General features: G+C 65.0%; 42 protein-coding genes (1 of these 42 running past the window's edge). 20 read left to right on the plus strand and 22 right to left on the minus strand.

What is annotated here, in order from left to right; translation table 11 throughout:
* From ACFWHR_RS09395 to ACFWHR_RS09420, 6 genes are all read right to left on the minus strand, one after another.
* Window position 1: a 1-nt sliver of an amidohydrolase family protein gene (locus ACFWHR_RS09395; RefSeq protein WP_382448040.1), read on the minus strand. It extends 1235 nt beyond the left edge of the window; just 1 of its 1236 coding nucleotides falls inside the window; its start codon straddles the left edge of the window (only 1 of its three bases is visible, at window position 1); its stop codon lies beyond the left edge, outside the window.
* Window positions 2–23: 22 nt separating this feature from the next.
* Entirely contained in the window at window positions 24–1721 is a 1698-nt protein-coding gene (gene hutU, locus ACFWHR_RS09400; protein ID WP_382448041.1) for a urocanate hydratase, read from the minus strand.
* A 147-nt stretch (window positions 1722–1868) separates the two neighbouring features.
* Entirely contained in the window at window positions 1869–3662 is a 1794-nt protein-coding gene (locus ACFWHR_RS09405) for a dipeptide ABC transporter ATP-binding protein (RefSeq protein ID WP_382448042.1), read from the minus strand.
* Complete coding sequence (locus ACFWHR_RS09410; RefSeq protein WP_382448043.1) at window positions 3659–4612, minus strand: ABC transporter permease; 954 nt, start codon at window positions 4610–4612, stop codon at window positions 3659–3661. The genes ACFWHR_RS09405 and ACFWHR_RS09410 overlap by 4 nt, the downstream gene beginning before the upstream one ends.
* Entirely contained in the window at window positions 4605–5531 is a 927-nt protein-coding gene (locus ACFWHR_RS09415; RefSeq protein ID WP_382448044.1) for an ABC transporter permease, read from the minus strand. Before ACFWHR_RS09415 ends, ACFWHR_RS09410 begins: the two co-directional genes overlap by 8 nt.
* 186 nt (window positions 5532–5717) lie before the next feature.
* Complete coding sequence (locus ACFWHR_RS09420; RefSeq protein WP_382448045.1) at window positions 5718–7337, minus strand: ABC transporter substrate-binding protein; 1620 nt, start codon at window positions 7335–7337, stop codon at window positions 5718–5720.
* Between the two features lie 239 nt (window positions 7338–7576).
* Between ACFWHR_RS09420 and ACFWHR_RS09425 the strand changes: the two genes are divergently transcribed.
* Complete coding sequence (locus ACFWHR_RS09425) at window positions 7577–8347, plus strand: CPBP family intramembrane glutamic endopeptidase (RefSeq protein ID WP_382448046.1); 771 nt, start codon at window positions 7577–7579, stop codon at window positions 8345–8347.
* Window positions 8348–8531: 184 nt separating this feature from the next.
* Here the strand turns inward: ACFWHR_RS09425 and ACFWHR_RS09430 are convergent, their stop codons facing one another.
* From ACFWHR_RS09430 to ACFWHR_RS09440, 3 genes are read right to left on the minus strand one after another with little or no spacing between them, the layout of a single operon-like run.
* Window positions 8532–9236 (minus strand): hypothetical protein, encoded by a 705-nt coding sequence (locus ACFWHR_RS09430; RefSeq protein ID WP_382448047.1) that lies wholly within the window; start codon window positions 9234–9236, stop codon window positions 8532–8534.
* Window positions 9237–9254: 18 nt separating this feature from the next.
* Complete coding sequence (locus tag ACFWHR_RS09435) at window positions 9255–10181, minus strand: homocysteine S-methyltransferase family protein (RefSeq protein ID WP_382448048.1); 927 nt, start codon at window positions 10179–10181, stop codon at window positions 9255–9257.
* Entirely contained in the window at window positions 10178–11023 is an 846-nt protein-coding gene (locus ACFWHR_RS09440) for a phosphotransferase (RefSeq protein ID WP_382448049.1), read from the minus strand. The genes ACFWHR_RS09435 and ACFWHR_RS09440 overlap by 4 nt, the downstream gene beginning before the upstream one ends.
* 40 nt (window positions 11024–11063) lie before the next feature.
* Between ACFWHR_RS09440 and ACFWHR_RS09445 the strand changes: the two genes are divergently transcribed.
* Window positions 11064–12278, plus strand: a complete 1215-nt coding sequence (locus tag ACFWHR_RS09445; RefSeq protein ID WP_382448050.1) for a multidrug effflux MFS transporter — start codon at window positions 11064–11066, stop codon at window positions 12276–12278.
* A 69-nt stretch (window positions 12279–12347) separates the two neighbouring features.
* Here ACFWHR_RS09445 and ACFWHR_RS09450 read toward each other — a convergent pair whose 3' ends face one another.
* From ACFWHR_RS09450 to ACFWHR_RS09460, 3 genes are read right to left on the minus strand one after another with little or no spacing between them, the layout of a single operon-like run.
* Window positions 12348–13100, minus strand: a complete 753-nt coding sequence (locus ACFWHR_RS09450) for a GTP pyrophosphokinase family protein (protein ID WP_382448051.1) — start codon at window positions 13098–13100, stop codon at window positions 12348–12350.
* Window positions 13101–13157: 57 nt separating this feature from the next.
* A complete protein-coding gene (locus ACFWHR_RS09455; protein WP_382448052.1) occupies window positions 13158–13814 on the minus strand; it encodes a DUF1345 domain-containing protein in 657 nt (218 codons plus the stop codon).
* 7 nt (window positions 13815–13821) lie between these two features.
* Entirely contained in the window at window positions 13822–14031 is a 210-nt protein-coding gene (locus ACFWHR_RS09460) for a DUF4287 domain-containing protein (RefSeq protein ID WP_382448053.1), read from the minus strand.
* 293 nt (window positions 14032–14324) lie between these two features.
* On the opposite strand from ACFWHR_RS09460, the gene ACFWHR_RS09465 reads away from it, so the two are divergent.
* The gene (locus ACFWHR_RS09465) at window positions 14325–15704 is read left to right on the plus strand and encodes a peptide MFS transporter (protein WP_382448250.1); all 1380 of its coding nucleotides are present in this window, start codon (window positions 14325–14327) and stop codon (window positions 15702–15704) included.
* 70 nt (window positions 15705–15774) lie between these two features.
* On the opposite strand, the gene ACFWHR_RS09470 is transcribed toward ACFWHR_RS09465, so the two are convergent.
* Both ACFWHR_RS09470 and ACFWHR_RS09475 read right to left on the minus strand, forming a co-directional pair.
* Complete coding sequence (locus tag ACFWHR_RS09470; protein ID WP_382448054.1) at window positions 15775–16545, minus strand: SDR family NAD(P)-dependent oxidoreductase; 771 nt, start codon at window positions 16543–16545, stop codon at window positions 15775–15777.
* Between the two features lie 9 nt (window positions 16546–16554).
* Window positions 16555–17148 (minus strand): DinB family protein, encoded by a 594-nt coding sequence (locus ACFWHR_RS09475; RefSeq protein WP_382448055.1) that lies wholly within the window; start codon window positions 17146–17148, stop codon window positions 16555–16557.
* A 59-nt stretch (window positions 17149–17207) separates the two neighbouring features.
* On the opposite strand from ACFWHR_RS09475, the gene ACFWHR_RS09480 reads away from it, so the two are divergent.
* Together ACFWHR_RS09480 and ACFWHR_RS09485 are read left to right on the plus strand one after the other, a co-directional pair.
* Window positions 17208–18515 carry a hypothetical protein gene (locus ACFWHR_RS09480; protein ID WP_382448056.1) on the plus strand — a complete coding sequence of 436 codons (1308 nt, stop codon included), beginning with the start codon at window positions 17208–17210 and terminating at the stop codon, window positions 18513–18515.
* Window positions 18516–18547: 32 nt separating this feature from the next.
* The gene (locus ACFWHR_RS09485) at window positions 18548–19087 is read left to right on the plus strand and encodes a GNAT family N-acetyltransferase (protein ID WP_382448057.1); all 540 of its coding nucleotides are present in this window, start codon (window positions 18548–18550) and stop codon (window positions 19085–19087) included.
* Here ACFWHR_RS09485 and ACFWHR_RS09490 read toward each other — a convergent pair.
* From ACFWHR_RS09490 to ACFWHR_RS09505, 4 genes are all read right to left on the minus strand, one after another.
* Window positions 19030–19623, minus strand: a complete 594-nt coding sequence (locus tag ACFWHR_RS09490) for a DinB family protein (RefSeq protein WP_382448058.1) — start codon at window positions 19621–19623, stop codon at window positions 19030–19032. The two genes, ACFWHR_RS09485 and ACFWHR_RS09490, sit on opposite strands and share 58 nt — an antisense overlap.
* A 152-nt stretch (window positions 19624–19775) precedes the next feature.
* Window positions 19776–20849 carry a redox-regulated ATPase YchF gene (gene ychF / locus ACFWHR_RS09495; protein ID WP_382448059.1) on the minus strand — a complete coding sequence of 358 codons (1074 nt, stop codon included), beginning with the start codon at window positions 20847–20849 and terminating at the stop codon, window positions 19776–19778.
* 64 nt (window positions 20850–20913) lie between these two features.
* Window positions 20914–21342 (minus strand): DUF1761 domain-containing protein, encoded by a 429-nt coding sequence (locus ACFWHR_RS09500; protein WP_382448060.1) that lies wholly within the window; start codon window positions 21340–21342, stop codon window positions 20914–20916.
* Window positions 21343–21405: 63 nt separating this feature from the next.
* On the minus strand, window positions 21406–21768 hold the full coding sequence (locus tag ACFWHR_RS09505) for a DUF2200 domain-containing protein (RefSeq protein WP_382448061.1): 363 nt from the start codon (window positions 21766–21768) through the stop codon (window positions 21406–21408).
* 119 nt (window positions 21769–21887) lie between these two features.
* Between ACFWHR_RS09505 and ACFWHR_RS09510 the strand changes: the two genes are divergently transcribed.
* The 4 genes from ACFWHR_RS09510 (at window position 21888) to ACFWHR_RS09525 (ending at window position 25422) form a co-directional block, all read left to right on the plus strand.
* Window positions 21888–22472: a 3'-5' exonuclease gene (locus ACFWHR_RS09510; protein ID WP_382448062.1), complete on the plus strand. Its 585-nt coding sequence runs from the start codon at window positions 21888–21890 to the stop codon at window positions 22470–22472.
* 109 nt (window positions 22473–22581) lie between these two features.
* Window positions 22582–24081, plus strand: coding sequence for a DNA recombination protein RmuC (rmuC, locus tag ACFWHR_RS09515; RefSeq protein WP_382448063.1), 1500 nt, complete (start codon window positions 22582–22584; stop codon window positions 24079–24081).
* A gap of 31 nt (window positions 24082–24112) precedes the next feature.
* Complete coding sequence (locus tag ACFWHR_RS09520; RefSeq protein ID WP_382448064.1) at window positions 24113–24580, plus strand: heme-degrading domain-containing protein; 468 nt, start codon at window positions 24113–24115, stop codon at window positions 24578–24580.
* Window positions 24577–25422 (plus strand): HAD hydrolase family protein, encoded by an 846-nt coding sequence (locus tag ACFWHR_RS09525; RefSeq protein WP_382448065.1) that lies wholly within the window; start codon window positions 24577–24579, stop codon window positions 25420–25422. Before ACFWHR_RS09520 ends, ACFWHR_RS09525 begins: the two co-directional genes overlap by 4 nt.
* 161 nt (window positions 25423–25583) lie before the next feature.
* On the opposite strand, the gene glpX is transcribed toward ACFWHR_RS09525, so the two are convergent.
* The gene (gene glpX / locus ACFWHR_RS09530) at window positions 25584–26567 is read right to left on the minus strand and encodes a class II fructose-bisphosphatase (RefSeq protein WP_382448066.1); all 984 of its coding nucleotides are present in this window, start codon (window positions 26565–26567) and stop codon (window positions 25584–25586) included.
* Between the two features lie 88 nt (window positions 26568–26655).
* Here glpX and fbaA point away from each other — a divergent pair, with 88 nt between their 5' ends.
* A complete protein-coding gene (gene fbaA, locus ACFWHR_RS09535) occupies window positions 26656–27684 on the plus strand; it encodes a class II fructose-bisphosphate aldolase (RefSeq protein WP_382448067.1) in 1029 nt (342 codons plus the stop codon).
* The gene (locus tag ACFWHR_RS09540; protein ID WP_382448068.1) at window positions 27684–28442 is read left to right on the plus strand and encodes a DUF6264 family protein; all 759 of its coding nucleotides are present in this window, start codon (window positions 27684–27686) and stop codon (window positions 28440–28442) included. The genes fbaA and ACFWHR_RS09540 overlap by 1 nt, the downstream gene beginning before the upstream one ends.
* A gap of 3 nt (window positions 28443–28445) precedes the next feature.
* Here the strand turns inward: ACFWHR_RS09540 and ACFWHR_RS09545 are convergent, their stop codons facing one another.
* A complete protein-coding gene (locus ACFWHR_RS09545) occupies window positions 28446–29477 on the minus strand; it encodes a 4-hydroxy-3-methylbut-2-enyl diphosphate reductase (protein ID WP_382448251.1) in 1032 nt (343 codons plus the stop codon).
* Window positions 29478–29630: 153 nt separating this feature from the next.
* On the opposite strand from ACFWHR_RS09545, the gene xseA reads away from it, so the two are divergent.
* Together xseA and ACFWHR_RS09555 are read left to right on the plus strand one after the other, a co-directional pair.
* Window positions 29631–30899, plus strand: coding sequence for an exodeoxyribonuclease VII large subunit (xseA, locus tag ACFWHR_RS09550; protein WP_382448069.1), 1269 nt, complete (start codon window positions 29631–29633; stop codon window positions 30897–30899).
* Window positions 30900–30973: 74 nt separating this feature from the next.
* Complete coding sequence (locus ACFWHR_RS09555; RefSeq protein ID WP_382448070.1) at window positions 30974–31495, plus strand: Lrp/AsnC family transcriptional regulator; 522 nt, start codon at window positions 30974–30976, stop codon at window positions 31493–31495.
* Window positions 31496–31506: 11 nt separating this feature from the next.
* Here the strand turns inward: ACFWHR_RS09555 and ACFWHR_RS09560 are convergent, their stop codons facing one another.
* Window positions 31507–32640, minus strand: a complete 1134-nt coding sequence (locus ACFWHR_RS09560; protein WP_382448071.1) for a class II histone deacetylase — start codon at window positions 32638–32640, stop codon at window positions 31507–31509.
* A 255-nt stretch (window positions 32641–32895) separates the two neighbouring features.
* Between ACFWHR_RS09560 and ACFWHR_RS09565 the strand changes: the two genes are divergently transcribed.
* From ACFWHR_RS09565 to ACFWHR_RS09575, 3 genes are read left to right on the plus strand one after another with little or no spacing between them, the layout of a single operon-like run.
* Window positions 32896–33888, plus strand: a complete 993-nt coding sequence (locus ACFWHR_RS09565) for a sugar ABC transporter substrate-binding protein (protein WP_382448072.1) — start codon at window positions 32896–32898, stop codon at window positions 33886–33888.
* Window positions 33888–35375 (plus strand): sugar ABC transporter ATP-binding protein, encoded by a 1488-nt coding sequence (locus ACFWHR_RS09570; protein WP_382448073.1) that lies wholly within the window; start codon window positions 33888–33890, stop codon window positions 35373–35375. Before ACFWHR_RS09565 ends, ACFWHR_RS09570 begins: the two co-directional genes overlap by 1 nt.
* A gap of 12 nt (window positions 35376–35387) precedes the next feature.
* Window positions 35388–36395, plus strand: a complete 1008-nt coding sequence (locus ACFWHR_RS09575; RefSeq protein WP_382448074.1) for an ABC transporter permease — start codon at window positions 35388–35390, stop codon at window positions 36393–36395.
* 12 nt (window positions 36396–36407) lie between these two features.
* On the opposite strand, the gene ACFWHR_RS09580 is transcribed toward ACFWHR_RS09575, so the two are convergent.
* Window positions 36408–37214 carry a hypothetical protein gene (locus tag ACFWHR_RS09580; RefSeq protein ID WP_382448075.1) on the minus strand — a complete coding sequence of 269 codons (807 nt, stop codon included), beginning with the start codon at window positions 37212–37214 and terminating at the stop codon, window positions 36408–36410.
* Between the two features lie 56 nt (window positions 37215–37270).
* Between ACFWHR_RS09580 and ACFWHR_RS09585 the strand changes: the two genes are divergently transcribed.
* The 4 genes from ACFWHR_RS09585 (at window position 37271) to ACFWHR_RS09600 (ending at window position 40377) form a co-directional block, all read left to right on the plus strand.
* The gene (locus ACFWHR_RS09585; protein ID WP_382448076.1) at window positions 37271–37507 is read left to right on the plus strand and encodes an exodeoxyribonuclease VII small subunit; all 237 of its coding nucleotides are present in this window, start codon (window positions 37271–37273) and stop codon (window positions 37505–37507) included.
* Between the two features lie 3 nt (window positions 37508–37510).
* Window positions 37511–38194, plus strand: coding sequence for a DUF4245 family protein (locus tag ACFWHR_RS09590; protein WP_382448077.1), 684 nt, complete (start codon window positions 37511–37513; stop codon window positions 38192–38194).
* Window positions 38191–38874, plus strand: coding sequence for a carbonic anhydrase (locus ACFWHR_RS09595; protein WP_382448078.1), 684 nt, complete (start codon window positions 38191–38193; stop codon window positions 38872–38874). Before ACFWHR_RS09590 ends, ACFWHR_RS09595 begins: the two co-directional genes overlap by 4 nt.
* 69 nt (window positions 38875–38943) lie before the next feature.
* Complete coding sequence (locus ACFWHR_RS09600; RefSeq protein WP_382448079.1) at window positions 38944–40377, plus strand: class II fumarate hydratase; 1434 nt, start codon at window positions 38944–38946, stop codon at window positions 40375–40377.
* Window positions 40378–40506: the final 129 nt, after the last annotated feature.

A 40506-nucleotide genomic window follows, 5' to 3' on the forward strand; every position in this document is an offset into this window, starting at 1 on the left:
CTCCGCCCCCGCCACTCACGGTGCTACCAAGCCTGCTCGGTGTTCCGAATGACGGGCGCGACCGGAATACGCACGCCGCGTTCGGCAGCCACGTCTACCGCCCGCTGGTAGCCAGCGTCGACGTGTCGAATCACGCCCATGCCTGGATCGTTCGTGAGCAGGCGCTGCAGCTTCTCGGCCGCGAGCGGCGTGCCATCAGCCACCGACACCTGGCCCGAGTGGTTTGAGCGCCCAATGCCCACACCGCCACCGTGGTGCAGCGACACCCAGGTCGCGCCCGACGATGCCGCCGTGAGCGCGTTCAACAGAGGCCAGTCGGCGATCGCGTCAGAGCCGTCAGCCATCGACTCCGTCTCACGGTACGGCGAGGCCACAGAGCCCGAATCGAGATGATCGCGGCCGATCACGATCGGTGCCGACAGCTTGCCCTCGGCGACCAGTTCGTTGAACCGCACCGCGGCCTTCGCCCGGTCGCCATATCCCAGCCAGCAGATTCGCGCTGGCAGGCCCTCAAACTCGACGCGCTCCTGCGCGGCGCGGATCCAGCGATGCAGGTGAGCGTTCTCGGGGAACAGCTCAAGGATCGCCTCGTCGGTGACGCGAATGTCTTCCGGGTCCCCTGAAAGTGCAGCCCAGCGGAAGGGCCCGAGCCCCTCACAGAACAGCGGACGAATGTATGCCGGCACGAAGCCGGGAAATTCGAACGCGCGGTCGTATCCGCCCGTACGGGCCTCATCGCGGATCGAGTTGCCATAGTCGAAGACCTCGGCCCCCGCGTCTTGGAACTCAACCATTGCACGCACCTGCGCGGCCATAGACGCCTGCGCGACGCGTGTGAACCCCTCGGGGTCGGCCTCAGCACGAGCGAGTCGTTCGCCGACCTCGTACCCGATGGGCAGGTAACTGAGCGGATCGTGCGCGCTCGTCTGGTCGGTCACAACGTCGATCGTGATCTCTCCTGCGCGGTGGCGGCGAAGAATCTCGGGGAAAACCTCGGCGGCATTGCCCACGAGGCCGACCGACCAGCCGCGCTTTTCATCCTTCGCCTGCTGCACCTTGGCGAGCGCTTCGTCGATGTCAGTGACGACCTCGTCGAGGTAGCGCTTGCTCACGCGACGCTCGAGACGCGACTGGTCCACGTCGACGATGAGGCAGGCGCCGTCGTTGAGCGTCACCGCGAGCGGCTGCGCGCCGCCCATCCCGCCGCAGCCACCCGTGAGCGTGATGGTGCCCGCAAGGGTGCCACCGAACTTCTTCCGGCCGACCGCCGCAAACGTCTCGAACGTGCCCTGCAGAATCCCCTGCGTGCCGATGTAGATCCAGGAGCCCGCGGTCATCTGGCCGTACATCGTGAGACCCTCTGCCTCGAGCCGGCGAAACTCCGGCCAGTTCGACCAGTCACCAACGAGATTCGAGTTCGCAATAAGCACGCGTGGCGCCCACACATTCGTGCGAAAAACACCGACGGGCTTTCCCGACTGCACGAGCAATGTCTCGTCGTCTTCAAGATCACGCAGCGTCTCGACGATGGCGTCGAACGCCTCCCAGCTGCGGGCAGCACGGCCCGTACCGCCATAGACGACCAAATCATCGGGACGTTCGGCGACCTCTGGATCGAGATTGTTCATCAGCATGCGAAGCGGTGCCTCGGTCTGCCAGCTCTTCGCTGTGAGCTCGGTTCCTCGAGGGGAGCGGACGGGACGTGCGCCGGGAAGTGCCATCATTGGACCTTTCGCTGAAGTTCGGGATCGCGGGGCGTCGCCCGCATACCCCTATCCCAGCGGTTCCGAGGCGTCCCGACAACGCACTGACGCCCTCGACTGTCCGGGGTGCCGGACAGTCGAGGGCGTCAGCGGAGAAGGGTGACGCTAGCTCGCGTGCGCCTGGGACCCGTTAATCCCAAGCTCGATGTGAGCGCCAGGGATCGCTGCCAGCAGGTTCTTCGTGTACTCCTCACGAGGATTCTCGAAGACCTCATCTGTGGTCGCCTGCTCCACGATGCGCCCCTGCTGCATCACGCACACGCGATCCGCAATCAAACGCACCACCGCAAGGTCGTGCGTGATGAAGAGGTACGTGAGCCCGAGCTCACGCTGCAACTCGGCGAGCAGATCCAGGATCTGTGCCTGCACCAGCACGTCCAGCGCCGATACCGCCTCATCGAGCACGAGAATGTCGGGTTTCAGCGCGAGGCCGCGCGCGACAGCAACGCGCTGTCGCTGACCACCCGAGAGCTCGTTCGGATAGCGCGACGCCAATTCACGCGGCAGCGCGACCTGATCGAGCAGCTCGAGCATGCGAGCATTGCGGCTCGCGGCGTCGCCCACGTTGTGAATCTTCAGCGGCTCGATGATCGTGTTGCCGATATTGTGCAGCGGGTCGAGCGATCCGTACGGATCCTGGAACACCGGCTGCAGGGTGCGGCGCAGGTCGAAGAGTTCACGCCGCGACATCCCCTTCGTCTCTTTCCCGGCAATCTTCACCGAGCCCGACGAGGGTTCTTCCAATTGCAGCACCATCTTCGCGATGGTCGACTTGCCCGATCCCGACTCCCCCACGAGGGCCATGGTCTCGCCGCGATTCACCGTGAAGCTCGCGCCCGCCACCGCGTGGAAGTCCTCTGAACCGAAGTTCCCCTTCCGGAGCTTGTAGACCCTGCCCAGGTCAGTGACCTCGATCATCGGCTCGCCGTGCTTTACCGTCGGCTTCGGCTCCTCAGCAAGTGCTGCGAGGTCGAAGGTCTGAGTGGGGGCGGTCGGCAGCGTCGGATCGTTTCCGATGCGCTTTGACGCGAGGCTCGGGGCGGCCGATACCAAGCGCTTCGTGTACGGGTGCTGGGGGCGCTCGAGAATCTCACGGCTCGGCCCAGACTCCACAATGTTGCCCTGGTACATCACGATCAGCTTCTCAGCTCGCTCAGCCGCGAGCCCGAGGTCATGCGTGATGAACACCACGGCCGTGCCGAGCTCCTGCGTCAGCTTCTGCAGGTGGTCAAGCACGACGCGCTGCACGGTGACGTCGAGCGCCGAGGTCGGCTCATCAGCAATCAGCAGCTGCGGGCTCGCCGCAAGACCGATACCAATGAGTGCGCGCTGCTTCATGCCACCTGAGAACTGGTGTGGATACTGCTTCATGCGCTGTTCAGCGTTTTGCAGACCCGCCTGTTCGAGTACCTGCACGGCGCGAGCGCGCACCTCCTTCTTGCCGGTGGCGAGGCCATTCGCACGGATCGCCTCTTCGACCTGGAAGCCGACCGACCACACCGGGTTCAGGTTCGACATCGGATCCTGCGGCACGAGACCGATCTCGCGGCCTCGGATGCGCTCCATATCGCGGCGGCCGATGCCAACGAGCTCGCGACCCAACCACTGCACTGAACCGCCGGTGACCTTACCGGTGCCGGGAAGCAGGTTGATGACCGCGTGCATCGTGGTCGACTTGCCGGAGCCCGACTCACCCACGATCGCCACGGTTTCGCCCGGATAGACGTCGAACCCGATGCCGTGCAGCACCTCGCGGCGCTCCTTCTTCACGCCGAACTCAACCTGGAGGTCTCGCACGCTCAGAATGGGCTGCGGAGCCACAACGGGTTGCTGATCCGCGTCTGAAATCGGTGTTGCGGCTTCTGCCGCACCCTGGGACATTGGCTGCTGATCACTCATCGCTGCGCCCTCGCTTTCGGATCGAGCGCATCGCGAACAACCTCACCCAGCATGACAAAGCCGAATACGGTGACCGCGAGCGCGAGGGATGGCCAGAGAAGAAGCTGCGGGTCATTGCGCAGATCTCGCTGGGCTGCGGAAATGTCATTTCCCCAGCTAACAAATTCGGCCGGGGGCAAGCCCACGCCAAGGAACGACAGCACGGCCTCCGCAACGATCGCCGCAGACAGCGAGATCGTGGTGACGACGAGCAGCGGCGCGATTGAATTCGGCAGCACGTGGCGAACTAGCGTCTTAAACCGCGACAGGCCGAGCGCCGTCGAAGCCATTACGAAGTCGGCATTGCGGACGCGCAAAATCTCGGAGCGCAGGATGCGCGCCGATACCGGCCACGAGAAGCCGCCAATCGCGAACGCGATCGTCAGTGGATTGCGGAATTCCTGGAACACCGTCATCACGATCACACCCGCGAGGATGTAGGGAATCGAAAAGAAGATGTCACCGATTCGTGAGATCACGGTGTCGACCCAGCCGCCGAAGAACCCGGCGAGTGATCCGGCAATCGTGCCAACCACAAACGTGATCATGACCACGAGGAGGCCCACCGACACGGAGGTGGACGTGCCGTAAATGATGCGGGCAAACACGTCCTGTCCTTGCGAGGTGAAGCCGAGGATGTGCCCCTTGGTCGGGCCTTCCTTCGACATTGCAAGGTCTGCGGCTCGCGGATCCACCGGGGTGAACAGGTGCGGGAATAGCGACACGGCAATCACGATGACAATCACGACGGCGGAGACCCAAAACATCGGCCGCCCGCGCATGTCGCGCCACGCGTCGAGCCAGAGGTTCGACTTCTTCTCATCAATCTTCACCGCGTCGACGGCGGCGACCGGCGTCTCATCGAACGGAGCGACGAAGTGCTCCATGTTCGGGTTCTTGGGCTCAGGCATAACGAATCCTCGGATCGAGTACGGCATACAGCAGGTCGACGATCAGGTTCACGCCGAGGTAGATGAGCACCATGAAGGTAACGAACGACACGACGAGCGAGTTGTCGCCCTTCAAGATGGCGCCGAACAGTGCGTTACCCACGCCGGGCACGTTGAAAATGCCCTCGGTCACGGTCGCACCGACCATCAGAATGCCGAAGTCGGTAGCGGTGTTCGTGATCGTGGGAATCAGCGAGTTGCGGAGTACGTGCACGGGAATGACGCGGCTGCGGCTCAGACCCTTTGCGTACGCGGTGCGAACGAAGTCTTGATTGAGGGTGTCGATCACCGATGATCGCGTAAGACGCATGCTCGTCGCGTACAGCGAGACACCGAGCACGATGGCCGGCATGATCAGGTCTTGAATCGGTGCACCGGTGCCCACCGTCGTGCGGAACCAGCCCAGCTTGATGCCGAGCCCCCACTGCGCGATGAAGGCGACCACGAAGATCGGCACGCTCATGAAGACGAGGCCGATGATCAGGTTGACGTTGTCAAAGATCTTGCCCTTGCGGAGGCCCGAGATCAGACCAACGGTGATGGCGATGACCAGCTCGATGACGATCGCCATAGCGGCCAGCTTGATCGTGACCGGGAACGTGCGGGCCAGAATCTCTGAGACCGGCTGCCCGGTGAAGCTGACACCGAAGTCGCCGACGAGCACTCCCTTGACGTACAGGAAGTACTGCACGATGAACGGCTGATCGAGGTGGTACTGCTCGCGCAGGCGATCCACGATGGCGGGGTCTGGCGTCTTGTCGCCGAACATCGCAAGGATCGGGTCGCCTGGCATGGCAAACACCATGAAGTAGATGAGGAATGTGGTGCCCAGAAGAACCGGGATCACCTGGAGCAATCGAAAGAGGATGTATTTCAGCATGAGACGCCTCCCCCTCGAGCGAAGTTGTTGAACATGGCGCGCTATCTCTCGCAGTGATGATGCGATGCAGTCTCAGAAACGTCGTTGGTTCCAGCCTGCAGGCTTGGTGGACCGGGCGCGGCGCGGTGGCACTGCGCCCAGCGGGGAGGCCCCGGGTGTGACACCCAGGGCCTCCGAGTGGAGCTGTTAGTTCTTGGTGATCTCGTAGTAGAGCGGCACCGAGTTCCAACCGAACTCAACGTTGTCGACGTTCTCGCCGTAGCCACCGTTGACGTTCTGGTACCAGAGCGGGAATGCCGGCAGATCCTCAAGCAGAATCTCCTGAGCTTCCTGGTACTTCTTGTTCGCGGATGCCGGATCGGTGTCGACCGAGCCCTCCTGCAGCAGCTTGTCGAACTCGGGGTTCGAGTAGTCGCCGTCGTTGGAGGATGCGTTCGTTGCGTACAACGGCCCGAGGAAGTTGTAGAGCCCCGGGTAGTCCGCCTGCCAGCCGGTGCGGAACGCCGTCTTGATCGTGCGGTTCGTGATTTCCTCGCGGAGCACGTCGAACTTCGGGTACGCCTTGCCAGCCGCATCGATGCCGAGCGTCGATGCGATGCTGTTGGTGGTCGCGTCGGCCCAGGCCTGGTGACCGCCGTCGGCGTTGTACGCGATCTCAAGGGTTCCGGACCACGGCGCAATGGCGTCGGCCTCGGCCCAGAGCTTCTTCGCCTCGTCGGCGTTGTACTCGAGCACGTCGGCACCCTTGAGCGAGTCGCTCCAGCCGTCGATCACGGGCGAGGTGAAGTCGCTCGCGGGGGTGCGGGTACCGTCGAAGATCTTGTCGGTGATCTGCTCGCGGTTGATCGCCATGGAGATCGCCTGACGACGCAGCTTCCCCTCTTCACCGGAGAAGTGTTCAAGGTTCTCCGGAATGGTGAACGACTGGAACACAGCGGCCGGCTGGTTGACTGCGCGGTCGCCCAGATCGTCCTGGAAGTTCGCGAGCTGCGTCTCAGGGATCTGATCGACGACGTCGACGTTGCCGCCGAGGAGGTCGGAGTACGACGCATCCTGCGTCGCGTAGAACTTGATGGTCACGCCATCGTTCTTCGGAACGCGGGGGCCGTTGTAGTCCTCGTTCGTAACGAGCTCAATCTGCTCGTCGTGCTGCCAAGCGTCGTCACCGGCGAGCTTGTACGGGCCGTTGACGACAGGGGTTTCACCCTGTGCCTTCATGTCGTCAAACGCCGAGTCGGGCAGCGGGTAGAAGGCCGAGTAGCCGAGGCGCTGCGGGAAGTCAGAAGCTGCCTTGTTGAGCTTGACAGTGAAGGTGGTGTCATCGACGACCTTCAGGCCGGGAAGCTCAGCGACGTTTTCTTCGTAGCTGAAGCCCTCGATGTCCTCGAAGAAGTAGCTGTTGAGCTGAGCGTTCTTGGCGTCGGCGCCGTAGTTCCACGCCTTCACGAAGTTCTCGGCCTTGACCGGAGTGCCGTCACTGAAGGTCGCATCGTCGCGAATCTTGATCGTGTAATTCGTGGCGTCGTCGCTCTCGATCGACGTGGCGATGTCGTTGTGCGCGGCACCGTCTGCGTCGTAGTACACGAGACCAGCGAAAATCAGGTCGAGGATCTTGCCACCGCCGACCTCGTTGGTGTTCGTCGCAATCAACGGGTTCTGCGGCTCTGAGCCGTTCGTCGAGATGATTGCCGCGCCGTCATTGCTACCGCCGTCGCTACTTCCGCCGCTTGACGAGCAGCCGGACAGGGCGAGAGCGCTTGCGGCGGCGAGGGCGATAAAGCCGTAGCCGATCCGTGATCGCTTCACTGGTTTCCTCCTTGAAATGTCCATCAAAATGCCCTCGAAAACGTGTGTCCGGGGCACCCGACAGAGTCGATAGTACGGATTCAGAATACAGACCTGTCAGACCGGATTGGCCCAATTCATCAGAGCGTGACGGCTTCGTAACAGAGCTCTGTAGCTCTCCGAGAAAACTTTGGCCCTCAACTTCGCTCGAACTGTAGGCACTCAACATGTCCGCCGAAATGCGGCGCTACGCTACCGCCATGACCAGTCGTGAATCACGCGCCCGCCTGTGGTGGGAAATTGTGATCGTGCTCGCGCTGTCGCTCGGCATGTCAGCCCTGTACTCGATTGTCAGGATTATCGAGCGACTCACACGCGACACTGCCCTGTCTCAGCAGAAGGCTCCGATCAACGTTTCGCTCGATCCGCGCCCGGCGTTTGATCTGGCATTTCAGCTGCTCGGTTTCGTGTCAGAACTCGCGCCCGTCGCTCTCGTGGTGTTTCTGCTCTGGTCGAATGCGCGCCCACATCTCTCGCGATTGGGTCTCGGGCGCGTCGCTGAGAATCAGGGGTGGATCCGCGAGTCAGGACGAGGTCTGCTACTCGCGGCCGTGATCGGTATCCCCGGCATCGCGTTCTACCTCGGGGCGAAGGCGATCGGCATCAACACGACGGTTGTTCCCACCGAGCTCGACGCGTACTGGTGGACGGTGCCGATCCTCGTGCTGCAGGCACTGCGCGCCGCGCTGAGCGAGGAGCTCATCGTCGTGGCGTATCTCTTCGATCGTCTGAAGCGTCTCGGCCTCGGCCCGTGGGCAGTCATCATGTCGAGCGCGCTGTTGCGTGGCACCTATCACCTCTATCAAGGGTTCGGCGGTTTCGCGGGCAATGTGATCATGGGCGTCGTGTTCGGGTGGGCGTACCACCGCTGGGGTCGCGCGCTTCCACTGGTCGTAGCGCACTGGATCCTCGACATAGTGAGCTTCGCGGGCTACCCCTTGGCCAGAGCCCTGTTCCCCACCCTCTTCTAGCTCCCCCTCCTCCTACCCCCCTACCCTCTCTTACCCCCTCTCGGGTGAGCGATTCCTGTCACTTTTCGGCGCATCAGCGTCAAATATTGCTCACCCGCAGGGGGCCCGCAGGGAGCCCGAAGGGCGCGCGGGGCTTGGGGAAGCAGGAAAGCAGGAAAGAGGGTAAGGGGCGAGGGGTTTGGAGTTAGCCCAGGGGCTTGAAGCTCTTTACGAAGGCGTCCGTGAGGCCCCAGAGTTCGTCGTAAAGTTCGGGCGCCGCCTCGCAGGTCTCAGCCGGCTTCAGCACCGTGAACTTACCGTCAGCGCCCTTCGTGACACCCCACTGGGTGCGCATCGCAGCGCACTCCTCTGGCAACGATTGAATCAGTGGGCTCGTGAGCTGGAGGTTCGAGTTGTCGGGAATGTTGTAGCTCGTCATCCCGAACTTTTGACTGAGCTGCGACGTCACTCCCCACGCGGGGATGTCGAGCGTACTCGTCGGCCCGACCTCGACCGCGGGAACCTTGTTCGGATCCTTCGTTTCCGGCTCCTCGGTTTCTTCGGCATCGTCGCTTGGCGTGGCCGACGGGGTCGGCGTCTCGCTCGGGCTCTCAGACGTCGTTGTGGTCTTCGATGAGGTGGCACCGCCCGCGTCATTTGCGCGCGCCATGTTCACCAACACGATGCACACGACAATCGCAATGACAGCGACCACGCCGACAACGATCCAGGGCAGCGCTTTGGGGGCGCCGCGGCCACCCTGTCGCTTCGGCTCGGTCACCAACTGCGCCGTGTGCACGCGCTCTGCCTGCTCGTATGACAGGCGCTCGCGCGCAGGAACTGGACGCGGCTCAGTGTGCGGATCATCGTCCGCTGGCCCGAAGAGTTCCTCGAATGGGTCTTTACTCACGTCGACAGCCTAACCAGGTCAGATGGAAACTTCGCGCAGGGAGCCCGCACCAGCGCCTCCGAGTGCCCGCTCAGCAAGCGCAGCGATGTGCGGCGCGTCAGTTCCGCAGCACCCGCCGAACACGGTGGCGCGCGGTGCCAGGCTCCGCAGTGCAAGCTCAGCGTCGGCAAACGTGACCGGCTCGTCGCGCTCCTCTGTATCGCCAGCGGCCCCAGCATTCAACCGAAAGCCGACGATGCGATCAAGCTCAGGCGCTCCCCCGGTCGCCGCGATACCCGCTGCCACCTCGCGGGGGTGAGCGCAGTTGATGAGGAATCCATCGGCCGCGCTATCGGTGGCCGCGTCGACCGCTGCGATCGCATCTGCGACCGCGCTACCGTCGGCGAGAACGCCGTCTGTGCCGACGACAAACGAGACGAAGACCGGCACGCGAGCGGCGACTGCAGCTCGCACCACGCCGATTGCCTCGGCGTCGTCAAGCGTCGTAACCGACGTCACGCGATCAGCGCCAGCTTCAGCGAGCGCCTGCACCTGCGGCGAATGGTACGCCTCGGCTTCCTCGGCGGTCATCCGCTCATCCGCGACGTACTCATCGAAACGCGGCCCGACGCAGCCGTTCACCGTCACCTCGGGTGAGCCCGCTGGGGCTCCCTCGTCGAGCTCGCGCACGAACGCGACGGCGTCCGCGTTCACTCGCGCGAGCTCAGCCGCCGAATACCCGAGCCCGGCACCCCAATCGGAGTTCGCGCGCCACGTCGGTGTATCGAGCACGAGCGGCAGCCGATGCTCGCGTGCCACCGCCAAGAAGGGTTCGTAGTAGTTGCGCAGCGCGATCCTGCCCGCCGCCGTGTCGAGTAGTACGAACGCCGCGAACTCAGGCAGTTCCTGCCCAAGTCGCTCGGTCAGCGCGGTTTCAATGCCGCCGTCGGTCACGGTGATCGTCATGATGCGTTCTCCTCGTTCGTTGCCGCCAGACGTTCATCGCGCAGCTCATCGCGAAGCTCACCGCGCGACTCATCGCGCAGCTCACCGCGAATCGCCTCGCGAATGCCAGCTCGCCGCCTCGAAAACCCCTCGACGCGAGCGTGGTGACGGTCCATGATGCCCGCGTCGCGCAGCGCCATCGTGCCCGGGTCTTGACGCTCGAGGCCAGCGCGCCAGCGGCCCGAGATGAGCGCCATACGCGCGTCGACGGCGTCCAACAGCGCATCGGGTGACACTCCGCCGTAGGCGCGCACGGCGATCTCTAGCCTTCTGGCGGCGTCGGCGGCCGGGATCTCACGCAACAGCGGCACCCCCGACCAGCACAAAAAGGCGAGGTCGTCGAGGGGATCACCCGGCCCGGCGCGATCCCAATCGATCATGCCCGCGAAGTTGCCATCGACAACGACCCAGTTGTACAGCCCGGGATCGTTGTGGCAGATCACCTGCCCGTCGGCCAGCGACTGCACGCCCTGACGCCATTCGACGGGGCCCGGGTCAAACTGCCGCACCGCATCGTGGAATCGCCGCAACCAGACGGCGGCCGCACCGAGCGCCTCGTCGCTGACGCTCGCGGCCTCTGGGTCGATCGTTTCACCGGGGAGGTAGTCGAGGATCTCGCGTCCGTCGGAGTCAATGCCGTGCACCCGCGGGATGCCGTCGAGGCCCCGCCCGTCAAGATGTTCGAGCAGGGCGTGCACCGCTGGAGTCCACGGTCCGGTGGGCCGGTGCACCCGCGTGACCCCGCTCGGCTCGCGCACGCGCCACACGCCACCCGACCCGCCAGGAAGATGCTCGCGCTCCATGACAGACACCGTACCGGAGCCGCGGGTAACATAACCAGTTGTGCCCGCACCCCTCGAACCTCAGCCGCGCCGGGCGCAGCTCGGCGTTCGGCTTCTGCTCGTGCTCGGGCTGCTCTCGGCGGTGGGGCCGTTTGGCGTCGATCTGTATTTACCATCGTTCCCGGCCATCGCGGCTGAATTCGAGACGAGCGCGACGGGCGTGCAACTTACGCTGACCGGGTTTCTCGTCGGCATCATGGTCGGGCAGCTCACGTTCGGTCCGCTCTCCGATCGCATCGGGAGGCGCGTTCCGCTGATCATCGGCGCATCAGTGTTTGTCGTTTCGAGCGCTGCTGCCGTGTTTGCGCCGACCCTTGGCGTACTCATCGCGGCGCGCGTGCTGCAGGGGTTCGCGGGTGCCGCGGGAATGGTACTCGGACGCGCGATCATCTCGGATCTTTCGGTGGGCACGTCGGCGGCCCGTTCAATGAGCCTCATGATGATGGTGAGCGGTGTTGCCCCCGTGGTCGCCCCGCTGGTCGGCGGAGTGCTCGCCGAGCCGCTCGGCTGGCGCGGGGTACTCGCCGTATTACTCGCGATCGCTGTCGTGATGCTCGTCGCGGTGATCTGGGGCGTGCGCGAATCACTTCCCGCTGGTCGGAGGGCGGAACTTGCCGATGCCCGTCAGACTGAGGGCAATCCCGCGCGACGGCTGTTGTCTCGCCAGTACATCGGGCACACGCTCACGTTTGCTGCGACGTTCACCGTGATGATGGCCTACATTTCGGCGTCACCATTTCTGTATCAGTCCATGCTTGGCGCCAGCGAGCTGCAGTACGCGATGCTGTTCGGGCTGAACGCGTTCGCCCTCATCACTACTGGCGCGATTTCAGCGCGAGCCGTGACGCGGTTCGGTGCGCGTCGGCTCGCCGCATTCGGGCTTGCGGGCGTCACCGCCGGATCGCTGACCGTGTTCATATCAGCGATCTTCTCGGCGTCACCGTGGGTGCTCGCCGCTGCCGTGTTCGTGGTTGTCGCTTCGGTTGGGTTCGTGCTCGGTAACGCGACGGCCCTCGCGCTCGCGGCGGTGCCGCGAGCCGCCGGCACTGCGTCGGCCCTGCTGGGTGCACTGCAGTTCGGATGCGCCGCAGCCGTTTCGCCCTTCGTGAGCGTCGGCGGTGAATACTCCGCGCTGCCGCTCGGAATCATCATGACCTCGGCCGCGACCGTCGCAATCATCGCCTTCGCGAGCGCGCGAGCGCGCACCCTGCACTAGGTCAGGCGCAGGGCGAGCGCGCACCCTGCACTAGGTCAGGCGCAGCGTGAGCCCGTGACCGGGAACTCGTTACACGCGGAAGACGTTGTCTGGCCCCGCGTGCACTTCGATTGGTGACGTGAGCAGGGGCGGTTCGCCGTGCAGCTGCACGTGCAGCCGTTCCATGCGCGTATCGAGTTCTGCGGCCGTCTCGGCAGCGTGCTTGAGTTCGCGAATGAGGGTGTCTGGCACCTGCCGCGCATACTTGTAGTAGATCTTGTGTTCGAGGCTCGCCCAGAAGTCCATCGCGATCGTGCGAAACTGCACCTCGACGGGCACATCGACGCGCCCCGTCGACAGGTACACCGGCACCGAGATGATCGTGTGCAGGCTCTTGTACCCATTTTGCTTTGGCGTCTCGATATAGTCTTCGACCTCGAGCACCGTGATGTCGTCTTGCTGTGTGAGCAGGTCGAACAGCTGGTAGACGTCGCGAATGAACGCGCAGGTCACGCGCACGCCCGCGATGTCGTAGATCTCGGTACGAATCACGTCAAAGTCGGTATCGATGCCGCGTCGCTCTAGTTTCGCGACCAGGCTCTCAACCGACTTCACCCGGCTCGATACGTGCTCGATCGGGTTGTATTCGTGCATGTGCAGAAACTCTTCGCGCAAGATGGCGAGCTTGGTCTCGACCTCTTCCATTGCGAATCGGTACTCCAGCATGAAGCGCTGCATCTGGTCGCCCAGCGTTCGCAGTGCGCTCGGCGAGATAGTGATCCGATCGTCTTCTGGATCTTCTGCAACGTGCAATTCGCGCGTTGGCTCCGTCGGGTCACTCATGGGCTCAGCGTACCTCCCCGCCCGAAAAACCGGCTGAGACTGAGCCAGCAATCCGCATCATCCGAGCCCAGCGACGAGGTTGATCACGGTGGCAAGAATGCCAGCGCCGAACAGGTACGCGAGCATCGTCTGGGCAATGACGAGACGACGAATATCGGTGCGCCCAATGTTTGTGTCTGACACCTGATAGGTCATACCGAGCCCCACTGAGAAGTAGGCGAAATCGACATAGCAGGGGTCTTCGCGCTGGTTGAAGTCGATACCGCGCTTCGCGTCTCCCGCACCGTTTTGCTCGTAGTAGAGCCTGGCGTACCGCAGCATGTAGTCGACGTGGATCAGCGCCCAGGACGCCACAATGCTTACGAGCGCAATCGCGGCGAGCACCAACGCCACGACTCCATCGGCGTGCCGCGCTTGCACGATAACAACAGCGACGGCACCCAGGCTGATCACGCTGCCAATGATGGCGACAAGACGCGCCGTTCGACGGCCGGGATCCTCGGCCGTGGCGTGATCCTGCGTGGTCTGCGGGCTCATTGACCAGACCTGCCGCAGCACCCATCCCGCGCTGATGATCGTGAGCGTGCCCCACCCCGCCAGCACACCGGCAGCAATGCCGAGTGCGAACGACACGGCACTGCCTACGCCGATGCCAATTACCGCCGCAACAGCCCAGCGCACGCGCACCTGGAGCAGAACAGGAAGTTCAGACATCGGCGCCTCAGGCGCCGTCGTGCTCAGCGCGGAACACGGCCACGAGCGCATTCGCGTGCCCGTGCCCCATGCCCTGCTCTTTCAGGAACGCGACCTGTTCCATGTGCTTCTGGCCAGCGACGGGTCGCAAGCGTTCGAACCACTCATCAATGCTGAGGCCATACTTTTGCTCGATCGACGGGAAATACGATTTCGGGCCCTTGACCTGTTCCGTCACGGTCGCCTCCTTGGGAGTGGTGTGGAGTGGTGTGGTGCTGGCACCGCCAAGCTAGCACGCAGCACAGACGTTAACGGTGCCGCGTCAGAGTGCCGTTGCTGCGACTGTAAACTCTTCTCTGGCATAGCGCTGGCAGCAGCGTGACAGCGGCGCTGGCGTCAGCGCCGTAATTCAGTGCAACAGCAGGGAGATTCGTGACCGAGCAGAAGAGCGCCGCAGGCACGTCGGCCGCAACAGAGGGCCGCGGATTCTTCGGCCACCCGTGGGGTCTCGCAAACCTCGCGGGCGTCGAAATGTGGGAGCGCTTCAGCTTCTACGGCATGCAGGGTCTGCTCGCGTTCTACATCTACTACTCCCTGTCGGACGGCGGACTCGGCATGTCCGAGGCCGCGGCAACATCGATCGTCGGCGCATATGGCGGCCTCGTCTACCTCTCGTCGGTCATTGGCGGCTGGGTCGCCGACCGCGTGCTCGGAGCAGAGAAAACGCTGCTCGCCGCGGCCCTCATCATCATGTTCGGTCACATCGCGCTGGCCGTGTTCCCCGGTGCAATCGGACTTGGCGTCGGACTCGTGAGCGTCGCACTCGGGTCGGGATCACTGAAGACCACGACGTCGACCGTGCTCGGCGACCTCTATGACGCGAAAGATGTGCGCCGCGACGCCGCGTTCTCGATCTACTACATGGGCGTCAACATTGGCGGCTTCGTCGGCCCGCTGCTGACCAGCGTCGTGTGGGGTTGGAAGGGCTTCCACTGGGGCTTCGGACTCGCTGCCGTCGGTATGGCGCTTGGCCTGGTGCAGTATCTGCTGCTGCGTCGCCACACCGTCACGGAGTCGGGATCGCGCCCGACGAACCCGCTCACCCGCCCCGAGCGCGTGCGGTGGGTCATCACCCTCGTTGCCGCCCTGGTGGTCATCACGGCGGCCGCACTGTTCGGGCTATTGCGGGCCGAAAACCTCTCGGTCATCGTCGTAGTACTGACGATCATCACCGCAATCGCGCTCTTCACGGTGATCGGTTCGAGCTCGCGAGTCAGCTCCGACGAGCGCAGCCGCGTGTTCTCGTTCATTCCGCTCTTCATTGCGTCCGCCGTGTTCTGGACGCTCTTTCAGCAGCAGTTCACGGTACTCGCGATCTATTCTGACCAGCGCCTCGACCGCAATCTCTTTGGCTTCGAGCTGCCGCCGAGCGTCGTGACCTCTATCAACCCGGTGTTCATCATCATCTTCGCTGGCGTGTTCGCCGCGATGTGGACGAAGCTCGGCGAGCGCCAGCCGAGCACCCCCATCAAGTTCGCTCTCGGAACGATGATCATGGGACTCGCGTTTCTCGCGTTCATCCCGTTCTCGGGCGGCGCGAACGGATCCGTGCCGTTTTACGCGATCGTGCTGATTCTGTTCCTCTTCACGCTCGCAGAGCTCTGCATTTCACCCGTCGGGCAGTCGCTCGCGACGAAACTCTCGCCGCACGCGTTCCACTCGCAGATGGTCGCACTGTACTTCCTGTCGATTGCGCTGGGCTCGGCGGGCGCCGGCGCGCTCTCGGGGTTCTATTCGACCGACAACGAAGTGCCGTACTTCCTCACGATCGGCCTCGCGTCAATCGTGGTGGGCATTGTGCTCGTGACCGTGAAGAAGCCGATCCTGAAGCTCATGCGCGGGGTGCGGTAGGGCAGTTCGTTAGCACGGTTCGTTAGCGCAGTTCGTGAGCACGGTTCGCTAGCGCGGCTTGTGGCGGAGCTCAGTGGACTGAGAAGCCGCCGTCGACCGGGATCGTTTGGCCCGTGACGTACGCGGAGCCCGCGCCCGCGAGGAACACCGCGGGCGCGGCGAAGTCTTGAGGCACGCCGTTCCGTCCGATGAGCGTGCGGGCGGCGAGCGCCGCGACCGTTTCAGGGTTCGACGACAGCCGCTGGTTGAGCGGAGTCTGCACGAAGCCGGGCACGAGCACGTTCGCCGTGACGCCCCGCGGCGACCAGGCCTCGGCCTGAGAGCGCGCAAGCGCCTCGAGTGCCGCCTTCGAGACGCCGTATGCCCCGCTCGCAGCGAACGGGCGCTGGGCCTGCTGCGAGCTGATGTGAATGATGCGCCCGTGGCCGCGCTCTGCCATGCCCGGCGCGAGACGCTGGCCCAATACGAAGGGCGCGTCGAGGTTGACCGCCATAGTCGCGTCCCAGGTGTCTTCCCCGAGTTCAGCGAACGGCGGGCGTAGGTTAATGCCGGCCGAATTCACCAGGATGTCGACGTCACCCGCCGCGTTGGCAAGCGCGTGAGCGCCGGATCGCGCGGCCAGATCCGCCACGACGCCCTCGGCCGCTCCCCCGTTCCTTTCGATCTCAGCGACCGTTGCGTCGATGGTTTCGCGGGTGCGCGCCGCAACGACGACGTGAGCGCCAGCCGCTGCGAGCGCGACCGCGATCGCCCGACCAATGCCCGAGCTGCCGCCGGTGACGAGCGCCCGTCGCCCGGTGAGTGAAAACATATCGGCGAGAAAGTGCTGCGTGGTGGGCATCCCCTCACACTACTGATTGACGCCCTCAGACGCCTCGCGCGCTGCCGCCTCGATTTCACGAACGTGATCGGCCCACCAATGTGCATCGTGATTCGGTAAATTGCTCGCCCCCTCACGCACACCGGCTGACCCATCAAGCTGCTCACGCAAGATGTCTGCCTGCCCAGCATGACGTTGCGTTTCCGAGATCATGTGGACCAGCAGGCGCCGCACGGTCACGATCTCACCGCCCCACCACGGCACGACGCCCTGGGATTCAGGCCCGAGCTCACGCACGGTCGCGTCGTCACTCGCCCAGGCACGTCGGTACAGCCCGACGATTTCATCGCGAGATTCGGAGGCGGTCGCCCACATATCGGCATTGTCGGCTGCCTCATCGGCCATCCAGGGCATACTGATGCCACCATCACGCCCCAGGCACTCGGTGAGATACTCGTACTCGGCGCTGGCGACGTGCTTCACGAGGCCGAGCAGGTTCGTGCCAGTCGGAGTGAGCGGCCGTCGAACGTCGTATTCGCTCAGTCCATCGAGTTTCCAGAGCAGAGCCTCCCGTGAACGCTGCAGATAAGTGAGCAGTAGGTCGATCTCGTCTTCGTGATCCATGCAGTCAGCGTAACGACCACCCTCGACGCTGACGGGGCACGACTCGGTACGCTTGGCGTATGTCGATCCCGTCGCGTCGGTCCGTTTCGGGGCGCGCAAAGTCGCGCGTCGGCAATGTCGGCGGCGTGGTGGTCTGCGCGCTGTTCATCACGATCGCGTTCACTGCCTGTTCGGGCGACAGCGTGCGCGGGGACTTTGCGCGCGCGTTCGGGAGTGATCCAGCTGTCGCTCACCTCGATCTCAGTACCGCGGACAACATGCCCTTCACTGGCGGGGTCGGCGGCACCGTGACCATTGCGGATGGCGTCTCAGACGAAGCGCTGCACGATCTCGCGACCCGCATGAGCGCCTTCGCGGCCGATCGCCCGGACGGCGAAGTGTCGATCGTGCTCGATGCAGAGGGCGGAGCCCTCGAAGTGCCGATCTTCGCCGTCGAACGGCTCACGACCGACGCGCTTGACCGGGCGCTCACGCTCCTAGACGATCCCCGAGTCGAAGCCGTATCCCTCGTGGCGGCGGACGGTGAAACCGGCGTTAGCAGTGTCTCCATGCAGGTCGCCACCGCGCCCGACACGTTCGCACTCGCGATGGCGGCACCGGATCAGCTCCGCGCGGTGACCAGCGGCACGCAGCTGTTCGTGCACGTCGCGAGCAAGCAAGACAGGTCACGGGTGAAGGGCGATGCGGGCCCCTGGATCGGTGAGGCCGAGCGCCTCTGGACGACGGTTGCTGCCAGCGTGCCTATCACCGGGGTGCAGGCTGAACCCGAGCGCACCACCTTCACCCTCGCACACGAGAAAGACCTCGCAGCGGCCGAGGCAGTACTGCCGACGTCACAGTCAGCGGCGGGCACGAGCGTCGCATTCGCGAGTCAGCTCGTGTCCTTGGGCTCCGACGCCACAGGTGAGACGGCACGTGCGGTACTCGCCGATCTGTCGCCAAGTGTCGCGGCCACCATCTTGCAAGTCTGGACAAACGATCACGAATCGCGGTGGACCGTCGCCACTCCGGCACATGCTGTGGCCTTGGCCAACGAGATAGCTGGACAGCCAGCCGCCGCCCAGTTCGAGACGTTCACCGTGACCTCCGGCGATCCGGGTGCCCCGGATTTCAGCGTCCAGGCTTCGCCCGCGCAGTTGGCGGATCAGGCGGACCGGGCGGGCGAACTCGCCGCAGATCCCCGCGTCGTCAGCCTGCGCAGCAGCCCCCGCAGCGCCGACCTCCAGCTCATCGAGGACGTTCCCGACGCCGACGCGGCAAAGTTCGCCGACGCGGTGCTGCAGTGGATCAACGAGGGCGCGCGGGTGTGTGTCGCCCGCCCGGACGCCGACGCGCTTTGCCGGGCGGCTGGCGAGACACGGAATTGACTGCGCAAGCGTACACCCCACAGAGTGAGCCGATGATTCTTGAGACCGAACGGCTGGCTCTGCGAGAGATGAGCGTTGACGACTTGCCTGCGCTGAAGCGAATCTTGCAGGACGCCGAAACGATGGTCGCCTACGAGGGGCCGTTCAGCGACACCGAGGTGGACGCGTGGCTCGAACGCATGCTTGAGCGTTACCACTCCGACGGATTCGCGCTGTGGGCGGTCGAACTGCGCGAGACGGGCGACATGATCGGGCAGTGCGGGCTCACCTGGCAGACCATTGGTGACGAGCGCGTGATCGAGGTCGGCTACCTGTTCGAGCGCGCGCATTGGCACCGTGGGTACGCGACCGAGGCCGCACGCGGTTGCCGCGACTACGCGTTTTCGCGGCTCCATGTCGACCAGGTATACGCGAAAGTGCGGGACACGAATATCGCGTCAATGAATGTGGCGATCCGGCTCGGAATGACGGTGCGCACGAGGTTCATTACCCGGTACCGGGGTGTCGACATGCCTCACCTGGCGTTCGCGGTCGATGCTCCGCGCGCAGCCGCTTCGACCTCGCCGACGTAGGCCTCCCACCACTGCGCGTCGTGGTCGGGAAGATTACTCACGCGGGCGCGCAGCCCCGTCGCGCCGTCGAGTTGCTCCCGCAGAATGTCTGCCTGACCCGCGTGGCGGTGCGTCTCGGCGATCATGTGTACGAGCAACCGTCGTACGGTGACCCGCTTCTCGCCCCACCAGGGCACGGTGCCCTCCGCATCGGCACCGAGTTCACGCACGGTCGCGTCATCGCTCGCCCACGCGCGCCGATACAACCCGACGATATCGTCGCGCGACTCCGCCGCGGTCGCCCACATATCGGCGTTGTCGGGAGCTTCCTCAGCCATCCACGGCGTCGCGATGCCGCCGTCGCGCCCGAAGCACTCGGTGAGGTAGCCGTACTCGACGCTCGCGACGTGCTTGATGATGCCGAGCAGGTTCGTGCCGGTCGGCGTGAGCGGCCGCCGCGCGTCGTACTCGCTGAGCCCGTCGAGCTTCCAGAGCAGCGCGTCGCGCGACTCCTGCAGGTACGTGAGCAACAGGTCGATCTCATCTTCGTGATCCATGCCGCCAGCGTACTCGTGGGCTCCGACATTCCTGGCGCAGGCGGGCGCGACCGCGGGCGGGTCGTTGACCGGCTAGGACTTGCGACGCCAAACGCCGTCACGAAACCCGTCGAGCCAAGCACGCTCAGCCGCGCTCTTCGCCATGCGGCAAACTACACGTTGAAGCGCCACTCGCAGACGTCGCCGTCTTGCATGATGTATTCCTTGCCCTCCATGCGAGCTTTGCCCTTGGCGCGGGCCTCTGCGACCGATCCGGCAGCGACGAGATCATCGAACGAGATGATCTCGCCCTTGATGAAGCCCTTTTCGAAGTCGGTGTGGATCGCGCCAGCCGCCTGCGGCGCCGTGGCGCCCTGCTTGATGGTCCACGCGCGCGCTTCCTTGGGGCCTGCGGTCAGGTAGGTCTGCAGACCGAGTGTGTCGAAGCCGATGCGGGCGAGCTGATCGAGTCCGCTCTCCTCCTGACCGATGGATGCGAGCAGTTCGGCGGCGTCTTCGGCGTCCAGCTCGATGAGCTCGCTCTCGATCTTTGCGTCCAAGAAGATCGCCTTCGCGGGGGCGACGAGCGCTGACAGCTCATCAAGCTTCGCCTGATCCTGCAGCACAGCCTCATCAACGTTGAAGACGTAGAGGAACGGCTTCGCGGTGAGCAGGCCTAGTTCCTTGATCGGCTCGAGGTCGATGCCCGCCTGGGAGAGCACGATACCGTCGTTCAGCGCGGCCTGAGCGGCCTTCGCGGTGTCGACGACCGAAGCGTCAATCTTGCGGTTCTTCAGTTCCTTCTCGAATCGCACAAGCGCCTTTTCGAGGGTCTGCATGTCAGCGATGATCAGCTCGGTGTTGATCGTCTCCATGTCGCTCGCGGGGTTCACGGCGCCATCGACGTGAATCACGTCGGGGTCAGAGAATCCGCGCACGACCTGTGCGATCGCGTCAGCCTCGCGGATATTCGCGAGGAACTGGTTGCCGAGCCCCTCGCCCTCGCTCGCACCGCGCACGATGCCCGCGATGTCAACAAAGCTGACGGGGGCCGGCAGGATGCGCTCCGAGCCGAAGATTTCGGCGAGCGCGTCAAGACGCCGATCTGGCAGGTTCACGACACCGATGTTCGGCTCGATCGTTGCGAACGGATAGTTCGCCGCGAGCGCGTCATTCTGTGTGAGTGCGTTGAACAGCGTCGACTTGCCGACGTTGGGGAGACCTACGATGCCGATAGTTAGAGCCACGAGGCACCAGTCTACGCGGCCCGCTCGAGCTCATCGACCGGGCCGCGCTCGACTACCGACAGTCTTAGGCTACGGCTGGCGGCCACACGCCGATGATCACGGCCATCACGATGACAGTGACCAGCTCGTGCGCGATGTTCAACACCGTGAGCGACGCGGGCCGGCCCTCGAATGCGTCGTGAGTGATAAAGCGGGCGGCAGTGAACCCTGCCCAGAGCAGTAGACCGGTCACGAGGGTCGCTGCCAAGAACGATCCGCCGTAGAACTCGAAGGCGATCCAGCTCGCGCCCGCAAACACCCAAGCAGATATGAAACTCACGACGAGCGTGACGAGGATCGGACCCACCGCCGACTTGCTGTCTCCCCCTGGCGTCACCTTTGCGAGGCGCATCCACAACTTGCCAAACACCTTCGGCGTGTACCAAACAGACCCGACGACCATTGTCGACAGCGTCGCGACGACGACGGCCCAGTAGTTAATTTCGGGGATCATGCGGAGCTCCTTCGGCCCGGGGTGAGGCGTCGCCTGTGGGCGGCACCCCAATCATGACAACGTTTATGCGACGACGGTGCCGCGCAGGATCGATGTCATCTTCTTACCTCGTCCCACCTCATCAACGAGAAGGTCCATGTATCTGATCTGCTGCATCAGTGGATCGTCAATTTCTTCCACGCGGATGCCGCAGATGCGACCGGTGATCTGAGAGGCATTCGGGTGCATCTGCGGCGCCTGCGCGAAGAACGCACGCAGATCTCGTTCGTCTGCGATCGCCTGTTCGAGTTGCGCTTCGTCGTATCCCGTGAGCCACATGATTACCCGGTCGAGCTCCGCCTTCGTGTGCCCCTTTCGCTCGACCTTTGCCAGGTAGAGCGGGTAGATGCTCGCAAAGCTCATTGCGTAAATGCGGTGTTCAGCCATGCGGGGCTCCATTTCGTCGGCTCTTCCGGGCGCGTCCGAATTCCCATTCTCGCACCCACTCAACACCCCCGGGAGGCCGAACGACCAACACTGTCAGGGGTGTGTGTCACAGTGGATGCGTGCCCGTCGACTTCACCGCGATCGATTTCGAAACCGCGAACAGCCACCCCTCGTCAGCGTGTTCCGTCGGCCTGGTGCGCGTGCGCGCTGGAGCGGTGGTGGATCGCGTGCACTGGCTTATTCGTCCACCTTCTACGCACGCAGCGTTTCTCCCCTTCAACATTCGCATCCACGGCATTACTGCCGCGATGGTCGCTGACGCGAGCGACTGGGCGGGGCAATTGAGCCAGCTGCGCGACTTCATCGGCGACGACGTGACGATTGCGCACAACGCGAGCTTCGACATGGGCGTTATTCGCGCGGCCTGCGCTGAAACCGTCACGCCTACTCCCCGCCTGAAATACCTGTGCAGCGTGCAGGTGTCGCGCAAGACCTACGAGCTTGCCTCTCACCGGCTCCCGCTTGCGGCCGCGGCTGCGGGGTATGGCGAATTCGCGCACCACAATGCTCTGGCCGATGCCGAAGCGTGCGCGGCGATCATCTCTGATGCGGCGCAGCGCCACGAGGTCGACTCGGTTGCAGCGCTCGCAAAGAAAACCGGGCTGCGCATTCAACAGTTGAAAGCCATTCCACTCAAGCTGTGATTCACGCCGGGCGGCGACGCTCGGCATGAATGTCGGAGCCTCGTGAGACTGTGGAGCCACATCGTCCATCGCTCTCAACGGGCCCAAACCTCGAAAGCTCCGGTCACTCATGAACGCACTCGTCGTCACACTGCTCGGCGCAAATCTCGCGCTGCTCATCGCGGTGCTCGTTATCGTGCTGCTGCGCACCGCACGCCATGGTGACGCTGGCGGCTCCCCCATCGACGCGCGCGGCGTTTCGAGTGAGATCCGCCAAGACCTCTCGGCTCAGCGCAGCGAGATCGGCACCTCACTCGCCGGTATTGGCGACCGCGTGCACGCTGGCGCTCAGGCGACACTGCGCTCGCAGAGCGAACTTCGCGAGACGGTCGAGGCGCGGTTCGACGAGTTGCGCCAAGCGAACGACGCGAAACTTGAGCAGGTGCGCGTCACGGTCGGCGAGAAGCTACAGCAATCGCTGAAGATGTCGCTCGACGAAAACGCGCAGCGCGTGCAGGCGCTTGGCGAGGTTCACGTTGCGAAGCAGGCAGAGTTGCAGCAGGTTCTGCGTGAAGAGCTCGAGAAGCTGCGTCAGGGCAACGAAGCCAAGCTCGAAAAGATGCGCGAGACGGTCGACGAGAAGTTGCAGGGCACACTCGAGAGGCGACTCGGCGAGTCTTTCAAACTCGTGAGCGACAGGCTCGAACAGGTACAGAAGGGCCTCGGCGAGATGCAGACGCTCGCGTCTGATGTCGGCGGGCTGAAGCGGGTGCTCACCAACGTAAAGAACCGCGGCAGCTGGGGCGAAGTGCAGCTGGCGCGCCAGCTCGAAGACATGCTCACCCCCGAGCAGTACGCCGAAAACGTGGCGGTGCGCCCTGGCTCGGCCGATCGCGTCGAGTTCGCGGTCAAGCTGCCCGGCCGCAGTGACGACCACGAGACGGTCTGGTTGCCGATCGACTCGAAGTTTCCGCAGGAAGACTACGAACGACTCCTTGAAGCGCAAGAGCGCGGCGACCGCGCCGAGGTGGAGGCTGCGAGCAAGGTCGTCGAGCGCGTGATCATTACGCAGGCGAAACTGATTCGCGACAAGTACCTTGAGCCGCCGCACACCACTGACTTCGCCATCATGTATCTGCCCACCGAGGGGCTGTTCGCCGAGGTGATCCGCAGGCCAGGGCTCACCAGCAAGCTGCAGTCTGAGTTCCACATCACCGTTGCCGGCCCGACCGTGCTGATGTCACTGCTGAACAGCCTGCAACTCGGCTTCCGCACGCTCGCGATCGAGCGCCGCAGCTCCGAGGTGTGGCAGGTGCTGAGCGCCGCGAAGGTCGAGTTTCAGAAGTACGGCCAGGTCTGGGAAAAACTCGGCAAACAGCTCGCCACGGCACAGAACACGGTAAGTGAGGCCGGGCGCCGCACGCGCGCGGTCGAAAAGCGGCTGCGTGCGGTCGAAACCCTCGAACCGGTGGGGGCGGCGGCTGAAGAAATTGAGGGTGCCTTCGCAGAGGCGTCAGAGCTCGCCGGGGCGTCGGCGCTCGCCGGGGCGTCAGAGCTCGCCGATTCTGCGGAGGTGACCGAATCAAGCGACCCGACCGCGCCCGCAACGGCGAGCCTGTGGGACGACTGATGGCGGCGACGCCCTGCGCTAGCGTATGAGCATGGCCTCTGATGCGATTCCGCGCCTGGCGGACCCCGAGTTAATTGCCGCCGAGTTCGAGGCCGCCGCGCTGCGCAGCTTCGACCACGCAGAGGCGGTCGCGATTGGTGAGGAGATCGTTCGGCTCGGACGTGAACGCTCGTTGTCGTTCGCGGTCTCCGTGAAGCTGGGTGACCACGAGGTCTTCCGTCTGGCGCTGCCCGGCACGAGCACGGTCAATGACGAGTGGATCCGTCGTAAGCGAAACGTCGCCGAGTCGACGCAGCTGCCGAGCTTTTTCGTTGGTCAGCGGCTCGCGGCTGCGGGGCGCGGTGCCAATCCCGACGAGTTTCCCGAAGCAGACTTCGCGACGCACGGCGGGTCGGTGCCGATCCTCATCGACGGCCGCCTCGTAGGCTCCGTGACCGTGAGCGGGCTGCCGCAACAAGACGACCACGCGCTCATCATCGAGGTGCTCGCGTCCCGATGACTGACTCCCCCGCAACCACGGCCTCAACTCAGCGCATCGTCGCAGTGGACATTGACGGCACCCTGACCGACAGCAAGAAGCACATCCTGCCGTTCACCCGCGACGAGATCGCGCGCGTTGTTGATTCCGGCGCGCAGCTCGTTATCGTGACCGCCCGCGCAATCGAAGCCTCCCTCATTATTGAGCGCAAACTCGGCATTCCTGCTTCGCACATCGCGTTCGGCGGTGCGACGATCCACGTGCGGCACGGCGACACACTCGAACTCCTGCACGAGCAGCCATTCAGTCGCGACGACGTTGACACCATGCTCGCCGCGGCGTCAGGGTTCGATGTGCACACCGGCCTGTATACCGCAGCCGAGTGGCACGTCAGCGACATGGGTGTCTGGGGGCTGCGCGAGGCGCGCAATACCTCAATCTGGCCGACCACGATAGGTGCCGGTGCGATCACTCGCCTGCCTGACGACCCGGTCTTCAAGGTGATGTTTCGCGGTGACCACGACGCACTCGCAGGCATCAAATTCACCATCGACCGTGAGCTCCCCGATATCTTTGCGCATCTCACCGATCACGTGCTCGAAATCACGACAGCGCGCAAACACGTCGCGCTTGCGCGACTCAGCGCCCACCTCGACATCCCGCTGCAGCAGTTCATCGCGTTCGGCGACACCGCCGCAGACATCCCTATGCTCGAGGCCGCCGGCGTCGGCGTGCTGATGGGCAACGCCGACCCGGCGCTCACCGTCGCTGGCCACGTCGAACGCACGCTCACCAACGACGAAGACGGCGTCGGCCTGAGCCTGCGCAAACACTTCCCGACCACCGGAGCATTCGAGATCTAGCTCGGCTCGGGGTGGGGTCGAGCTGGGCTGCGTTCATACTCCGCTGAGCACGACGGTTCGCGCTGAACACGAGGGAAAACTTGGCGAATTATCCCTCGTGCTCAGCGGAAACCCTCGTGCTCAGCGGGTTAGAGCGCAGCGCGGCAGCGCAGCGCAGCGCGCTAGAACCAGCGGTTCGGGTCCATGTCGCTGATGACGTGGCGGATGGTGCCCGAGTGGGCGCGCATCACGATGCTCTCGGCGCGCACGAACGGGCCGTTGCGCTTCACACCGTCAACGAAGTCGGCCGATGTGATGCCGGTCGCGACGAAGTAGCAGTTATCGCTCGCGACGAGGTCGTTGGCCTCGAGCACGCGGTCGAGGTCGTGGCCCGCGTCGATGGCGCGCTGGCGCTCCTCGTCGTCCTTCGGCCACAGGCGACCCTGGATGACACCGCCCATTGCTTTCACGGCACAGGCCGTGATGATGCCCTCGGGGGTTCCGCCGACGCCGACGCACATGTCGATGTTCGAATCCCAGCGAGCCGCGTTCACGCCGCCGGCAACATCGCCGTCCATGAGCAAGCGTGTTCCGGCACCGGCCGCGCGGATGTCAGCGATGAGCTGCTCGTGACGCGGGCGATCGAGCACAGCGACGCGCAGATCGGAGACGTCTACCTGCTTTGCACGAGCGAGCGCACGAATGTTCTCCCCGATGGGGCGGTTGATGTCGACGACGCCGACGCCTGCGGGGCCGCACACCAGCTTGTCCATATAGAACACTGCCGACGGGTCATACATGCTGCCGCGATCGGCGACCGCGATCACCGAGAGCGCGCCGGGGCGTCCCTCGGCGGTGAGGCGCGTACCGTCGATCGGGTCGACAGCGACGTCGCACTCGGCGCCCTCGCCATTACCGACAACCTCGCCGTTGTAAAGCCACGGGGCGTCGTCCTTCTCGCCCTCGCCGATCACCACTGTGCCGCGCATGTTCACGGTCGAGAGGAAGCGACGCATCGCGTCGACCGCTGCACCATCAGCGGCATTTTTGTCGCCGCGTCCGATCCACGGTGTCGAGCGCATTGCGGCCGCCTCCGTTGCGCGCACGAGCTCCATTGCGAGGTTGCGATCGGGCTGCCATTCGCCCAGCGAAACAGGTTCAGTCATGGCCCTAACCCTACCCCGTAGACTGGAGCGACGAAGCGGACCACGGCGACAGACCACCGCACAGCGACCACGAAGTCAAGGAGCGCACATGCCCGTAGCAACCCCGGAACAGTACGCAGCCATGCTCGACGCAGCGAAGACCGGAGCGTTCGCGTTCCCCGCGGTCAACGTGTCGAGCTCGCAAACGTTGAACGCTGCCCTGCAGGGCTACGCAGAAGCGGGCTCCGACGGCATCATTCAGGTGACAACGGGCGGTTCCGACTACCTGGCTGGGCACACCGTCAAGAATCGTGCGGGCGGCGCGATCGCGTTCGCGAAGTACGCTGAAGAGGTCGCGAAGGCGTATGACGTGACAGTCGCGCTGCACACCGACCACTGCCCGAAGAACGCGCTTGACGACTTTCTGCTGCCGCTCGTCGCCGCGAGCGAGGCGCGGGTCGCTGAGGGCGGTCTCCCCTACTTCCAGTCGCACATGTGGGACGGCTCGGCCGTGCCGCTGGCCGAAAACCTGAAGATCGCACAGCAACTGCTGCCCCGTCTCGCCGCAATGAACGTCATTCTCGAGGTCGAGATCGGTGTCGTCGGTGGCGAAGAAGACGGTGTCAGCCACGAGATCAACGACCAGCTGTACACAACGCTCGATGACGCGGTCGCCACCGTCGAGGCACTCGGACTCGGCGAACAGGGCCGGTACCTCACCGCACTCACCTTCGGTAACGTGCACGGCGTCTACAAGCCGGGCGGCGTCTCCCTTCGCCCCGAGCTGCTCGCTGAGATTCAGCAGGGCCTGCAGTCGAAGTACGGCGTCGGCGCGAAGCCGCTCGACCTCGTCTTCCATGGCGGATCGGGCTCGTCCGCTGACGAGATCGCCGAGGCTGTGCGCAACGGCGTCATCAAGATGAACATCGACACCGACACGCAGTATGCGTTTACCCGCTCGCTCGCCGATTACATCCTGAAGAACTACGACGGCGTGCTCAAGATCGATGGTGAAGTCGGCAACAAGAAGGTCTACGACCCGCGCGCCTGGGGCAAGGTCACCGAGACCTCGATGGCAGCGCGTGTCGCCCTCGCGGCCGAACAGCTCGGCTCCGCCGGTAAGTCGGTGAGCGCGTAGTGACGCACCCGCACGACGAATCCACGCCGAACGCGCAGCCGCAGCGCCCGAGCGATCGCCCGCAGCCCGCCTACGGTGAACTCGCTCCCGAGGGCTGGGAGTGGAAGCCAGAAACGAGCGACGGCGCTGAGGCCGCCCGTTCAGCGGGCGCATCGCCCGTGACCGGAGTGCCGCACAACCTCGGCGCCCGCGGCACGGACGAGGCAGCCGCTTCGGCGACCGCGCAGGCACCGGCACGGTCGACCACGCCGACGCGCGATCCAGAGCCCTATCGTGCGCCGGCGCCGCAGTCCGGTCAGCAGGCCCCGCTCGCTGCGCAGCAGCCGACGGCCCCCGCAGCGCGGAAACCTCGCATGGCGGATCGCGTCATCACGATCATCCTGCTCGTCATGGGCGTGTTCGGCTCGTTGAACTTCGCGGGATCCATGATGAGCATGCCGGGCAGCCTCTCGCAGGTGGCCAGCGCACTTGACCTCAAGGACTTCTCAGTCCCCGCGTGGGTCGCCACCGTCGGCACTGTTTCGGCGATCGCGATCTTCGCGATTTTCGCGGTGAGCCTGATCTTCTCGATTCAGCGGATGCGCGCTGGCAAGCTCGCGTTCTGGGTGCCCCTCACGGCAGGAGTCATCGTCGTAATCGGCACCATTATCGTGTCAATCGCGATCCTCATGAACATTCCTGAGCTCATGAATGCTGCGGCCGATCCCGGCGCAACCGAGAAGCTCTGGGATTCACTCGCGGACATGTCGCAGCCGTAAACCTCAGCGCACGCGACCGCCGAGGGCGCGGGCATCTCGGTTGCCCTCGGCGTCTTGGCGCAACTCCTTCGGCAGCGAGAACACCAGGTCTTCCTCCGCAGTCACCGCGGCCTCGACGTCTCCGTACCCGGCGTCTGCGAGATCGTCGAGCAATTCCTGCACGAGCACCTCGGGCACCGATGCACCACTCGTCACACCGACAGTGCGCACGCCGTCAAGCCACTCCTGCCGCACCTCGCTTGCGAAATCGACGCGGTACGCTGCGCGCGCGCCATACTCGAGGGCTACCTCTTTCAACCGCACTGAGTTCGACGAGTTGGCCGAGCCGACCACAATCACGAGATCAGCCCGCGGCGCGATCTGCTTGATGGCGACCTGCCGATTCTGAGTCGCGTAGCAAATGTCGTCGCTCGGCGGATCCTGCAGATTAGGGAACCGCTCGCGCAGACGGCGCACGGTCTCCATCGTCTCGTCGACGGAAAGCGTAGTCTGCGACAGCCACACGAGCCGGTCGGGGTCGTTCACTACCAGCCCAGCGACGTCGTCGGGCGAATTCACGATCGTGATGTGATCGGGGGCCTCCCCCGCCGTGCCCTCGACCTCCTCATGGCCGGTGTGCCCAATGAGCAGAATTTCGAGATCCTGCTTCGCGAATCGAACAGCCTCGCGATGCACCTTCGTGACGAGCGGACAGGTGGCGTCGATCGCGTGCAGGCCACGGTCGGCCGCGGCATCTACAACGGCGGGAGACACCCCGTGCGCCGAGAAGACGACGTGCGCCCCCTCAGGCACCTCGTCGACCTCGTCAACGAAGATCGCGCCCATCTTTTCGAGGGTGCTCACCACGTGCACGTTGTGCACGATCTGCTTGCGCACATAGACCGGGGCGCCGTAGCGCACGAGGGCCTTTTCGACCGCGACAACGGCGCGGTCGACGCCCGCGCAGTACCCGCGCGGGGCGGCAAGAATGACCTTCTTCTCACCCGTCACGGGCAAGTCACGCAGTCGCCCGACCTGGCGGCGCAACCGGGGCATCGCCAGGGTCACGACGGGGGCGCCAATGGTGCGCTGATCCCGAAGCCCCGTATCACTCATGCGGCCGATTCTACCGCTCGATCCTGCGCGAAGACCGGCACTGCGGCCGCTGCTGCGACCGGCGCCAGTAGCCATCCCAACTAGTCTGGACGCATGGCAGAGGCAGCAGCGACCGCTCCGGCAACACGTGACGCGCCGTGGCCCGTCGCTCAGATGAGCGAGAAGATCGCGGCCTGGATCGACCGACTCGGGCAGGTCTGGATCGAGGGCGAGATTACGCAGTGGCAGCTGCGCGGCGGGCACGTTTACGGCAAACTGCGCGATCTCAACCAAGACGCCACGATCAGTTTTACCGTGTGGCGTTCCGTGGCACAACGCCTCACCAGCGACTTCTCGCAGGGCGACCGCGTCGTCGCCCTCGTCAAGCCGAACTTCTGGGTGAAGGGCGGCTCACTCACCGTGCAGGTCTTTGATCTGTCGCACGTTGGCATCGGCGAATTGCTTGAGCGGCTCGAGCGGCTGCGCCGGCAGCTGCAGTCGGAGGGGCTGTTCGAACTCGACCGCAAGCGTCGGCTCCCGTTTTTGCCTGGCCTCATCGGACTGATCACTGGGCGAGACTCCGACGCTGAGAAAGATGTCATTCGCAATGCGACGCTGCGGTGGCCCGGAGTGCAGTTCAGGGTGCACTACGCGGCGGTGCAGGGTGACCGCGCGGCGAGCGAGGTCACGGCAGGTATTGAAGCCCTGGATCGCGACCCAGAGGTCGACGTGATCGTCATTGCGCGCGGTGGCGGCGACTTTCAGAATCTGCTGCCGTTCAGCGACGAGCGCGTTGTGCGCGCGGCGAGCGCGGCGACGACCCCCATCGTGAGCGCGATCGGGCACGAGGCCGACCGGCCGCTGCTCGATGAGGTCGCCGATCTGCGGGCCTCGACTCCGACGGATGCCGCAAAGCGGGTCGTACCCGACGTAGGTGAGGAGCTCGCCGGCCTCGACCAGGCCCGCGCGCGGCTCACGACCCGGCTCGGTCAGCTGCTCGCCCACGAGACCGATCGCATCGCTCAGTTGCGCGGGCGCCCGGTGCTCGCGGCGCCGGATCGCCTCATCGACGAGCGTGCCGAAGAGCTTGTGCGGTGGATCGCCCGGGGCACTGAACTCGCGGACCGCGCCATTGAAGATCGTGCGCGTTCAGTTGCCGAGGCCCGCGGACGCCTCACGGCCCTCTCCCCGAGAGCAACGCTGGAGCGCGGATACGCGATCGCGCAGCTCGTGGACGGCGATGCTGCGGGTGCAGGCACGCCCGGCGCTGTGCTGCGAGACCCCGCTGACGCCCCAGCAGGCACCGCGATCCGGCTCTCCCTCGCAGGAGGCGTTCTGGGTGCGGAAGCCACGGAGCCACAGCCGACGGACAGCGCGAACTGACGATCCCGACTGATGCCCCCAACTGAGTGCGACAGCTGATCGCATCGGCTACCGGTGCGTGGCATACTGCACACATGGCGAAAGCACGTAAGCCCGGCGCTGAAGACGGGTCGCAGACGACCGAACACTCTGAGCCGTTTGGTGTGCTCGACGAACTCGACGAACAGCTCATCCTGCTGTTGGAGCGCGACGGCCGCATGAGCTACGCAGACCTTGGCAGCGAGGTCGGGCTCACCCCGGGCGGCGCTCGCGCCCGCGTGAAGCGGTTGCAAGAGCGCGGCGTGGTGCGGGTCATCGGCGTGACCAGCCCAAACGCTGTCGGACTCACAAGCATCGCGAGTCTGCAAATCGAGGTCTCGGGCGACATCGACGCGGTCGCCGATCGCATCGCGGCATTCGAGGGCGTACGTTACGTGGTGCTCGGCTCGGGCCGCTTCAGCATCCTGGTCGAGGTATACGCGACGACCCCCAGTGAGCTGTTCACGCTCATCAACCGTCAAATCAGGGAGATCAGGGGCGTCACCCACATCGAGACCTTTCTGTACGACTCGGTGCACACGCACCGCCCGGTTTTCCCGCTGCTGACCGGGCGGTAGGTGCGGCGGCGTCAGTCGGAGGGACCGCCGACAATGAGGCCCAGCGCGCGGGCGAGCGCCGCCGACTGGTCGATGACGTCCGTCTGCCAGCTGGTGAGCGTGCGGGTCGGCGAGTTACCGACAGACATCGCGAAGGGATCCTCCACACCGGTGCGGCGGCCCGTTAGTACCTCGAGCACCGCGACGCCGCAGAACGGCACGTGTACCGCTGAGTAGCCGCCCTCGTGCGAGAACACAATCTTGCCCCCGCACGCCTCGTCGGCGATCGCGAGGAGGCGCTCGGCCATGCCGCGAAACCCCTCGGAGGTGACGCTCATGCGGCCGAGCGGATCGAGCGCTGAGGGATCGAACCCACTCGACACCAGGATCAGATCGGGCGCGAATGCCCGGATTGCCGGGCCTGCCACCTCGTCAACGACCGACCAGTACGCCCCATCGCCCGAGCCAGCGGGGAGCGGAACGTTGATGTTCGTGCCAGCTCCCGCCCCGCCGCCCTGCTCTTCGACGAGCCCGCTGTCGACCGGAAAGAGCCGGTCCTGGTGCACCGAAATAGTGAGCACGTTCGGGTCGTCCCAGTAGATTTTCTGGGCCCCGTTGCCGTGGTGCACGTCGTAGTCGAAGATCGCGACGCGACTCACCCGGCCCGCAGCGCGCAGCGCCTCGATGGCGACGGGAACGTTCGCAAACAGGCAGTAGCCGCGCCCCTGATCCGGCTCGGCGTGGTGGCCCGGAGGTCGCACAAGCGCGTACGCGTTGTCGACCACACCATCGAGCACGGCCTCGGCGGCGGCGAGCGTGCCGCCAGCGGCGAGGCGCGCGAGGTCGTAGCTGCCGCGCCCAAATGGCGAGAACCCGTCACCGGCGTCCCCGCCAGCGGCCTCCGATTGCTCGCGAATGCGATCGACGTGGCCCGGCGTGTGTACGCGCAGCAGGTCGTCTGCCTCGACCTCGCGGGCCGGAATGCGCACGAGGCTGTCGAGCAGCCCCGATACCTCGACGAGACCCGCAAACCGCGCCTTCGATTCGGGGCTCTCAAAGTTGCGGTACGGCTGCACGTAGCCACCCGACGGGTAGATTCCGGCGTGGGTGCCGGTGTCGTGCCAGGCATACCGTTCGTGCCAGACGTATCCGGTTCTGCGCTCCATTGCGTGTGTCCTTCCACCTACTCACGGCGATCGGCGTGCCTCGTGGCCGTCGATCCCGGTGCGCACCACCCTAACCCCAGAGTTTCACGATCCACAATTGAAAGTCACATTATTGTGTCGAAACATAAATGAAATATTTATCCTGTTGACTAAATGGAGCAAATCATGGTCTTATGGTGACGCTGCGGGCCAGGGTTGGCTCGATACGCGGGCGGCGGTGAAGCCGGCCCAGCATCCCGACGAAGGAGTCAACTGATGAAACGCACCCGTGGAATTCTCGGCGGCATCGCACTTGCCGCTGCCGCAGCCCTCGCTCTGAGCGGCTGCACCTCCGATAGCTCGCAGAGCACCGGCTCCTCAGACGGCGGTGACGCGTCGAAGGGCGCCGTCGCCATGAGTTTCGCCGGTCTCGACATTCAGATCTGGAACGACATGCTGCCGTTCATGGAGACGATCGTGACCGATGCCGGCTACGAATTCGTCACCGATGACCCCAAGTGGAACGCGCAGACGCAGGTCCAAGACTGGGAGTCGTGGCTCGTACGTGGCGACATCAAGGCGATCATGGGCTACCCCGTGCAGTCAGACGCAATGGTCGCTGTCACCTCGCAGGCGACCGACGCGGGCATTCCGGTGCTCGGCTACGGCAGCACGTGGGACGGCGTGACCGCGGCGGTCACCCTCGATCACGAGGCAGACGGCAAGCGGGCCGGCGAGAAGGCCGCCGAGTGGATCGCAGAGAAGTACGGCGACAAGCAGGTCGACGTTGCGTTCCTCGGCTACCCCGACACCGACCTTGGGCGACTCAGGGGCAAGGGCATGCGGGAAGCGCTCGACGCGGCGAAGCTCAACCTGAACATCACCGAGCACAAGGTGCTGAGCCTCGACGACGGCTACGCCGCCGTACAGAACCAGCTCAACGCCGCCCCCGACACCAAGGTCTGGCTCGCGATCGCGAACGACCCGGCTCTCGGCGCGTATCAGGCGCTCACAGACTCCGGGGTGTCGCCGACCGACGACAGCATGCTGCTACTCAACCTCGATGCCACCGATGCCGAACTCGAAGTCATCATGCAGAAAGACTCGTTCTGGCGCTACGCGTACATCGCGCCCGCCCGTCAGCTCGCCGAGGCAAACGCTCAGATGCTCGTCGATGCCGCGGAGGGCAAGCCGGTGAAGGATCAGACCGTGCCCGTCACCGAGGTCACCAGCGACAACGCCGAAGACTTCCTGCTCGCCAACCAGTGATGAGCGACCCCACTATGGCGCCCACCGAGCAACGCCTCGCGTACGACGGCGTGACCGTGGACTTCGGCGCGACGCGCGCGCTCGAAGACATCACATTCGCGGTCGCGCCGGGCGAGATCGTTGGCTTACTCGGGCACAACGGCGCGGGCAAAAGCACGCTCTTCAATGTCACGACTGGCGTAATCGGGGCGACGAGCGGTGGGTTCAGCATCGGCGGGACCCGCATTGACGGGCGGCTCACCCCGCGCGAGGCGGCCCAGCACGGCGTGACGGTGATCCACCAAGAACCCGCCCTCGCACCGAACATGACCGTGCTCGAGAATCTGTTTCTCGCTCGCCCGGCCCCGAGGGCCGCAGAGCGGCGGGTGCTCGCCCGCGAAGCACTCGCCGCCGTCGGCACCGATCTGCCGCTCGACATGCCCGTCGAGGCGCTGGGACTCGGCGAACGACAGCTCGTCGACATCGCGCGCGGCATGCTCGCCGGCGAAATGAAGGTGCTGCTGCTCGACGAACCCACCGCGGCCCTCGGCCGTGCCGAGACCGACGCCCTGCACGCGCTGATCCAGAGTTTCGCGGATCGCGGCACGGCGGTCGTCTACGTGTCGCACCGGCTGCCCGACATCATGGAGGTGTGCACGCGCATTGTCGTGCTGCGCGGCGGGCGGCTCGTCGTCGACGGGCCCGCCAGCGACTTCACCCCGGCAAAACTCGCCGACGCACTCGTACCCGATCTGCGCTCGCTCGACTTCACCCACGTGGCGCCCGGCGCGGAGGTCGCGGTCGTCGAAACCGAGGGCGGCACGGTGCGGGCGCGTGCGGGCGAAGTGGTCGGCCTGTTTGGCATGGCGGGCGGCGAGCAATTCGACATTGCCGCGCAGCTCGCGGGTGCGGCGTCGTCACCCCAGCCGTATGAGCTGAACGGCGAACCCGTGCGGTTTGCATCGCCACGCCACGCGATTCGACGAGGCGTGTTCTTCGTGCCGCCCGATCGCGACACTGAGGGACTCATCGCCTCGGAAACCGCGATCGACAACGTCATGCTGCCCTGGTTTTCGCTCGGTGGCGCCCGCGGGTGGTGGGTCTCGGCAAAGTCGGGTGCCGACGTGTACGCGAAGGCGCGCGCCGCGCTCGATATTCGCGGCCCGTCAGCGGACGCCGAAGTGTCACAGTTCTCGGGCGGCAACCGACAGAAGCACCTGCTCGCCCGGTGGTTGTATCCTGCCCAGCCCACACTGCTGATTCTCGCTCAGCCCACCCAGGGTGTTGACGTCGGCGCGAAACTCGACATCGTCGAGGCCACGCGCGACGCGGCAGCACGGGGAGCCGCCGTGATCGTCGCCTCAAGTGAATCCGACGAGATCGCGAGCCTCTGCGATCGCGCGTACACCGTGCTCGGCGACCGACTCGTTGCCGTGCCCCGATCCGACACCTTCAATGCAGACCTCCTGACCTCGCTGCTCGCCATCGCCGAGCCCGCGCGCGCCTGAACGGACCCCCTCATGAACGCAGAACGCATCAAGATCTTCGCCGCGAAAAACGGCATCTTCCTCGCACTCATCGTGCTCGTCGCCGTCTTCTCCATACTGCGCCCGAACTTTTTCTCGTTCGCCAATGGCCAGAGCATCCTGCTGCAGGCGTCGGAGCTCGGACTGATAGCGATTCCCGCGGCCTTCCTCATCATGTCTGGCACGATCGACCTCTCGGTCGGCTCCGTTGCCTCGGTCTCGGCCATCACCGGCGGTCTCACGATGAGCGCGACGGGCTCGACGCTGCTCGGGTTTCTCGCCGCCATTGGCACGGGGGTCGTTGCCGGAGCGCTGAATGGATTTCTCGTCTCGTACCTCGGCCTGAACTCCTTCGTCGTAACGCTCGGCGCGCTCAGCGTGTGGGGCGGGCTGGCGCTGCTGCTGTCTGACGGTCGCACGGTGCCTCGGGCTGAGCTGCCCGAGGCGTTCCGCAGCATCGGCACGCTCAAGGTCGGCCCCGTGCCGATTCAGATCGTCGCGCTCGTCGCCGTGATTGCGCTCGGGTGGTACGTGCTGAACCACACAACGTTCGGCAAGTCGGTGAAGGCAATTGGCGGCAACGAGCGCGCGGCTCGACTGATGGGCGTCAATGTGCAGCGTTCCCGCTTCCTCCTCTTCGTGGCGACCGGCGCCTTCGCCGCGCTCGCCGGGCTGTTTCTCTCGGCGAAGGTGCAGTCGGCGAACCCCAATATCGGATCGGGGCTCGAACTCGAGGTGCTCACCGTCGTGCTGCTCGGCGGCGTCGCGTTCGAGGGCGGTGTCGGCCGCATCAGCGGCGTCGTCGCCGGCCTGCTCTTCTTCCGAGTGCTGCGCGCCGGACTCGTCTTCATGCAGGCGTCGCCGTTCCTACAGACCATCCTGGTTGGCGCGACCCTCATCGTTGCCGTGGCGCTTGACAGCTCGATTCAGCGAATGATTCGTGCCTCGTGGGCGAAACTCGGCAAACGGGCGGTGGCTGAGGCCCCACCGAACGCCGGCTGAGTCACCGCACGCTCAGTCGGTGAGCTGCTCGAACCCGGAGCCGTCTGCGCGCATTCGAAATGAGATCGACTGGTAGTCATTCGAGACACTGAAGCTGACGCCGACCGGACCGACGTCGCCGCCGAAGGACGCACTGTCGACATCGGAGTCGCTAGTTCGCGCCACGGTGAAACTCACCTCATCAGCGTCTTCGATGCCTGCCTGCTCGGACGCACGATTCATCGCGGGCTGCAGCGCAGCCCACGCGACATCATCGTACGAGAATGCCTCGCGCGATGACTTCGGTTGAATCGTCGCGGCACCGTCGTGCTTCACGGTGCCGCGACGGTACACCCAAGAATCCGCCGCCTGCTCCCCTGGCGCGACGGGTGCCTCCACAATGACGTAGTCCCGATAGACCACAGCGCCAACCAACTGGTCGTGGCCGATCTCGGACCGGAGTGCGCTCATCGCCTCAGCGAGCGGTTCGGGATCGCGCAGGTCAGCGTGCAGCTCCCCCTTCGACAGCGCGACCGCAGTCTGGCGTACTCCGGCGCCGTAGGGCGCGACAACGCCCGCTCCGGCGGCGAGCGCGGCCACCACCGTCGCCGCCACGACGAGCCCAGCTGGCAACGACCGTTCGCGACGCGACGTTTGTGTCGAGCGTCTGCGCGACGATCCCGAGCCGTAGATCAGTGATGCTGCGCCCAACACGAGCACCAGACCGACCGGAAATGACCAGGGCGAAGCGCCCGGCGGCCCCACGACAGCGACCACGGCCGAGCCGAGCAGAAACCCGGCCCCAATTCCCGAGGCTATCCAGAAGGCAAGTCTGCGCATTGCGGCCATCTTAGCCACGGAAACACGCTCAGCACAGGGCGGGTAGACTGCAGGGCATGGCAGATACCGTGGTTCCTGGCCCGGCCTCCCTCGGGTATGAGGAAGCGCGCGACGAGCTCATTCAGGTGGTCAACCGCCTCGAACAGGGCGGGGCGACGCTCGAAGAATCGCTGCAGCTCTGGGAGCGCGGCGAGGCACTTGCAGCCCGCTGTGAGGAGTGGCTGCTCGGAGCGCGTCAGCGCCTCGAAGCCGCACGCAAGAACGTCGGCGAGCCGGCCGGAGGCGACGCGTAACCGATGGCGAAAAATCACAAGGCTCCGGTCGTCGTCGCTGAACTCGGCAGGCCAGAGACTCCCGCGGAAACCGCGACGCGAAAGGCCCGCGACAGCCGGCTGTACCGCGAACGCAAGACCGTCAACAACCTCGTCTTCTCCCTGCTCGTCAGCCTGGGCCTGGTGCTCGTGATCTTTTTGATGGTGCCCCGCGGCACGGGCGGCTTTGCTGACCACGAGGTGAACGTCACGACGCTCGCCGCAGAGGCGTCTCCGAGCGCCGGGCGTGACCTGGTCGCGCCCGAAGTGCCACAGGAGTGGAAGGCAAAGCAAGCTGAACTGCGCGGTGGCGACAAGGTCACCTCTTGGCAGATCAACTACACGACCGTAGACCCCGCCACCGGTCACGAGGCCTACGCTGCAGTGACGCAGGCCTTCACGTCAGACGGCGAGCCGGTCGAAGATCTCTGGATCGCGCAACAGCTCGAGCAGCAGGCACCAACGGGCAATGAGAAGCTCGGCGGCATGGAGTGGATCACCTACGACCACACCGACCGCAGTTCCGACAACTCGAACGTACTGTTCGCACTGCAGTCAACGTGGGGCGACGACACGATCCTCGTCTACGGCACCGATTCACCAGCCACGCTCCGCCTCCTCGCGACCGACGTCGCCAAGTCACTCGCAACATCGAAGGGAACAGAATGACCGGCCCCAGAGTCACGCCTCAGCAAGCATGGGATGCACTCGTCGATGGGAACCAGCGTTTTATTGCTGGCGGCCCTCAGCACCCGCGTCAAGATGTTGAGCGCCGACACGAACTCGCGAAGGGGCAAGACCCTGACGCGGCGCTCTTCGGTTGCTCTGATTCCCGGCTTTCGGCGGAGATCATCTTCGACGCGGGTCTGGGCGATCTGTTTATTGCTCGCAACATGGGTCACGTCGTCGCCGAGTCGATCACGGCGTCGATGGAGTACGCGGTTGCAAATCTCGGCGTTGCGGTAATTGTTGTGCTCGCGCACGATTCCTGCGGCGCAGTCGCCGCCGCGATCGGTCAGATGGAGCAGGACCCCGACGAGGTGCCGACGGCCGTGAAGAACACGCTGGCGCCGATCCTCCCCTCGGTCCAGGAGCTCTGGCTTCGCGAGCACCGCAGCACGCCGTACGTCGACGCCTCAGCGATCGATGCGGACGCCGTGGGGCGCGTGCACCTCGCCGCAACCGTCAACCAGCTGCTGCGCAGCTCACGCATCATCAGCGACGCAGTCGCGGCTGGCACGCTCGGCCTCGTCGGCTGCCAGTACCGCCTGTCCGAGGGGCGCGCGGTTGCAGTCAGCGCCGTCGGCCACCTCGACATCTCGACGGTGGCGCCAGTAGCGGCTGCCTGAGCGCCATTTCGGCCCTCCGCTGCACCGCTAACAACTTTTTGACCCCGAGCAGTATTCACGAAACGAAGGATGATTGTGACTGAAGATCGCAGCGCCGCCGGCGCCGAGACCGAGTACCGCATCGAGCACGACACCATGGGTGAGGTGCGCGTCCCGAAGAACGCACTGTACGCCGCCCAGACGCAGCGCGCAGTGCAGAACTTCCCGATCTCTGGCAAGGGCCTGGAGCCCGCCCAGATCGTCGCCCTCGCGCGCATCAAGCGCGCAGCGGCCATCGCCAACGGCGACCTCGGCATTCTCGACGCGCAGATCGCGAAGGCCATAGTGGCCGCCGCCGACGAGATCATCGCGGGCGACCACCACGACATGTTCCCGGTCGACACTTACCAGACCGGCTCTGGCACGTCGTCGAACATGAACATGAACGAGGTGCTCGCCACGCTCGCGACCCGCCACCTCGGTGCACCCGTGCACCCGAACGACCACGTGAATGCGTCGCAGTCATCGAACGACGTCTTCCCGACCTCCGTCCACATCGCCGTCACCGGCGCGCTCATCGAGCAGCTGAAGCCCGCGCTCGCCCACCTCGCGGAGTCGTTCGAGGCCAAGGCCGAGCTGTGGAAGACCGCCGTCAAGTCGGGCCGCACGCACCTCATGGACGCAACCCCCGTGACGCTCGGTCAGGAGTTCGGCGGATTCGCCGCACAGATCCGCTACGGCATCGAGCGCATCGACGCCGCCCTCCCCCGCGTCGCCGAGGTTCCCCAGGGCGGCACCGCCGTTGGCACCGGTATCAACACCCCGCTCGGCTTCCCCGAGAAGGTCATCGCCGAGATCGCGCAGTCGAGCGGCCTGCCCATCACGGAGGCGCGCAACCACTTCGAGGCGCAGGCGAACCGCGACGGCCTCGTCGAGGCATCGGGCGCGCTGCGCACCATCGCGGTATCGCTCACGAAGATCAACAACGACATCCGTTGGATGGGATCGGGCCCGAACACGGGTCTCGCCGAACTGCACATCCCCGATCTGCAGCCCGGCTCGTCGATCATGCCCGGCAAGGTCAATCCGGTGATTCCCGAGGCCGTGCTGATGGTCTGCGCCCGGGTCATCGGCAACGACGCGACCATCGCGTGGGCCGGCGCCTCCGGCTCCTTCGAGCTCAACGTGCAGATTCCCGTCATGGGCACCGCCCTGCTTGAGTCGATTCGCCTGCTGTCGAACGCGTCGATCGCGCTCGCCGACAAGGTCATCGACGGCCTCGAAGCGAACGTCGAACGCGCCGCAGCGCTCGCGGGCATGAGCCCGTCGACCGTCACCCCGCTCAACCGTCTCATCGGTTACGAGGCAGCGGCGAAGATCGCCAAGCACTCCGTCAAGAAGGGCATCACCGTTCGCGAGGCAGTCGTCGATCTCGGCTACGTGGAGCGCGGCGAGGTCTCCGAGGCCGACCTCGACCAGGCGCTCGACCTGCTGTCGATGACGCACCCCGGCGTCGCGAAGTAGTTCGCCCGCAATACGTCTGAGGGCCGTGGGGGGGGGGGGGGCAGGGGTCCGTGCCACGGGCCTAGCCCGAAGTTGTGGGGGGGGGGCGTGACTTTCGACACCCATGGACCCCCCGGGCGCGTCTGCCGC

The organism is Leucobacter sp. NPDC058333 (genome assembly GCF_042726155.1).
In the GTDB taxonomy this organism is placed as follows: domain Bacteria; phylum Actinomycetota; class Actinomycetes; order Actinomycetales; family Microbacteriaceae; genus Leucobacter.

What these genes read in the sequence shown, in the direction of transcription:
- hutU (WP_382448041.1), bottom strand. Translation starts at nt 1,721, where the DNA reads ATGGCACTTCCCGGCGCACGTCCCGTCCGCTCCCCTCGAGGAACCGAG.
- ACFWHR_RS09405 (WP_382448042.1), bottom strand. Translation starts at nt 3,662, where the DNA reads ATGAGTGATCAGCAGCCAATGTCCCAGGGTGCGGCAGAAGCCGCAACA.
- ACFWHR_RS09410 (WP_382448043.1), bottom strand. Translation starts at nt 4,612, where the DNA reads ATGCCTGAGCCCAAGAACCCGAACATGGAGCACTTCGTCGCTCCGTTC.
- ACFWHR_RS09415 (WP_382448044.1), bottom strand. Translation starts at nt 5,531, where the DNA reads ATGCTGAAATACATCCTCTTTCGATTGCTCCAGGTGATCCCGGTTCTT.
- ACFWHR_RS09425 (WP_382448046.1), top strand. Translation starts at nt 7,577, where the DNA reads ATGACCAGTCGTGAATCACGCGCCCGCCTGTGGTGGGAAATTGTGATC.
- ACFWHR_RS09435 (WP_382448048.1), bottom strand. Translation starts at nt 10,181, where the DNA reads ATGACGATCACCGTGACCGACGGCGGCATTGAAACCGCGCTGACCGAG.
- ACFWHR_RS09440 (WP_382448049.1), bottom strand. Translation starts at nt 11,023, where the DNA reads ATGGAGCGCGAGCATCTTCCTGGCGGGTCGGGTGGCGTGTGGCGCGTG.
- ACFWHR_RS09450 (WP_382448051.1), bottom strand. Translation starts at nt 13,100, where the DNA reads ATGAGTGACCCGACGGAGCCAACGCGCGAATTGCACGTTGCAGAAGAT.
- ACFWHR_RS09455 (WP_382448052.1), bottom strand. Translation starts at nt 13,814, where the DNA reads ATGTCTGAACTTCCTGTTCTGCTCCAGGTGCGCGTGCGCTGGGCTGTT.
- ACFWHR_RS09465 (WP_382448250.1), top strand. Translation starts at nt 14,325, where the DNA reads ATGTGGGAGCGCTTCAGCTTCTACGGCATGCAGGGTCTGCTCGCGTTC.
- ACFWHR_RS09470 (WP_382448054.1), bottom strand. Translation starts at nt 16,545, where the DNA reads ATGCCCACCACGCAGCACTTTCTCGCCGATATGTTTTCACTCACCGGG.
- ACFWHR_RS09475 (WP_382448055.1), bottom strand. Translation starts at nt 17,148, where the DNA reads ATGGATCACGAAGACGAGATCGACCTACTGCTCACTTATCTGCAGCGT.
- ACFWHR_RS09480 (WP_382448056.1), top strand. Translation starts at nt 17,208, where the DNA reads ATGTCGATCCCGTCGCGTCGGTCCGTTTCGGGGCGCGCAAAGTCGCGC.
- ACFWHR_RS09485 (WP_382448057.1), top strand. Translation starts at nt 18,548, where the DNA reads ATGATTCTTGAGACCGAACGGCTGGCTCTGCGAGAGATGAGCGTTGAC.
- ACFWHR_RS09490 (WP_382448058.1), bottom strand. Translation starts at nt 19,623, where the DNA reads ATGGATCACGAAGATGAGATCGACCTGTTGCTCACGTACCTGCAGGAG.
- ACFWHR_RS09500 (WP_382448060.1), bottom strand. Translation starts at nt 21,342, where the DNA reads ATGATCCCCGAAATTAACTACTGGGCCGTCGTCGTCGCGACGCTGTCG.
- ACFWHR_RS09505 (WP_382448061.1), bottom strand. Translation starts at nt 21,768, where the DNA reads ATGGCTGAACACCGCATTTACGCAATGAGCTTTGCGAGCATCTACCCG.
- rmuC (WP_382448063.1), top strand. Translation starts at nt 22,582, where the DNA reads ATGAACGCACTCGTCGTCACACTGCTCGGCGCAAATCTCGCGCTGCTC.
- ACFWHR_RS09520 (WP_382448064.1), top strand. Translation starts at nt 24,113, where the DNA reads ATGGCCTCTGATGCGATTCCGCGCCTGGCGGACCCCGAGTTAATTGCC.
- ACFWHR_RS09525 (WP_382448065.1), top strand. Translation starts at nt 24,577, where the DNA reads ATGACTGACTCCCCCGCAACCACGGCCTCAACTCAGCGCATCGTCGCA.
- glpX (WP_382448066.1), bottom strand. Translation starts at nt 26,567, where the DNA reads ATGACTGAACCTGTTTCGCTGGGCGAATGGCAGCCCGATCGCAACCTC.
- fbaA (WP_382448067.1), top strand. Translation starts at nt 26,656, where the DNA reads ATGCCCGTAGCAACCCCGGAACAGTACGCAGCCATGCTCGACGCAGCG.
- ACFWHR_RS09545 (WP_382448251.1), bottom strand. Translation starts at nt 29,477, where the DNA reads ATGCCCCGGTTGCGCCGCCAGGTCGGGCGACTGCGTGACTTGCCCGTG.
- xseA (WP_382448069.1), top strand. Translation starts at nt 29,631, where the DNA reads ATGGCAGAGGCAGCAGCGACCGCTCCGGCAACACGTGACGCGCCGTGG.
- ACFWHR_RS09555 (WP_382448070.1), top strand. Translation starts at nt 30,974, where the DNA reads ATGGCGAAAGCACGTAAGCCCGGCGCTGAAGACGGGTCGCAGACGACC.
- ACFWHR_RS09560 (WP_382448071.1), bottom strand. Translation starts at nt 32,640, where the DNA reads ATGGAGCGCAGAACCGGATACGTCTGGCACGAACGGTATGCCTGGCAC.
- ACFWHR_RS09565 (WP_382448072.1), top strand. Translation starts at nt 32,896, where the DNA reads ATGAAACGCACCCGTGGAATTCTCGGCGGCATCGCACTTGCCGCTGCC.
- ACFWHR_RS09570 (WP_382448073.1), top strand. Translation starts at nt 33,888, where the DNA reads ATGAGCGACCCCACTATGGCGCCCACCGAGCAACGCCTCGCGTACGAC.
- ACFWHR_RS09575 (WP_382448074.1), top strand. Translation starts at nt 35,388, where the DNA reads ATGAACGCAGAACGCATCAAGATCTTCGCCGCGAAAAACGGCATCTTC.
- ACFWHR_RS09580 (WP_382448075.1), bottom strand. Translation starts at nt 37,214, where the DNA reads ATGCGCAGACTTGCCTTCTGGATAGCCTCGGGAATTGGGGCCGGGTTT.
- ACFWHR_RS09585 (WP_382448076.1), top strand. Translation starts at nt 37,271, where the DNA reads ATGGCAGATACCGTGGTTCCTGGCCCGGCCTCCCTCGGGTATGAGGAA.
- ACFWHR_RS09590 (WP_382448077.1), top strand. Translation starts at nt 37,511, where the DNA reads ATGGCGAAAAATCACAAGGCTCCGGTCGTCGTCGCTGAACTCGGCAGG.
- ACFWHR_RS09595 (WP_382448078.1), top strand. Translation starts at nt 38,191, where the DNA reads ATGACCGGCCCCAGAGTCACGCCTCAGCAAGCATGGGATGCACTCGTC.
- ACFWHR_RS09600 (WP_382448079.1), top strand. Translation starts at nt 38,944, where the DNA reads ATGATTGTGACTGAAGATCGCAGCGCCGCCGGCGCCGAGACCGAGTAC.